The sequence below is a fragment of the Pseudomonas sp. Choline-02u-1 genome (assembly GCF_002836515.1).
Classification (GTDB): Bacteria; Pseudomonadota; Gammaproteobacteria; order Pseudomonadales; family Pseudomonadaceae; genus Aquipseudomonas.
On the sequence record NZ_PJBC01000062.1, the window covers coordinates 115,344 to 173,014 of the forward strand.

Sequence of the window (57,671 nt, forward strand, 5' to 3'; positions counted from 1 at the left end):
GTTGCTGCGCAGGTATTCCAGACGCTCCTGCAGTTCAACCTTGATGCCTTCGATGGCGTCGAGCAGGGTCTCCCGAGGCGTCACGTAGTGACTCTTCGGATAGAAAGTGAAGCGTGGCATCTTGCGGATGACTTCGCCGGTCAGCGGATCGAAAGCGGAAATGCTCTCGACCTCGTCATCGAACAACTCAATGCGGATCGCTTCCAGATCCGATTCCGCCGGAAAGATGTCGATCACGTCGCCCCGTACGCGAAACGTCGCCCGGGCGAAATCCATGTCGTTGCGGGTGTATTGCAAGTCCGCCAGGCGCCGCAGCAGCGCGCGCTGATCAAGCTTGTCGCCGCGATCAACGTGCAAGACCATTTTCAGATAGGTTTCCGGACTGCCCAGGCCATAGATGCACGACACCGTGGTGACGATAATGGCGTCCTTGCGCTCCAGCAACGCCTTGGTCGCGGACAGGCGCATCTGCTCGATGTGGTCGTTGATCGACGCGTCCTTTTCGATAAAGGTGTCGGACGACGGCACATACGCTTCGGGCTGGTAGTAGTCGTAGTAGGAAACGAAGTATTCCACCGCGTTGTTCGGGAAGAACGCTTTGAACTCCCCGTAAAGCTGCGCGGCCAGGGTCTTGTTCGGCGCCAGGACCAGCGTTGGCCGCTGTACCTGGGAGATGACATTGGCGATGCTGAAGGTCTTGCCCGAGCCGGTCACACCGAGCAGCGTCTGGTGCGCCAGCCCGGCTTCAATGCCTTCAACCAACTGGCGAATGGCTGTCGGCTGATCGCCGGCGGGCTCGAAGCGGGTGACTAGCTGGAATTCCGACATACACACCTCTGGAATCGCGGCGTTCCGAGACAGACGGAGCACCACGAGGACGACCGCAAACGACCGATGTCGCGCAAGAAAAAATCTGGATTGTGCTTAATGTGGTGGCGATTGCCTGGGCTTTCAAGGCAAACGTCCTACATCCGGTAAAGACTCTGACAAACTCAATCGACTAACGGTCAAGAAATAATCGGAAAAACTTACCGCAAAAGCCGATTCGCCTGTCGCCATTGCGCGGTGATGGCCTCTATACTAGCTCCCCGTTTGTGCACCGCTCTAGTGCATTCGGCTGGAGCGCTACACGTCCCTCCACTCTCCATTCAGAGCCGCCGTAATAATGAGCCTGTTCTCCGCTGTCGAAATGGCACCCCGCGATCCAATCCTGGGCCTCAACGAAGCATTCAACGCCGATACCCGGACCACCAAGGTCAACCTGGGCGTGGGCGTGTATTGCAACGAAGAGGGGCGAATTCCACTGCTGCGCGCGGTGATCGAAGCCGAGACGATTCGGGTCGCTCAACACGCTTCGCGCGGTTACCTGCCGATCGACGGCATCGCTGCCTACGACCAGGCCGTGCAAAAACTGCTGTTCGGCCACGACTCGCCGCTGATCAGCGCCGGTCGCGTCATCACCACTCAAGCCGTCGGCGGGACCGGCGCACTGAAAATCGGTGCCGACTTCCTCAAGCAACTACTGCCGAACGCCGTCGTGGCGATCAGCGACCCGAGCTGGGAAAACCACCGCGCGCTGTTCGAAACCGCCGGTTTCCCGGTGCAGAACTACCGTTACTACGACGCCGCCACGCACGACGTGAACCGTGCCGGCATGCTCGACGACCTCAACGCCCTGCCGAACGGCTCGATCGTTGTCCTGCACGCTTGCTGCCACAACCCGACCGGCGTCGACCTGACCCCGGCGGACTGGAACAAGGTGCTGGAAGTGGTCAAGGCCAAAGGGCACGTGCCGTTCCTCGACATGGCTTACCAGGGTTTCGGCGACGGCATCGATGAAGACGCCGCTGCCGTGCGTCTGTTCGCCGAGTCCGGCCTGACCTTCTTCGTTTCCAGCTCGTTCTCCAAGTCGTTCTCGCTGTACGGCGAGCGCGTTGGCGCATTGTCGATCATCAGCGAATCGAAAGAAGAAAGCGCGCGTGTGCTGTCGCAGGTCAAACGCGTCATTCGCACCAACTACTCCAACCCACCGACCCACGGCGCCAGCATCGTTGCTGCGGTGCTGAACAGCCCGGAACTGCGTGCGCAGTGGGAAGCCGAGTTGGCGGAGATGCGTCTGCGTATTCGCGGCATGCGCGAGCAGATGGTTGCCCTCCTGGCAGAAAAAGCCCCGGGCCGCGATTTCAGCTTCGTCGGTCGTCAGCGCGGCATGTTCTCCTACTCTGGCCTGACCACCGAACAGGTGCATCGCTTGCGTAACGAGTTCGGCATCTACGCTTTGGACACCGGCCGCATCTGCGTGGCTGCGCTGAACCAGAGCAACATCAAGGCGGTGACGGACGCGATCGTTCAGGTCATCTGATTTCGCCGCCTGATGAAAAAACGGGAAGCCTTTGGGCTTTCCGTTTTTATTTGTCCCGGAAAACGCCTTGCAACCTCTAGACTGCACACAATCCAAAGTGTAGGAGCTGACGAGTGCAACGAGGCTGCGATCTTTTGATCTTGTTTCTAAGATCAAGATCAAAAGATCGCAGCGTTCCGCAGCTCCTACCGGTTTTGTGTACACCCGAAATTTTTGAAGAGAACCCACATGAAAAACGACAACCTGCGCGCCGACCGTGACGACCTGGATGATTTCATCCCGCGCGCTCCGGCCAAGCGTGAAAAGAGCCTGGTGTTGCAAGTCGCCACCGGGGTATTCCTCGGTGGTCTGGCCCTGTGGCTGGTGCAACTGGCAGCGACGGCAGCCTATGCCAAGCTGATGCTCGGCACGATCACCTTCGGCAGTTAAGCCAGTTCGGCCGAGCGCTGAGTGGCGGCATCGTCGTAAATCACATACAGCGATTCGGCGACCTGGCTCTTGATCGCTTTGCTGCTTTCCAGACCGAGGACGAATCCTTCAGCCTTGCCGCCCGCCCGGTTCAACGCTTCGGCGGTACTAGCTCCCGCGATTGCATCGAAGAGTTTTTCGGCGTGCGGGCCGATCCCTTTGGGCAGGCTGATTTGTGTGGTGCTCATGCGAGCACCTGGGTGTTGCGAGTGATTTGAGTCATGGCGCGTACCTTTGCGGCGAATGGCCGGCAGCGCGTGTGACCACTTCCGGGCTGCCATGGTAGACCTCTGGGGTCATTCTGGTAACCGCCAATCGCTGACAAAATGCCGCCCGTCCCGACGATTCGCAAAAGTTGCCAACTGGCGCTTGACTTCTCTTTTTGAATCAGTAACATACGCACCAATTCCGCAATAGCTCAGTTGGTAGAGCAAGTGACTGTTAATCACTGGGTCCCTGGTTCGAGTCCAGGTTGTGGAGCCAAATAGCAAAGCCCCTGAATCGAAAGGTTCAGGGGCTTTTTTGTGGGCGCTCGAAAAATACAGAAAAGGCCGATCTGCACGGGCAGGTCGGCCTTTTCTGATTCAGACGCAGCGGTCAGACATGTTCGCTGCTCTTCACCTGCACCTTCGGCGCGCCCTGCCCGAGGTCGTGGTCATCCGGTTCGATCACCGGTACCTCCTTGCCATCGCAGTCATGCAGCTTGCCGTCGCTGAAGTAATCGCCCTCACGCAGCGCGGCCAGATCGCGATAACGCAGAGTGCGCTCTTCCGCTGCGGCGAACACGGACTGCTGATCCGAGTTGCCGGCCGTGAAGTGGTTGAAAGCCAGGTTGAGCAGGATCGCCATGATTGCCGATGAACTGATACCCGAATGGAAAATCGTTGCGAACCAGCTCGGGAATTGATCGTAGAAGTTCGGCGCGGCGATCGGGATCATGCCGAAACCGATCGAGGTGGCAACGATGATCAGGTTGACGTTGTTGCGGTAATCCACCTTCGACAACGTGCGAATGCCGCTCGCCGCCACCGTGCCGAACAGCACAATACCGGCGCCGCCCAGAACCGAAGTCGGCACAGCGGCGATCACACGCCCCATGAACGGCAGCAGCCCCAAAACCACCAGGAACAGGCCGCCGGTGGCAACCACGAAACGGCTCTTGATGCCGGTCACCGCCACCAGTCCGACGTTCTGCGCGAAAGCACTTTGCGTAAACGAACCGAAGATCGGCGCAAACATGCTCGACAGCATGTCGGCACGCAGGCCATTGCCCAGGCGCTTGGAGTCGACCTTGGTGTCGATGATCTCGCCAACCGCCAGAATATCCGCCGAGGTTTCCACCAGCGTCACCATGACCACGATGCACATCGACAGGATTGCAGCGAAGTGGAAGGTTGGCATGCCGAAGTGAAACGGTGTGGGGAAGCCGAACATCGGACCGGTGGTGACGCTGGAGAAATCAGCCATGCCGAGGAATACCGCCAGCACGGTGCCGATCACCATGGCCAACAGGATCGACAGGCGCGAAATGGTCGCACTGCCAACCTTGCTCAGCAGCAACACCAGCACCAGCGTGACCGCCGCCAGACCGATGTTTTGCATGCTGCCGAAATCCGGCGCGTGGCTGTTGCCGCCCATTGCCCAGCGTGCGGCAACAGGCATCAGCGTCAGGCCGATGGTGGTGATCACAATACCGGTGACCAGCGGCGGGAAGAACTTGGTGATGCGTGAGAACACCGGCGTGATCAGCAAACCGATCAACGAGGCGGCAATCACCGCACCCAGCACCGATTGGAAACCGCCCTCCCCGCCGCTGCTGACGATCGCGACCATGGTCGCCACGCCGGAGAACGATACGCCCTGGACCAGCGGCAACTGACAGCCGAAAAACGGCAGACCCAGGGTTTGCAGCAGTGTCGCCAGCCCCCCCGCAAACAATGAAGCAGCAATCAACAGACCAATGTCCGCCGGCGACAAACCGGCCGCCTGGCCAATGATCAGTGGCACCGCAACGATACCGCCGTACATGGTCAGAACATGTTGCAGGCCGTAAGCCATATTCGCGCCGACCCCGAGGTTTTCGTCCTCGGGCCGTTGGTGTGAAACATGGGGCGTTTTCATGGTGGGGGGTTCCCTGGTTTTTGTTATGCGCACACTGTATTCAATACTCAGGACAAATGTCCATAGAGTTGTATACAACTTGTCAGTCACATAATGGTTAGGTAGCCATCCAACCTTCTAGCCGGCACTTCTTGCCCCAACAGATCCGGCAACACATCCCCGTTGCGTGCGCGCCAGTGCCCACCAGGCTGAAGCGTTTACGGCGACCGACGGTGCAGTCGCGTTCTTTTTGCCAGCAGCAGATCCGTCGCGTGCTGGAGCCTGACGTAAAGCCTTAGACCGATAATGGCGCTATTACCGGGGCCAGCGCTTGTCGTACACGCGGTAAATCAGGCACCTCAAGGTCAAACTCACGCCGCAGCAATTCAACCAGCTCGTCGACGTCCGCCACCTCGCGCCGCTCACTCTCCGCCCCTATGCGGTGAATGGCAAAACTGCCGTTGTTCAGGGTCTTGCGCCAACCATTGCCGGTGCGTGCAATCATCAAACGATGCGCAAAAGGTGACTCGGGATGGGTCGAGACGTACCAGTTGCCGACGGTGTAATCGATGTCTTCCTGGCGCTGCAAATCGAACAGGTACATCGGCCGCCACTCGCCCGCGACTTTCGCGCGCAGCAGGTAGCCATCCATTTGTTTGTCGATGCGGTAGGGTTCGTGCGGGGTTGGTTGCTCATCTTCACTGTCGAGCAACAGCGGCGCGGTGGGCACCATGCCGCCGAAGCCGACGTCGGTGATGTAACGCGCTTGGTCGATGGTCACCAGACTCAAACGATGGGTTCGCGCCGTCCAGCTGCCTTCGGGTTGATTCATCACCACGCGCCCGCTGATTGCCCGCGCGTCGAACCCCAATTCCAGCAACAGCGCGAAGAACAAGTAATTGAGTTCGTAGCAATAGCCGCCGCGACCACTGCGCAGGAGTTTTTCTTCGATGGACGCAAGGTCGATCAACACCGGCTCACCACTGACCGTCGCGAGATTCTCGAACACAAACTCGGCGGTATGGCGCAGTTGCAACTGACGCAAGGTTTCCAGCGTAGGTGGCGGCGGCGCATCGAAACCCAGCCGTTGCAGGTACAGATTGGGATTGGTCAGCTGTGGCGCGCTCATTGCTCGATCCTTATGCATAGGGCCGCAGAACACTGCGAGGATGTTGCCCTGTATACGGGATCGGGCACGGCGTTCGACAATTGATTTCGCCAATCGCCCGCTCAGCGTTTTTTCCGCGAGCCGATACGAATCCACGTTGGCGCATGGTCACTGGCGTGCGGTTCGTTGCGCACCCAGGCGTCGACCCCGGCGTCGTGCAGGTACGGACTCAGTGCCGGGTTGAGCAGCAGATGGTCGATGCGCAGGCCGGAGTTGGTTTGCCAATGATTGCGGAAGTAATCCCAGAAGGTATAGATGCGCTCTTCGGGATACACGTGGCGCAGGGAATCAGTCCAGCCCTGATCCAGCAAACGCTGGTAGCACTCGCGGCTTTCGGGTTGCAACAAGGCATCCTTGAGCCAGGAACGGGTGTTGTAGATGTCCATGTCGGTAGGCACGACATTGAAGTCACCGGCCAGCACCACCGGGTGATCGCTGCTCTGCAGATCTTTGGCATAGCTGATCAGGCGTTCGAACCAGGCCAGTTTGTAATCGAATTTGGGGCCCGGTTGCGGGTTACCGTTGGGCAGATACAGGCAACCGACCAGCACGCCGTGCACCGCCGCTTCGATATAGCGGCTGTGCGTGTCATCGGCATCACCCGGCAAACCGCGTCGACTCTCCAGCGGCTGCGCATCGCGCGCCAGAATCGCCACGCCATTCCATGATGCCTGGCCCTGCCAGATCGCGCCGTAACCGGCGGCTTCCAGTTCAGCGGCGGGAAATGCGCTGTCCACTGATTTGAGCTCTTGCAGGCACGCGATGTCCGGTTGTTCGCGCTTGAGCCATTCCAGCAGATTCGGCAATCGCGCGCGCATGCCGTTGACGTTGAAGGTGGCGATTCGCAGGTTTTTCATCGTCCGCAACTCCTGCCCGGTGGGATTAGAAATTGTGACCCTGAGAGCGCCGCGCAGGTTGCATCGAATGCCGACGGCGTGGCTCAGACGCGATGACGCAGCCACTGCAGGAAGCCTTTTTTCGGCGCAACGACTGGCGCGTCCTCAGTCAGCGACTGCGCCTTGTGCAAGCGGAAATCGAGCAACGCCTGCATCGCATCGTGAATGTCATGACGCGCATCCAGGCAGGGTTTCAGGTACGACTTCTCGATGCGATACAGGGCGCAGAACGTCTTCGCCGAAAAATCCGCCGGCAGCGCAGTATCGGAAAGTATTCCGGCCTCGCCGATCACCTCTCCCGGCCCCATTCGCCCGGACTCCAGTGGTGTACCGTGGCGTTTGAGCGTCACCGAGACCACACCGGATTCAATGATGAACAAATGATCGCTGACTTCACCGCCCGCCAGAATCGTGTCCCCGGCACGGAAGGTTTGCAGGGTCATGTTCTGGCTGAAGGTGTCTTTTTCTTCCTCGCGTAGCGTCGAGAAAATCGGTGAGCTTTCCAGCAGTGCCCGTGGCCGCGATAACTGCGGCGCGGCGATGGTTTCGTTGCTCGACAGCAGATTGACCCCGCAGGCCTGCAAATGTCGGTAGGCCAGATCAAACAACTGATTGCGCACCACGCGCTTCTCGCCCATCGAAGCGACAAACCCGCTGATCTCGTATTCCGCGCCGCCGCTGGCAGAACTCTTCAACGACACGCTCGGCGCGGGCGTGTCGAGCAATTGCCGACACCCTTGCATCGCCCGCTCCAGTGCTTCGATCACCGAGCTGGGCCGGGCATGGGGGCTGACGGGCACGCTGATCGACACGCCGAACATGTTGCTTGGCCGACTGAAGTTGATGATTTTGGCCTTGGCCGCCAGCGAGTTGGGAATCACCGCCATGCTGCCCTGACTGGTCTGCAGACGCGTGGCGCGCCAGTCGATGTCGGTGACGCGGCCCTCGGTGCCGTCGATCGAAATCCAGTCATCGAGCTGATAGGGCTTGGTGGTGTTGAGGACGATGCCGGAAAACACATCGCTTAAAGTGCTCTGCAGGGCCAGGCCGACAATGATCGCCAACGCGCCGGAAGTCGCCAGCACGCCTTTGACCGGCAAATCCAGAACGTAGGCCAGCGCCGCAATGATCGCGATGAGGAAAATCACCGCGCCGAGCAAGTCCTGCAACAGGCGACCGGTGTGGCCGACCCGTTGCATCATCACCGCGCCGATCAACACCGTCAGCGTGCGCGCGCCGAACAGCCACCAACCGATCTGCAACCCGGTCGCCGCCAGATGCAGCGGCACATTGTCGGCCCAGGGCGCCGGCTCCAGCGGGTTGAGGCCTTCGTTGAACAGAACGATGCTGAACAGGGCGAAGATCAGCACCCGCACCAGCAACTTCCATTCACTGCCGCGGGAGCTGATCAGCCGCCACAGGCCCAGATCGAGCAGAATCAGGATCAATGCGCAAAACAACGGGTGTTCGGTCAGCAGAGACAGCATCAAACAACTCCGACAAAGGCCAATCGCGAGAAGATCGCACAGATTGGCACAGTGTAGGAGCAATTGATTTGAGCGGATGAACCGCTGCTTGAAAACACTGCGAAACCCTGTAGGGGCTGCCGAAGGCTGCGATCTTGAGGCTATGGGACGCGGAGCGTCCCCGGCTGCATTCCCACGCAGAGCGTGGGAACGATCAGATCAAAAGATCGCAGCCTTCGGCAGCTCCTACAGGGTGTTTTGCGTTAAGGGTGCATCCGGCCAAAGCGGCCGGACTGGAAGTCGGCGAAGGCCTGGTGGATTTCCTCCTCGGTGTTCATCACAAACGGGCCATGGCCGACGATCGGTTCGTCGATCGGCTCGCCGCTGAGCAGTAACACCACCGCGTCTTCGCTCGCTTGCAGTGTGAGGCGATCACCGTCGCGTTCGAACAGCGCCAACTGCCCTACTCCCACCGACTCCGCGCCGTTGACCTGTACCGAACCTTTCAACACGACTAGTGCGGTGTTGCGTCCTTCGTGCAGATCAAGCGTCAGCAGCTTGTCGGCGTTGAGGCGCAGATCCCAGACGTCGATGGGCGTGAACGTCCGCGACGGTCCGGTGTGCCCATCGAATTCACCGGCGATCAGACGCAGGCTGCCGGCGCCATCCTTGAGCGCGACGATCGGAATGTCACGGTCGAGAATCGTCTGGTACCCCGGCGCGGCCATTTTGTCCTTGGCCGGCAAGTTGACCCACAGCTGGACCATTTCCAGCTTGCCGCCGGTTTTTGCGAAGTTTTCCGAGTGAAATTCCTCATGAAGGATGCCGGACGCTGCCGTCATCCATTGCACGTCGCCCGGGCCGATGGTGCCGCCGCTGCCGGTGGAGTCGCGGTGTTGCACTTCGCCGTCGTAGACGATGGTGACGGTTTCGAAACCACGGTGCGGGTGCTGGCCGACGCCACGCTGTTCAGTGGTCGGGGTGAATTCGGCGGGACCTGCGTGATCGAGCAGCAGGAACGGGCTGATGTGCTTGCCCAGGTTGTCGTAGGAAAACAGGGTGCGCACCGGGAAACCATCGCCGACCCAATGGCCGCGCGGGCTGGTGTAGATGCCGATGATGTTTTTCATGGGGTCTCCAATGGGTGATTGCATTGGATTAAGCCTAAAGGCATATCGAATATTCGACTAGATGGTCAAAATCGGCTTGAGTGTTCCATTTACAGAACAGTGCTGGCAATGCGTGCTTCACGAGCAGGTGACGGCATTTGTTCAGAGACTTCGGGCGAGGCCGTGCATGACTTTGCGCAACTCGTCGATGGCACCGTCGACCACCGCGTTTTCACTGTCCCGGCACGCCGTTTCCAGAGCTGCACACGCGGCCACAATTCGCGCCGCGCCGACCATTTGCGCACCGCCCCTGATGCGATGGGTCAACTCGCGCAAGCCTTCGCGGTCGCCCGCCTGCAAATGATCCAGAGTGTGCAGATCGTCGCGCAGGCTGTTGCCGACTTGCTTGCGCAAGCGTTCGATCAACGAGTGATCGGCCCCGACCATCTGTTCCAGAGCACTCAGATCAAGCTCAACGCCCGGCGATTCATCTTCGTAAGGCTCGCAGCCGCGAGCGCCATTCAAGGCTTCAGCCAGATCATGCAAGCGAATCGGTTTGAACAGACAGCCGTCCATGCCGGCATCCAGACAGCGCAAGCGCTCCTCGACCTGCGCATTGGCAGTAAAACCCAGGATCAGACAGGGTCTGCGGCCGCTGGCGGCTTCTTCGTTGCGAATCGCCTGCGCCAATTCATAGCCGTTGCGTCGCGGCATGTTGCAGTCGGTGATCACCACATCGAAGGCCTGCGTGCGCCAGCGTTCCAGCCCCTGCTCACCATCGCCAGCGTCTACCGTGCGATGTCCCAGCTCGCTCAGTTGCCAGCCCATCAGCAAGCGGTTGACCGGATAATCGTCCACCACCAACACGTCCAATACACGGGCAACGGGCGTCACGTCGGGCGATACCGGTGTGGCCGTCATCGCGCTCAGCAGGGGCAACCGCAGGTTGATTTCCACTCGCGTGCCTTGTCCCAGGTCACTGTCGAGGCGCAGCATGCCACCCATCATTGCGCAGAGGTTGCGGCTGATCACCAGGCCAAGGCCGGAACCACTGCGCGCCGCTTGTGGACTATTGCTCACTTGAACGAACGGACTGAACAGACGCTGTTGATCCTCTGCGCTGATGCCGATGCCGCTGTCTTCGATCAACACCTGCACATTCGCTTGCTCGTGCGATATCGCAACCATCTGCAGCCGTAAGCTCACCTCTCCCGCTTCCGTGAATTTGATCGCATTGCTCAACAGGTTTGACAGCACCTGCTTGAAACGCGTCGGATCGATGAGCACATCCGCATTGGCGCGCGGATCAAGTGCGATGCGCCACAACAAACGCTTCTGCTGCGCCAGCCCTTCAAATACTCGGCATACCGATGACACCGTGTCGCGTAGATTGGCTCGTTCGGGTGCGAGGGACAAATGCCCGGACTCGATGCGCGCGATATCCAGGATGTCGCCAATCAACGCCAACAATTGCTGGCCGGCATTCGATGCCAATTGAATTGCCAGTCGGTCGGTGACGCCTTCTTCTGCGCGCTCGAGGGCCAGCTCGAGCGCGCCGATCAAAGCGTTCATCGGCGTGCGGATCTCATGGCTCATGGTTGCCAGAAAAGTGCTCTTGGCCCGATTGGCTTCGTCCGCCGCGTCCTTGGCCTGCTGCAGTTGCAACAGCCATTGCTGACGCTGATGAATCTGCCGGCGCTGCCAGCCGATCCAGAGCATTGCCAGCACGAGCAAGGCAACTGCGCCGGCGAAACCAAGCATTATCTCCTGACGGTGGCGCAGCCAGTAGCTGTCTTCGACCACCAGATCGTGGCTCCAGCGCTCGGCAAGTTCATCCGTTTGCTGCGGCGCAATGCTCAGCAACGCCTTGTTCAGGATCGAGTGCAGCAATGCCGATTGCGGCGCCGTGGCCAAAGCGATGCGCGCCGGCTGATCGCCAACGGTGCCGGTGATTCGCAGACGGTCGCGATACTGCCGGGCTATGAGAAAACGCGCCACCAGCAACGAGCTCACCGTCACGTCGACCTGTCCTTTGGCAATCAGCGCCATGCCTTCGGCAGGGCTTTTGACCTCGACCAGATGCAGCCCGGGCACGCGATGCAGCAGGTAATCACGCAATGGGTGGCCGCGGTAGATGGCCAGGCGTTTGCCCGCCAGTTCGTCGAGCGACAGCGGAGCTTGCCCGTTCGCCGCGCTGACCAGCACGAACGGATTGCTCAGATAGGCGCGGGTGAATCGCAGCTGCGCTTCACGCTCGGTACTCGGCGTCACCGATGGCAGAACATCGAGCTCACCGGCCTGCAGTTGCTCGAATTGATCGTTCAGCGAGGTGCCGCGCACGATCTCGAAATTGAGGCCGCTGCGCTGCGCAATCAGGCTCAGCAATTGCGCTGACAGCCCATTGAAGCGTCCGTCGGCATCGAAAAAAGCCAACGGTGCGAAATCTTCAACGGCGCCCACCCGCACCACTGGATGCTGGTCCAGCCATCGCTGCTCCGCGGCGCTGAGTTGCACTCGAGACTGTTCGGCCATCTCGGCGCGGCCGACATTCCAGCGCTGTTCGATCAGATGACGACGCTCCATGGGCAGGGCCGACAATGCCTTGTCGACGATGCGTTTGAGCATCACGTCGCTGCGCAACAACGCAAAAGCGAAGGCGTTGGCGTCAAGCCCCGACGGCCCGGCCAGTTGCAGGTCGTTGCGATAGTTGGTGTTGATCAGATAACAGGCGCTGATGAAGTCGCCCAGGTACACATCGTCGGCACCGAAGGCGACCGCGCCGAGTGCATCCATTGCCGACGCATAAACTTGAACGTGGGCGGCGGGGTAAAACGCCTGAATATGGGCGAGCGACAGGTAATCTGCGACCACAGCGATGCGTTTGGCCGCCAGGTTGGCGGGCAGTTTCTCATGGTGGCGCGTGACGAGCATCGGCTGATCTTCAGCGTATGGCCGCGACAGAATGAACGCCGGATCCGCCGCTTCGAAACTGTTCGATGTACCCAGCAAATCGACATCGGCGCGCTTGAGCGCCGCCATCAATGCGGGCCGATCGGCGAAACGCCGCACTTCAATCCGGATGCCGAGCAGTTGCGCGAGCAGATCGGCGTAATCGGCCGTCAGCCCTTCCAGCTCATGCTGATTGCGGGTGATCTCGAAGGGTGGGTAATCAGGGCCGGAGATGCCCATGCGCAAGACGGGGTGCTCTCGCAGCCACTGGCGTTCCCGATCATCGAGGCGGACCTGAATACTCCCCGGTTCGAGGCGCGCCAGCACCTCAAGCGTCTGCGGCTGATCATTCGCCCAGACCGAGGCAACAAGCCCCAGCCACAGCGATAAAATCCGCAGCCCGTGCGTCATGTCTTGGGCACTCAAATCAAGTGATTGCGCTTGGCGAATTCACGCAGAAGCACCAGTGAACCCAGGCAAAGTTTCGCCATCATGCGGGTCTTGTAGGTGCTGACGGTCTTGTGACTCAGGTGCATCTCCTGGGCGATGGCCTTGTTCGGCTTGCCCAGCGCCAACTGCACGAAAATGCATAATTCACGATCGGAAAGCTGAGCAATCAGCTCCTTTTCAGTGCGTTGCATGGCGTTGTACAGACCGCTGTTATTGGGCAACGCGGAGAAATAAGTGTGGCCGGACATCAGCGCCTTGATGGCTTCGTGCAGCAGCGTCAGTTGATTGCTCTTGGTTACGTAGCCCCTCGCGCCGGCACGCAGGCAACGCTCCTGGTAATGCGTAGGCTCATGCATGCTGAACACCAGAACCCGGCAGCGCGCCGTCGGCGCCTTGATCTGGATTCGTGTCAGTACTTCCAACCCGTCCATGGACCCCAGCCCCAGATCGAGCACGACCAGGTGCGGATCATGCGCGCAGATCAACGGCACGACTTCGTTGCCATTGGACGCTTCATGAATCTGGCTGAAGCCTTGAGCCTGCAGGACGATTCGAATAGCCGCGCGCACTACTGGATGATCATCGACGATCAGCGCTGACTTCATTTTCGCTCCTGCACAATCGTGAAAGACACCGCAACAGCCGGTGCCAAAATCGGTGGCTGCGCTGGCGCTGCCACCTGGATGAGCAAGAGAATCACTTGTCAGCTCTGACAGTTGGGCGCACCGGTCTTTTATGCATTGGCATGGCGCAACGACCAATGCGAGTCAGGCATTGCCTGGCAGTCGCCAGAGGCCTCGACCCTGGCCATCACTTGCCCGATGAGTTGTGAATTGGGCAATGGCACCGGGCTGATCTGCACGTTTTCCTGGGCAAACCCCGCACTTGCCTGCCACGGCGCGGACGGTTCGTTGTAGATCAGAGCGTGGCGAACCTGTGGGTTATCAAGCAGAAAACCCAGCAGATCCAGGGAGCCCGCCGCCAGTTCGGCATTGATCACCAGCATATCGAACGGCTCGCAGCCGTAGTCGACCAGTGTCAACAATTCGTCGAGATTCTGCACCGGGGCCACGCGGTAATAGGCGAGCGCGTTGAACAGGCGCTCGATTTTCATGCGATGAAAATGCTGCGGGTCGGCGATCAGGATGCGCAACGCTTTGTTGCTCATGGTCATTCTCCCGGTAAGGTTTTGGGGGAGGCAAGACTACGCAAGCGCCGTGGATAGCTCTGTAGGACTTTTCCTAAATATCAGGTGATTTATCCGGGCATCCCCACATCCCACCGCGCTGACGCACCCCTGTCCCCTGCGGGAGCGAGCAGACTCGCTACCACAGGTGAATACGCTCCAGGGCCGTTATTGCCAGCCAAACCGGCGGATGTAGAAACCTTTCACCGCCTGGGTCAGGGCCATGTACGCCAACAGAATCAGCGGCAAAAACACAAAATACAGCGACGGCAGCGCCTGCAGTTTGAAGGAATGCGCCAGCGGCCCCATCGGCAGGAAGATGCCGACCGCCATGATGATCGCGGTCATCACCATCAGCGGCATGGCTGCGCGGCTTTGCAGGAACGGAATCTTCGGCGTGCGGATCATGTGCACGATCAGGGTCTGGGTCAGCAACCCGACGACAAACCAGCCGGACTGGAACAGCGTCTGGTGATCCGGGGTGTTGGCGTCGAACACGTACCACATCAAGGCGAACGTCGTGATGTCGAAAATCGAACTGATCGGGCCAAAGAACAACATGAAGCGCCCGACGTCACCCGGCTGCCAGCGCTGCGGTTGTTTCAACATCTCCTCGTCGACGTTATCGAACGGAATGGCAATCTGCGAAATGTCGTAGAGCAGGTTCTGCATCAGCAGGTGCATCGGCAACATCGGCAGGAACGGGATGAACGCACTGGCCACCAGCACCGAGAACACGTTGCCGAAATTGGAGCTGGCGGTCATCTTGATGTACTTGAGCATGTTGGCGAACGTGCGCCGCCCCTCGAGCACGCCCTCCTCCAGCACCATCAGGCTTTTTTCGAGGAGGATGATGTCGGCCGCTTCCTTGGCGATGTCCACCGCGCTGTCGACGGAAATCCCGATATCGGCGGTGCGCAGCGCGGGCGCGTCGTTGATGCCATCGCCCATGAACCCGACCACATGGCCGTTGCCCTTGAGAATGCGCACGATGCGTTCCTTGTGCGAGGGGGTCAGTCTGGCGAAGACGTTGGTCATCTCGACCGCAACGGCCAGTTCGGCATCGCTCATGCGCTCAATGTCATTGCCCATCAGCAAGCCTTGCTGGGCGAGGCCGACTTCGCGGCAGATCTTCGCCGTGACCCGCTCGTTGTCACCGGTCAGTACCTTCACTGCCACGCCATGCTCGGCCAAGGCCTTGAGCGCTGGCGCGGTGCTTTCCTTCGGTGGATCGAGGAAAGCCACGTAACCGATCAGCGTCAGCTCCTGCTCATCCGCCAGGCTATAAACATCGCGTCCTTCGGGCATTGCGCGCGCGGCGACCGCCACCACACGCAGACCTTCGGCATTGAAAGCACCGGTTACCCGGCGAATCCGCGCCAGCAGTTCGTCGCTCAGCGCTTCATCGACATCGCCATGGCGCACACGGCTGCACACCGCCAGCACCTCTTCCACCGCGCCTTTGCAGATCAGCCGATGTGGCTGACCGCGGCCCTCCACCACCACCGACATGCGCCGGCGATTGAAGTCGAACGGGATCTCATCGACCTTGCGAAACGCACTGCCAACCTTCAGTTCGCGATGGATTTCAACGTGCTCGAGCACGGCAACATCCAGCAGGTTTTTCAGGCCGGTCTGGTAATAGCTGTTGAGGTAGGCGAGTTCCAGCACATCATCACAATCCTCACCCCAGACATCGACATTACGCGCCAGAAAGATTTTGTCCTGAGTCAGGGTGCCGGTCTTGTCGGTGCACAACACGTCCATGGCGCCGAAGTTCTGAATCGCGTCGAGGCGTTTGACGATGACCTTTTTACGCGACAGAAACACTGCGCCTTTGGCCAGGGTCGAGGTGACGATCATCGGCAGCATTTCCGGGGTCAGGCCCACGGCAATCGAGAGTGCGAACAGCAGCGCTTCGGTCCAGTCGCCCTTGGTGAAACCGTTGATGAACAGCACCAGCGGCGCCATGACGAACATGAACCGGATCAGCAGCCAGCTGACCTTGTTGACGCCCTGCTGGAACGAGGTCACCGCACGGTCAGTCGCACCGACCCGTTTCGCCAGCGCACCGAAATAGGTGCTGTTGCCGGTGGTGAGAATCACCGCCACCGCTGTACCGGACACTACGTTGGTACCCATGAACAGAATGTTGTCCATTTCCAGCGGGTTACGTGTGCCGCGATCAGCCTGATGGATGAATTTCTCCACGGGCATCGATTCACCGGTCATTGCTGCCTGACTGACGAACAGATCCTTGGCGCTGAGCACGCGGCAATCGGCGGGAATCATGTCGCCAGCCGAAAGCACGATCAGATCGCCCGGTACCAGCTGTTTGATCGGCAGTTCCCGGCGCGGCGCATTCCGGCGCAGCACGGTGGCGGTGTTGCTGACCATGGCCTTGAGCGCATCGGCGGCCTGAGTGGATTTGCTTTCCTGCCAGAAGCGCAGCAGCGTCGACAGCACCACCATGGAGAAAATCACCACGGCAGCCTTGAGGTCCTCGGTCAGCCAGGAGATCACCGCAAGCAAGGTCAGCAGCAGGTTGAACGGGTTTTTGTAGCAGTGCCACAGATGGTTCCACCACGGCAACGGCTGCTCGTGTTCCACTTCGTTGAGGCCGTGTTGCGCGCGCAGTGCATCAGCCTCAACCTCGGTCAGCCCCTCGCCGTGGGTGCCCAGTGACAACAGCAACGCAGCGCTGTCTTCATGGGCGGCAGCGACCAGCGTACTGGCCAGCGTCGGCGGCACTTCACGGCTGACTGTGGTGTCGTTGATCGAGTCCAGCAGCGCCAGACGACGCAAGTGCCGGCCGATATGGCGGCTGCGCAGAAAGCCTGCGAAAAATTCCTTGAGCGTGAGTTTCATGGCTGTGTCCCCTGTGGTCAGCCAGGAAACCGTCGAGCAGGTACCGCCGCGCCTTGGCACCGGAAAAACCGGCGCGGCAAGGCGTGGCGCGCCGGTCGGGCACGACAGGCGTGTCGATAAGCTCTGATGACGACTGAGGTCGCCAGCACGCTTGGTTCAGTGTCGTTGAGAAGGACGTCGAGGCACGACCCGGAACTGGCCATGCACGGGATGCCGCTGCTCGCTGTTACGGCGAGACAACGGCAGAGAGAAAGGCTGCGCGTTATCTTGCCGAGAATCTGCCGGACATCGAGACCGGCCGACAACTGTCACTCGAACAAGTACCCACTGTGGGTCTCCGCAATTGATGAAAACGCGCGCAGCTTACGCCCGCAGCGAAATGGCTGGAAGCGCTGCTTGAGGGGATGTGAGGGATGTTCAGGCAGGGTTCAGGATTCCCTCTGCGATCGTTCCCGCGCTCTGCGTGGGAATGCAGCCCGGGACGCTCCGCGTCCCTTCCAAAAGCCGAACGCGGAGCGTCCGTTGAGGCATTCCCACGCAGAGCGTGGGAATGATCTAAAACATTTTGCTCTGCCTTCACAGAACCATCGTGGGAGCGGGCTTGCCCGCGAAGGCGGTGTGTCAGGCGCCGCGGAACTCAGCTGGCAGTGGCCAACAACAAATCCGCCACCGAGCGGCTATGCCCGCGCTGCTTGCCATGCTCATACAGCGAGCCGGCAATTTCGTCGGCACGAATCGGCAGCACCGACAGCAGCGTGTCGCTCAGGCCATGACTGGCCTGGCAGAAGCCCTGCATATAAATGCCGGCCTTGCAGCGTTCATCAGTGATCAGTTTGTAATTGCGATCGACTTCGAACTCACCGAGGTATTCCTCCAGCGGCGCGAGCAGTTTGCGGTGCATCTGCCGCTCGTAACCGGTAGCGAGCACCACGGCGTCATAGATTCGCACCGTGACTTCACAGGTGGCGTTGTTGCGCACTGCCAGCTCGATACCGTTTGCCGTGGCCGTGGCACTTTCGACGGTGGTCAGGGTGCGGAAGGCATGACGGGCAATTCCGGAAACCTTCTGCCGATAGAAGATGCCGTAGATGCGTTCGATCAAGTCGATGTCGACCACCGAATAGTTGGTGTTGTGGTACTCGTTGACCAACCGCTCGCGCTCGACGCTGTTCTGCTGGAACACCAGGTCGGTGAACTCCGGCGAGAACACTTCGTTGACGAACGGGCTGTCGTCCGCAGGCTTCAACGCCGAGCCGCGCAGGATCATGTCGACCTGCACCGACGGGAATGAATCGTTGAGATCGATAAAAGCTTCCGCCGCGCTCTGCCCGCCACCGATGATCGCAATGCTCATCGGCTGATTGTTCACGCACGGCTGCCTGGCCATTTGCGACAGGTATTGCGAATGGTGGAATACCCGGTGATCGCCCTTCAGTGCTTTGAACGCCTCCGGAATGCGCGGTGTGCCGCCAGCGCTGACCACCACCGAACGCGTGGTACGCACGAATTGCTGGCCGTCGCTGCCCCGGGAAATAACCCGCAAGGCTTCGACCTGCTGGTTGTGCAATACCGGTTCGATGAACTGCACTTCTTCGCCATAACGGCTCTGTGCGGTGAACTGCCCGGCCACCCAGCGCAGGTAGTCGTTGTACTCCATGCGGCATGGATAAAAGGTGCCGAGGTTGATGAAATCGACCAGACGCCCGTGGTGCTTGAGGTAGTTGACGAACGAGTAAGGGCTGGTCGGATTGCGCAGGGTCACCAGGTCCTTGAGGAAGGAAATCTGCAACTCGCTCTGCGTCGACAACGTGTTGCCGTGCCAGCTGTAAGTGGCCTGCTTGTCGAGAAACAGCACATCCAGTTCGCCCTGGGTCGCGCCGCGTTCTTGCAAAGCGATGGCCAGTGCCAGGTTCGAAGGGCCGAAACCGACGCCGATCAGGTCGTGAACGATGGGCGATGCAATTGCCTGTGTCATTTCCAGTGTCCTCTGGATGAACCCCTCAACGCGGGGAAATAAAGCCTGGGTGGCCTGACCGGCCTGAATCAGGTCAGCAGGTCGTCTGTTGAGTAGGAACGAGGACGATGAAAGGAAATTTAACCGGCGCGGATCACTGGCCATCCCATTGCTGGATGCGCAAGCGGCAATGTTTCATGGCGTTGACGATGTGTTTTTCCACCAGCGCCCGGGAGATGCCGAGGGTCTGGGCGATTTCCGGATGGGACATTCCTTCGATCTTGCGCAGCAGAAAACTGTCGCGGCACAGCGGCGGCAGCTCGGCCAGTGCGCGCTGGAGCATTTCCAGGCGCTGGCCGTGATCAAGGGTGCCGTGGGGTGACGGGGTGAAATAGCGCTCCTCGTTATCGAGCACGTCCAGCGATTCGACCTGACGCAGCGCATTGCGGCGGTGGTCGTCAATGACCAGGTTCAACGCGGTGCGATAGAGGAAGGCGCGGGGTTGTTCGATCGGGACTTCGCTGGAGCGCTCCAGCACGCGTACGTAGGCGTCATGCACCACATCCTCGGCGACCTGACGGTTGCCCAGTCTGGCGTTGAGGAAACACACCAGCTCACGATAGTAGTTCTCCAACATGACTCCCGACCGCATCGATGCCGTTTCTGTCCTTGAGCGCACTGATCAGACCTGCGAATGACGCAGTAGCAAGATAGTGGCAACTTGAGGTGCGTAATTTATAGTAATTCTCATATAGATTTAAAGAGCTGATTCCATATACCGGACAAATAGTGGTGGCCCGGCGTGCAACAGCTCGATGTGTGTGCGGCTAAATTCCGTGGCGCATGCCTCGTTTACAGGACAGCCCCTGTGTCTGTCGTGCCTTGCGACGGGCCGCAACCACTGGCCGGAACCCTGCATGAATCGTCCCCGCCCCGCCCGTCGCGCGCTGTTCGCCGCCCTTTGTCTGATTCCCGTGATCGCTGTTGCTGCCTGGCAAGTGTTGCCACCGGGTCGCGACGCCGTTGCCACTGTGCAGGTCAGCCGCGGCGATATCGAAAACAGCGTGACAGCACTCGGCACCTTGCAGCCGCGCCGCTATGTGGATGTCGGCGCACAGGCTTCGGGGCAGATTCAGAAGATTCACGTCGAGGCCGGCGATACGGTCAAGGAAGGCCAGTTGCTGGTGGAAATCGACCCGTCGACACAGAAAGCCAAGCTCGATGCCGGGCGCTTTTCCATCGAAAACCTCAAGGCGCAGTTGCAGGAGCAACGTGCCCAGCACGATCTGGCGCAGCAGAAATACCAGCGCCAGCAGAAACTCGCCGCCGGTGGCGCCACCCGCGAAGAAGACGTGCAGACCGCCCGCGCCGAGGTTCGCGCAACCCAAGCGCGCATCGACATGTTCCAGGCGCAGATCCGTCAGGCCCAGGCCAGCCTGCGCAGCGACGAAGCGGAGCTCGGTTACACGCGCATCTATGCGTCAATGAGCGGGACCGTGGTCGCCGTCGGTGCGCGCGAAGGCCAGACCCTCAACGCGCAACAACAGACCCCGCTGATCCTGCGCATTGCCCGGCTGTCGCCGATGACGGTGTGGGCCGAGGTTTCAGAGGCCGACATCGGCCACGTCAAACCCGGCATGACTGCCTACTTCACCACCCTCAGCGGCGGCACCCGGCGCTGGAGCAGCACCGTGCGGCAGATTTTGCCGGTGCCGCCGCGCCCGCTCGAGCAAAATCAGGGCGGCAGTCCCACCGGTGGTCGCAGCGGCAGCGAACGGGTGGTGTTGTACACCGTGCTGCTTGATGTCGATAACGCCGATCACAGCCTGATGACCGACATGACCGCCCAGGTGTTCTTCGTCGCCGAACAGGCGCAAGACACCCTGACCGTGCCGACTGCTGCCCTGCAACCGGGCTCGCGTCCGCAGTGGCAGCGGGCGCAGATCGTCGCCGCCAACGGTGATATTCAGGCGCGGGACGTACGCACCGGTATCAGCGACCGCCTGCGCACCCAGGTGCTGGAAGGTCTGGCCGAGGGCGAGCATATTCTCAGCGCGCCGGCCAGCGGTCACGGAGGCTGAATGCACACGCCCCTGATCGACCTGCGGCAGATCCGCAAAGCCTACGGCGGTGATGACAGCCCGCTGGTGGAAGTGCTGCGCGGGATCGATCTGTCGATCCACGCCGGCGAGTTCGTCGCCATCGTCGGCGCCTCCGGTTCGGGCAAATCGACGCTGATGAACATTCTTGGTTGCCTCGACCGCCCCACCAGCGGCGAGTATCTGTTCGCCGGGGAAAATGTCGCGCAGCTGGACAGCGATGAATTGGCCTGGCTGCGCCGCGAAGCGTTCGGTTTTGTCTTTCAGGGCTACCACCTGATCCCCTCCGGCTCAGCCCAGGAAAATGTCGAGATGCCGGCCATCTACGCCGGCACCCCGGCCGCCGAGCGGCATGCCCGCGCCTTGGCGCTGCTGCAACGTCTTGGGCTCGGCACTCGCACCGGCAACCGTCCGCATCAACTTTCCGGCGGTCAGCAACAGCGGGTGTCGATTGCCCGCGCGCTGATGAACGGCGGCCACATCATCCTCGCCGACGAACCCACCGGCGCCCTCGACAGCCACAGCGGCGCCGAGGTCATGACCCTGCTTGACGAACTCGCCGATCAGGGCCACGTGGTGATCCTCATCACCCACGACCGGGAAGTGGCGCAGCGAGCCAAACGCATCATCGAAATCCGCGACGGTCTGATCATCAGTGACAGCGCCGAGCAGGCCTGCGCGCCGCCTGTGGTCAATCCCGGCGCGTTGCAAGCGGTTGATCTGCGCCAGCGCCTGAACAACGGCAGCAGCCAGACCGGCGCCTGGAAAGGTGAATTGATCGACGCCGTGCAAGCGGCGTGGCGAGTGATGTGGATCAACCGCTTCCGCACGGCGCTGACGCTGCTGGGCATCATCATTGGCGTGGCGTCAGTGGTGGTCATGCTCGCCGTCGGCGAAGGCAGCAAGCGTCAGGTCATGGCGCAAATGGGCGCGTTCGGTTCCAACATCATCTACCTCAGCGGCTCGGCGCCGAACCCGCGTACGCCGGAGGGCATCATCACCCTCGACGACGTTGCCGAACTGTCCGCCCTGCCCCAGGTGGAACGGATCATGCCGGTCAACGGCTCGACCGCCGGTGTGCGGTTTGGCAACGCCGACCACAGCAGTTACGTCGGCGGCAACGACACCAACTTCCCCGTGATCTTCAATTGGCCGGTGACCCAGGGCAGCTACTTCACCCAGGCCGACGAGGACAGCGCCGCCGCTGTCGCGGTAATCGGCACCAAGGTTCGCGACAAATTGCTCAAGGATGTCGCCGACCCGATCGGTCAATACATCCTCATCGAAAACGTGCCGTTCCAGATCCTTGGCGTGCTCGCCGAAAAAGGCGCCAGCTCCGGCGACTCCGACAGCGACAACCGCATCGCCGTGCCCTATTCGGCGGCGAGCATGCGCCTGTTCGGCAGTCGCAACCCGCAATACGTGGTGATCGCGGCCAAGGATGCGCGCAAGGTCAAGGACGCCGAACAGGCCATCGAACAGGCAATGCTGCGTCGGCACCACGGCAAGAAGGATTTCGAGCTGACCAACAATGCCGCGATGATCCAGGCCGAAGCGCGCACGCAAGGCACGCTGTCGCTGATGCTGGGGGCGATTGCGGCGATTTCCCTGCTGGTCGGCGGTATCGGCGTGATGAACATCATGCTCATGACCGTGCGTGAGCGCACCCGCGAGATCGGTATTCGCATGGCCACCGGCGCACGGCAGCGCGACATCCTGCGCCAGTTTCTCACTGAAGCGCTGATGCTGTCGGTGGTCGGCGGTATCGCCGGAATCGGCCTGGCGCTGCTGGTTGGCGGCGTGTTGTTGCTCAGCGGCGTGGCGATCGCCTTTCAAGCGCTGGCAGTGGTCGGCGCGTTTGCCTGTGCGCTGGTCACCGGTGTCATTTTCGGCTTCATGCCGGCCCGCAAAGCTGCCCGGCTCGACCCGGTCACGGCCCTTACCAGTGAATGATCGATCTATGAAAGTGCGACTGACATTTCTCGCCGCCAGCCTGTTGCTGGCGGCCTGCAGCAGCCCGACGCCGCGCCTCGACAGCGGCGTGCAGGCGCCGCGCGCGTGGCAGTCAGCCGACAGCCACGGCGCGCTGCACAGCAATCGGCAATGGTGGACGCAATTCGGCAGCCCCGAGCTGGAGCGGCTGGTGGAACAGGCGCGGCTGGGCAGCTACGACCTCGCCGCCGCCGTGGCGCGGGTCAGACAGGCCGAGGCCAGCGCAACCATCGCCGGCGCCCCGCTGCTGCCCGAACTCAAGGCCGGGCTGAATGCCAACCGGCAGAAACTGATCCACGGCAAGGGCTACAGCCAATTGGATGTCAGCCCGGAGAATCGCTCGCTGGACTATTACGATGCCGAGCTCAGCGCCAGCTACGAAGTCGATTTCTGGGGCGGTAAGCGTGCCGCCCGCGACAGTGCCGTGTTCGGCGTGCAGGCCAGCGAGTTCGACCGCGCCACCGTCGAGCTGACCTTGCTCAGCGGCGTCGCCAACAGTTACACCCAAGCCCTGGCCTTGAGAGAACAGGCGCGCATTGCCGAACTCAATCTGGCCAATGCGCAGAATGTGCTGCACCTGGTGCAGACCCGTTTCGACGCCGGCAGCGCCACCGCGCTGGAACTGGCCCAGCAGAAAAGCTTGGTAGCCGAACAACAGCGTCGCCTGCCACTGGTGCAACAACAGGCGCGTGAAGCACTGATCAGCCTCGCCGCGCTGCTCGGCCAACCGGTGCAAGCGTTACCACTGCCCGAGCAATCCTTCGCCCAATTGCACTGGCCGGACATCGCCAGTGGCGTGCCGAGCGACTTGCTCAGCCGTCGTCCGGACATCGCCAGTGCCGAGGCCAAACTGGCGGCGGCCCAGGCTGATGTCACCGTCGCCCGCGCGGCGATGCTGCCGAAGATCACCCTGACCGCCAGCCTCGGCAGCGGCGCCGACCTCGCCGCCGACCTGCTGCGCACGACGTTCTACAACCTGTCGTCGGGGCTGACCGCGCCGATTTTCAACAATGGTCGCCTCAGCGCCGAACGCGACAAGGCCAAGGCTCGTCAGGACGAACTGCTGGAGACCTATCGCGGCGCGATTATCAACGGCTTCGCCGACGTCGAAAAAGCCCTCAGCAGCATTCGCGGCCTCGACGAACAACGGCAATGGCAAAGCGAAGAACTGCACCAGGCACAAACCGCCTTCGACATCGCCCAGAGCCGCTACCAGGCCGGCGCCGAAGACCTGCTCACCGTGCTGCAAACCCAGCGCACCCTGTATGCGGCGCAAGACCTGAACGTGCAACTGCGCCTGTCGCGGTTGCAGGCGAGCATTGCCTTGTACAAAGCCTTGGGCGGTGGCTGGGAGGCGATCTGACGGAGATGCGTCGACTGGACTGGCGTCTTCGCGAGCAAGCCCGCTCCCACGATGGAACTGCGCACAGATCACAATTTACGGCACAACATAGCCCCCCCCTGTAGGAGCTGCCGAAGGCTGCGATCTTTTGATCTTGCTTTTCTGTAGGAGTGAGCCTGCAAGGGATTGCGACCAAGTCAGAGTGTGTGTTGAAGCAATCTAAAGCTGCCGGCCCTTGACCTTCAGATGCCGCGCATACCACGGGCGCTGTGGCACCTTGCGGAACAGCTCGGTCATGTTGTCTTCGTCGCCGAAGGTGATGCGTAGGGCCAGTTTCATGTTTTCCGGGTCCATCTCCACTGAGCGGCCGACTTGCAGGCCGGGCACGGTGCTGCAGCCGTGGGTGTCGGGGCCGAGCCAGGGGTCGGCGACTTCCACCCAGCGTCCCGGTGCAAACCATGGCACGCCGTTGACTTCCAGACGGCTCACTTCGCCCGGATGAAAACGTTCATGGGCGCGGAACCAGTCTTCCAGGCGATCATCGATCCAGCCGTGAAAGCGCCAGAACACCGGGTTCACATGGGAGGAAAACGGATCACCGAGAAAGTCGTTTTCCGGCGCATACCAGCGCGCGGCGAAGTCTGCCTGATCGCGCGCCATCGGCACCGGAATGTCGTTGGACGGGTCACGCGCCACCGAAGCCCAGCGCATGTGCAGCCAGTCGTGCAGGCCCAGTTCGACTTCCGAACCGAACTGGCCAAGGGTCAATTTCGATAAGTAGCGCGGGTCACGGTACTGCGATTCCCATACCAGGAAATTGCTCTGGAAGGTCTCCGCCGCTTTGATGTCGCTGACCCACTTGGTGTACTCGTCATCGCCCTCGGCCAGCCAGGTCGGCGGCAGGGAATTGCCGTCGTGATTGTCGAAATAGCGGGCGAAGCCCTGTCGGTCCCGCTCCAGCTCAGGCTGCGGCTGCGGGAACGCCGGCCAGGAAGGCAAATCCTGCATCGAGCGGGCGATGCCGAGCATGTGCCGGTGCATAAAGAAAAAATCCACGCCCGAGCCATTGCGATCCTTGCTTGGCCCACGGGCATCGCGCTCCTTGTCACGTGGCCCGGGCTGCCAGCCGATGCCGCGCAAGGCTTCGCGTTTTTTCTCCGAGAGCTTGTGCCACTTGTCGCGGGTGGCGTGCCAGAGCTGGTGGAACAACCGATGCTCGGGCGCCACCAGCCAGGCCAACAGTTGCGGATTAAGCCCGGTGCGTTCACGGGCCTCGGGAAAACGCCGCTTGATAGCGATGAACTGATTGTCCTGCTCGGGCAACGCCAACGGCCGGTCCAGACGCAGCACTTGCCCGGTGAACGTGGCGCTGCCGGCATTGCCGAACGCCGCCCAGACTTCATCCAGTTTGACTTTGAATTCATACACCGGCGGCGCAAGTGGCGCATCGGTGCGCAGCAGGCGCCAATACATCTCGGCGCCGTTGCCCGGTGCCAGATCGCCAATGACTTGATAACGCACAGGCCCTTCGGCACGCAGATTCGCGCCGGTGTCGAGATAACCACGCAAGCCGCGCCCACGATGGGCAATGTCTAGAAACAGCTCCAGGCCTTGCGCCGGCAGACCATCAAGCCCTGCCGCCGCACCGGTAAAGCGAATGTCCCAGACCCCACGCAAATTGTCCGCCAGCTGTTGCCCGGCGGTGTCCGCCAGATCGACCGTGGCCTCGCCCGGGGTGATCGGAAACTCCTCGCGAGTCAGTTCACGATGTGCATAAAAAGCGGCAGGCAGCGCGGCGCCCGTGAGTGCCATGCCCGCCATGAACCAGCGTCGAGAGATCGTCATTGCCCTACCTGTGTCAGCCATGAAGCAGGCTTTATCCAAGCTAGAACGTTTGCTCGCCGCGGAAATTTACGCCGCCGGCAATCATCACCCGCGCCGCTGCCGGGCATTTGTAATGCGCGCCTAAATTAGCCCTGCGGCCACTCGTTCTTCCCAGATAGCAAAGGCCCCTGCGCCTGTACCTTGACGGCGAACCTGAATGAGATGGCAATGACAAAACCGCGTTGGAAAAAGGCTCTATTCATCGGCCTGCCACTGGCCCTGGCGATCAGTGCCGGCGCAGGATTTCTGGCCTGGGATTACCTGAACAACCCCGGCTACCCGGTGAAGGTGATGAAACAGGCGAGCGAGTTGCAGGATCGCCTGCTGTCGTTCGACAGCCACATCACCGTGCCGCTGAGTTTCGGCAGCCACGATCACGAAGCCGACAAGGATGGCTCGGGCCAGTTCGACCTGGTCAAGGCCAATCGCGGACGCTTGTCCGGCGCAGCATTGACGGTGTTCGGCTGGCCGGAAATGTGGAACGGCCCGAACGCCCCTCACCGTCCGACCGAGGGTTTTGTCGAAGAGGCGCGCAACCAGCAGGAAGTGCGCTACAAGATCATTTCCGGGATTGTCCGCGACTTTCCCAATCAGGCCGGCATCGCCTACACACCGGATGATTTCCGCCGTCTGCACGGCGAAGGCAAGTTTGCGATTTTCATCAGCATGCTCAACGCCTACCCGCTGGGCAATGATCTGAGCAAGCTCGACCTGTGGGCCGGGCGCGGCATGCGCATGTTCGGTTTCAGTTACATCGGCAACAACAGCTGGGCCGACTCGTCGCGGCCGCTGCCGTTTTTCAATGATTCGCCCGACGCCCTTGATGGTCTCTCGGATATCGGCAAACAAGCGGTGCAGCGCTTGAACGATCTGGGCGTGATCATCGACGTGTCGCAGATGTCGACCAAAGCCCTCGAGCAAGTCGCCGAACTGAGCCGCACACCGCTGGTGGCCTCGCATTCGGCGCCCCGGGCGGCGGTGGATATCCCGCGCAACCTCAGCGACAAAGAACTGCAACTGATCAAGAACAGTGGCGGCGTGGTGCAAGTGGTCGCTTTCTCGCAGTACCTCAAACCCCTGACTCAGGGCACGCAGGACAAACTCAATGCGCTGCGTGCGCGCTTCGATCTGCCGCCACTGCCCAACCTCGCCATGGCGCTGATGCCCGGTGATCCGATCATCACCGCCTGGTCGGAACAGAAGCTCGGCCAGTACGCCAGCGGCCTCTACGCGATCCTTGAAGAAGAACCGAAAGCCACCCTCAAGGACTTTGGCGACGCCATCGATTACACGGTACGCAAGATCGGTATCGACCACGTCGGCATCGCCTCGGACTTCAACGACGGCGGCGGCATCAAAGGCTGGGAAAACGTCGGCGAGATCCGCAACGTCACCGCCGAACTGCTGCAGCGCGGCTACTCCGAAGCGGACATCGCCAAGCTCTGGGGCGGCAACTTCATGCGCGTCTGGGATCAGGTACAAAAAGCCGCGAAACCGGCGCTGGCGTCGCGTCAGGAGGTGGCGCGACCATGACCGATCGTCGCACTTTTCTGAAACAGGCCGGCCTGCTCGCCGCCGCCCTGCCCCTGGGCGCCAGCCTGACAGCACCGGCGGCCATCGCTGCCGCGCCGACTGCGTCGCGGAACAAATGGGCGCAGTTACGTCAGTTGTTCGATCAGGATCCCCAAGCCATCCACTTCGCCAATTTCCTCGTCACCTCGCACCCCAAACCGGTGCGCGAAGCCATCGAGCGCCATCGCGCGGCGCTGGATCTGAATCCGGGTCTGGCGATGGATTGGGATCTGGGCGTCACCGAGAAGCGTGAAGAAAACGTGCGCCATTGGGCCGGCCAGTATCTGCAAGCCAAACCGGCGCAAATCGCCCTGACCGGCAGTACCACCGAAGGCCTGGCGATGATCTACGGCAGCGTGCAGGTGCGCGCGGATCAGGAAATCCTCACCACGGTTCACGAGCATTACTCGACGCGCAATATTCTCGATTTCCGCAGCCGTCGCGATGGCACGCGCGTGCGCAAACTCACCCTTTTCGAAACTCCACAGAGCATTTCGCTGGATCAGGTGCTCGACACGATCAATCGCAATATCCGCCCCGAGACCCGCGTGCTGGGCATGACCTGGGTGCATTCCGGCAGCGGCGTGAAGCTGCCGATCAGCGAAATATCGCAACTGGTCGATGAGCACAACCGCCAGCGCGACGACCAGGATCGGCTGATCTACGTGGTCGATGGCGTGCACGGTTTCGGTGTCGACGACCTGAATTTCCCGCAGATGAACTGCGATTTTTTCATCGCCGGCACGCACAAGTGGATGTTCGGCCCGCGCGGCACCGGCATCGTTTGCAGCCGCACCGAAGAATTGAAATACGTCAGCCCCAGCGTGCCGACCTTCTCCGAGGCCACGGCGTTCTCGACCATCATGACCCCGGGCGGCTACCACGCCTTCGAGCATCGCTGGGCGCTGGACGAAGCCTTCAAGTTGCACCTGCGACTGGGCAAGGCCGAGGTGCAGACGCGTATTCATCAGCTCAACAGCTACCTCAAGCAACGCTTGCAGGAGCACCGCAACATCGAGTTGGTGACCCCGCTCGACTCGCAGTTCTCCGCCGGTTTCACCTTCTTCCGGATCAAGGGCCAGGACAGCGACGAGGTTGCCGCTTATCTCATGCAAAACCGGGTGATCTGCGACGCGGTCAGCCGCGATGTCGGGCCGGTGATCCGCACCGCGCCGGGCTTGCTCAACAGCGAAGCCGAAGTGGATCGCTTCATGGACATCCTCGGCAAAAAGCTGCGTGCCTGACCCTCGACTGCCGTTTTCCTTTCAAAGAGACGACCCATGAAAAAGCCTCACGCGTCACTCCTCTCCAAAGCCCTGCCCGCACTGGCGCTAAGCGCCCTCTGCGCTGCGCTGTTGCCCGGCAGCGCGCAGGCGTCGACCGCGCCCGCTGCGGGCAAAGTGTTCAAGGACTGCAAGGACTGCCCGGAAATGGTCGTGCTGCCAACCGGCAGCTACACCATGGGCACGCCGGATGATGAAGTCGGCCGCCAACCCGACGAAGGCCCGCTGCACACCGTGACGTTCAGCAAACCGTTCGCTATCAGCCGCTCGCAGGTGCTGGTGGGCGAATGGGACGCCTACGTGCGCGAGACCGGCAACAAACCCTACGACTTCGATGATCGCCCGGGCCGTCGTTGCACCGCCGGCAAACCGGAATTCAAACAGACGCCACGCGATCCGGCGGTGTGCATGAACGTCGCCGAAGCCCAGGGCTACATCGACTGGCTGTCGAAAAAGACCGGGCACGCCTATCGCCTGCAAAGCGAATCGATCCGCGAATACGCCGCCCGGGGCGGCAGCACCGGGCCTTTCCCGTTCCCGTTCGATGAGGGCAAGGATTACCAGATTTCCAGGCACGCCAACACTTACGGCGCGGCCGATGGCTACAACTTCACCTCGCCGGCCGGCACCTTCCCGGCCAATGCGTTTGGCGTGTTCGACGCCCACGGCAACGTCTACGAATGGACCGCCGATTGCTACCACCCGGACTACTCCGGCGTGCCCGCCGACGGTCGCCCATGGACCCAGGAAAACTGCGAACGCCAGGTCATGCGCGGCAACGACTGGGGCGAAGCGCCGATCTTCTCGCGCTCGGGCAACCGCAACAGCAGCTGGCCGACCAGCAAGGGCGACTGGCTGGGCTTTCGCGTAGTACGCGACCTCTGACACTGCCCTCGACGAGCGCAGCCACGCCTGCGCTCGGTTAAAGAAACTCCGCGACCATTCGTTTTCCTTAAGTACCGGCACTCCCTCCGCATCGAAGCAGGAATCCTCCATGACCAAGCCTACGCGTGGGGCGATCAACGAATTGTTCGCCCTGCTCAAGCCCTTCCGCCTGATCGTCTCGGCGTCCATCGTGCTCGGCATGCTCGGCGGCCTGAGCGTCACCGTGCTGCTGGCGACCATCAACAACGCCCTGCATTCCGATGACGGCCTGACCCGCACGGTGGTGATGATCTTCGCCGGCCTCTGTGCCCTGGCCCTGCTGACCACGATCCTGTCGGACATCGGCACCAACTACGTCGGCCAGCACATCATCGCCAAACTGCGCAAAGAGCTGGGGGAGAAAGTCCTGTCGGCGCCGATCGACCAGATCGAACGCTATCGCAGCCATCGCCTGATTCCGGTGCTGACCCACGATGTCGACACCATCAGCGACTTCGCCTTCGCCTTCGCGCCGCTGGCAATTTCCATGACCGTGACCCTCGGCTGCCTCGGCTATCTGGCAATGCTGTCGTGGCCGATGTTCCTGATGATGCTGGTGGCCATCGCCATCGGCACCACTATCCAGGCGATTGCACGGGCCAAGGGCATGCGCGGCTTTTACGCCGCCCGCGACTCTGAAGACGAATTGCAAAAGCACTACAACGCGATCGCCGAAGGTGCCAAGGAACTGCGTATCCACCGCCCGCGCCGTCAGCGCATGTTCGTCGCCGGCATTCAGAAAACCGCCGAGAAAATCTGCGACACACAGATAAAATCGATCAACACCTTTGTCATCGCCAAGTCGTTTGGTTCGATGCTGTTTTTCGTGGTCATTGGCATGGCCCTGGCCCTGCAATCGCTGTGGCCGAGTGCCGACAAAGCGGTGATGAGCGGTTTCGTTCTGGTGCTGCTGTACATGAAGGGGCCGCTGGAACACCTGATCAGCACCTTGCCAATCATCAGCCGTGCGCAGATTGCCTTCCGCCGCATCGCCGAACTCAGCGAACAGTTCTCCTCGCCGGAACCGCACCTGCTGCTGCAGGACCAGGGCAGCAAGCCGGCCGCCGTCAACAGGCTGGAACTGCGCAACGTGCGCTACGCCTTCCCGGCCGTGGAAGGCAGCGAACCCTTCCGTCTCGGGCCGGTGAACCTGCGCATCGAACAGGGCGACATCGTGTTCATCGTCGGTGAAAACGGCTGCGGCAAAACCACGCTGATCAAATTGCTCCTGGGCCTGTACGCGCCGACCGAGGGCGAAATCTGCGTCAACGACAAGCCGATCACTGCGGTCAACCGCGACGATTACCGCCAGAACTTCACCACGATCTTCGCCGACTACTACCTGTTCGATGACCTGATTCAGGGCGACCGTGAGGTGCCGCAGGACGCTACGCGCTACCTCGAACGTCTGGAGATCGCGCACAAGGTCAGCGTGCGCGACGGCGCGTTCAGCACCACCGACCTGTCCACCGGCCAGCGCAAACGCCTGGCACTGGTCAATGCCTGGCTCGAAGAGCGGCCGGTGCTGGTGTTCGATGAATGGGCGGCGGATCAGGACCCGACCTTCCGGCGGATCTTCTATACCGAGCTGCTGCCCGACCTCAAGCGTCTGGGCAAAACCATCATCGTGATTTCACACGACGACCGTTACTTCGACGTCGCCGATCAGCTCGTGCGCATGGAGGCCGGCAAGGTCAGAAGCGAACTGCAACCCGCTTGATCGAGGCAGCCGTGGCCAGGCCGGAGAAAAAACTTTTCCGGTTTGCCGCGGCTTCCTCGTCTTAATGAGATGAATAAGAACCATTAACAACTATACCTGCCAAGGTCTTAACCTCATGTCCGCATCCCGTTTCATGCTTCGCCCTCTGACTCGAGCCCTGCTGATGCACGGCGCGACCCGCACACGCCTGGCCGGTAGCGGCCTGGGTCTGGCACTGACCCTCGCGGCAGCGCCGTATGTCCAGGCCCAGGAATGGACGTTGAACATACCGGCCCAACCGCTGGCCCAGGCCCTGCAGACCCTTGGTCAGCAGACCAGCCTGCAAATCGTCTACAGCCCGGAGAGCCTGCAAGGCCTGCGCTCCAGCGCCCTCAACGGCCGCTATCAGGATGACGAGTCGCTCAAGGCCATGCTCAGCGGCACCGGCATCCGCTATCAGCGTGACGGCAACACCGTCACCGTGCTCGGCCCGGCCACCAGCGGCAGTGCGATGGAGCTGGCGCCGACCAACGTCAACGCCAACCGCCTCGGCGCCACCACCGAAGGCAGCAACTCCTACACCACCGGCGGCGTGACCATCGGCAAGGGCGTGCACTCGCTCAAAGACACACCGCAGTCGGTCACGGTGATGACCCGCAAGATGCTCGATGACCAGAACCTCAACACCATCGAACAGGTAATGGAGAAGACCCCGGGCATCACCGTCTACGACTCGCCCATGGGCGGCAAGTATTTTTACTCGCGCGGTTTCCGCATGACCGGCCAGTACCAGTACGACGGCGTGCCGCTGGATATCGGCAGCAGCTACGTGCAGGCGGACAGCTTCAACAGCGACATGGCCATCTACGACCGCGTGGAAATCCTTCGCGGCGCGGCGGGCATGATGAAGGGCGCGGGCGGCACCGCCGGCGGCGTCAACTTCGTGCGCAAGCGCGGCCAGGACACCCCGCACACGCAGCTGTCGCTGTCGGCCGGGACCTGGGACAACTACCGCGGCCAGGTCGACACCGGCGGCCCGCTGAACGACGCCGGCACTGTCCGTGGCCGCGCCGTGGTGACCCAGCAGACCCGTCAGTATTTCTACGACGTGGCTGAACGCCGCGACCAGATCTACTACGGCGCCCTGGACTTCGACCTCAGCCCCGACACCACCCTAGGTCTGGGCATGGCCTATGAAGACGTCGACGCCACCCCGTGCTGGGGCGGCCTGCCGCGCTACGCCGACGGCTCCGACCTGCACCTGAAACGCTCCACCTGCCTGAACACCTCGTGGAACAACCAGCGCAGCAAACGCGCCACCTACTTCGCCGACGTCAAACACCAGTTCAACGATGACTGGTCGCTGAAAGTTGCCGGTGTCTACTCGCGCAACACTCAGGACATGGAATATTCCTTCCCGAGCGGCACAGTGCCGTTGGGCGCGACCGCCACCAACACGCTGATGCTTGGCAGTACCTATGACTACGACCAGCGCGACTACGGTTTCGATGCTTACGTCGACGGCAAATTCGACGCCTTCGGCCAGCAGCACGAACTGATCGTCGGCGCCAACGCCAGCCGTTCGCACAAGGACGACTTCTATGCGGTGGCGGCATTGCCACAGCGCCAGAACGTGTTCAACCCGAACCACAACATCCCGCAGCCGGATGAAAGCTACTACCTGGCCAACGCCTCCCGTGGCGGCCCGGTGGACATGCACATCAAGCAATACGGCGCTTACTCGATCGCCCGCCTGAAACTCGCCGACCCGATGACCCTGGTACTCGGCAGCCGGGTCAGCTGGTACAAATCCGACACCGACTCGGTGCAGTACTTCCGTGGCGAAGGCACCGAGGTCAACACCCAGTCCACCGAAACCGGCCAGGTCACGCCGTTCGCCGGCCTGCTCTACGACCTCAACGACAACCTGACCGCCTATGCCAGCTACACCGACATCTTCACCCCGCAAGGCTCGTACAAAACCATCGACGGCAGCACGCTCAAGCCGCTGATTGGCCAGAGCTACGAATTGGGGATCAAGGGTGAATGGTACGACGGTCGCTTGAACACCACGTTCAACCTGTTCCGCACCATCCAGAAAGACGCGGCCCAGGATGACCTGCGGTGCGCAGACAGTTCCTGCCAGATCAACTCGGGCAAGGTCCGCGCCCAGGGCTTTGAAGCTGAAGTCAGCGGTGAAGTGATCGACCGCCTGCAATTGCTGGCCGGTTATACCTACACCCAGACCAAAGTGCTGGAAGACGCCGATGCTACTCAGGATGGCGCGGTCTACAACTCTTACGTGCCGCGTCACCTGTTGCGCGTCTGGGGTGATTACGCCCTGAGCGGGCCGCTGGACCGTGTGACCATTGGTGCGGGTGTCAATGCGCAGACAGGCACCTACCGGGTTTCGCCTTTTGGCGGAGACAATGTCGACGGCGCGGGTTATGCGGTGTGGAACGGTCGCATTGGTTATCGGATTGACGACACCTGGTCGGTGGCGTTGAACGGCAATAACCTGTTCGACAAGCGTTATTACGCGACCATTGGTACCGAGGGGTTCGGTAACTTCTACGGGGATCCGCGCAATTTTGTGATGTCGGTGAAGGCTGATTTCTGATTTTTTGATTTGAGCTGTGAGAGAGCCCCGCATTGTGAAATGCGGGGCTTTTTGGTTTTGTTTTTTGGAATTGGGGGCAGATCCGTTGTTGCGGGTGCCGCCGCTGGCGGTTTCGCTCTTACAGCGAGTCACCTTTTTCAAACGCCGGAGTGCCGGCCCAGCAAAAAGGTAACCCAAAAGGCTTTGCCCCGGCGTACGGCCCGCTCGCTAAAGCTCGGGGTACCTTCGTTACGGGACCGATCCTGTAACGAAGCCTGCCGAAGGGGAAATAGATCAAGGGCCGGGTCAAAAGCCAAAGCAAAAACAAAAGCAAAAGCCAGATCAAAAGATCGCAGCCTTCGGCAGCTCCTACAGTTGGATCGCGTGAATTCGATAGGAATTGGTTGCCTCGCAGATCGCCTTCGCGAGCAGGCTCGCTCCCACAAAAGCAAAAGCAAAAGCAAGGCAGCGCAGCTGCCCGCGGCGAAGCCGCACCACTCAACAATGAGCGCAAGCTCGAGTGCTCTTGATCTTGATCCACCGGCGACGTCGGAAGGCTGAGTGGAGGGATTGATCCGGGCGTGGGAGCGCAGCGACCGTCTGGCGCAGCCAGACACAGCGGAAGGAGGTGCAGCGAAGCAAACCGGAGCCGCTGCGCCAGGATCAGTCCCGGAGCGAAGGAACCCCGAGCCTGCGAGGGCCGAACGCAGGAGCTAGCGTTTTTTGCTTACTTTTTTTGGCGCTTGTAAAAAAGTAAGTCGCCGTCAGGCGAAACCGCCAGCAGCCGCTACCAAAGCAACGGATATTCACCCAACCTCAAAAGCCCGCGCAAGCGCCCCACCAACCCGCAAATAAACCTCCAGAACCCCAGGCACCACCGCCCCCAACCGCAACAAATCATGAGTCAACCCGGCACAAACCTCGACCTCGACCGCCACCCCCTGCCCGCGCAGCCTGTCAACATAAGCCTGCCCCTCATCCAGCAACGGATCAAACCCGGCCAATACCACAATAGCCGGCGCCACCCCACGCAAATCCTCCGCCAGCAACGGCGAAAAACGCCAATCCAGATAATCCTCCGGCCCTCGCGCATAGTGCTGATAAAACCACTCCAGCGTGTCGTTCTCGAGCAAATAACCCTCGCCAAACAACAGCCGCGAATCATGCACCCGCGAAGCATCCGTCACTGGATAACACAACAACTGCGCCTTCGGCGCGATAGCCACCGTGTGCGGCTGCCGCACAGCCTGAATCGCCAGCACCGTCGCCAACGTGGCACCCGCGCTGTCACCACCAAACGCAACGCGCGAACCATCCAGGCCGAGGCTCGCAGCCTGTTCGGCCAGCCACGACAAAGCGTCTTCGCCATCCTCCAGCGCCGTCGGGAAGCGATGTTCCGGCGCCAGCCGATAACCGACCGAGAGCACCGCACACGGCGTGCGCTGGCAAAACTCGCGGCAGACGTCGTCGTGGGAATCCAGACTGCCAACCACAAACCCGCCACCGTGGAAATACACCAGCACCGGCAGCGGCGACTCAATACCGTTGGGCCGATACAAACGTAACGCCAGCGCCGCACCGTCACGGGCCTGTGTTTCGATCTTGGTGACTTCAAGATCCTGCGGCGCCGGCCAGCGCAGTTGCGCGGTGGTCTGTTCGAAGGTGGCGCGGGCCTCGCTCGGGGTCAGTTGGTGCATGGCCGGCAGGCCGGCGTCCTGGCTGTCTTGAGCGAGGTCGAGGAAAGCTTCCAGATCAGGGTGTAACGACATCGATAAAAATCCTTGTATCCGCAATAAGACGGGCGCGCCTGGGCAGCGCCCGCGCAAAAGGCCGGGTGATCAACCCACCCGCGCCATGCAATGTTCGATCAACGCTTCAAGTTCACGCTGGTAATCGCTCATCAGCGCATCCATGGTGCCGGCGCGGTAACGCTGGCTGCTGTAGATGCAGCGCAACGCCAGTTGCCCGTCATAGACTTGGCCGACGATTTCCAGCCAGTTGCCCAGATTCGCCTTGAGGCTGTAGTTGTCGCCGGTCTCTTCCAGTGCCGGCACCAGCAACGCCTGTTCATCGAAGCTCTGGTCGAACTGCCCGAGGTAGTTGAACGTCACCCGTGCCTGCGGCAATGCGGCCAGTTGCGCGGAGATTTCCGGCCCGGCCAGATGACGCAGCACGCCGTAACCGATGCCCTTCTGCGGTACGCCCGCCAGTTGCGCCTGCACATCGATGATCGACTGGCCGATGTCGTCGCCGTCCGGGCGCAAACGCACCGGGAACATGCTGGTGAACCAGCCGAGGCTGCGGCTCAGGTCGATCGATTCGAAGAGGTCTTCGCGCCCGTGCCCTTCAAGCAGGATCAGCGCCGACGGTTGCTGGCTCCAGCGGCACAGGGCGCGGCTGAGCGCCGACAGCAGCAGGTCGTTGATCTGCGTGCCGTACACCGCCGGGGCCTGTTTGAGCAGTTGTTCGGTGTGCTCGCGGGACAGCTTGAGCCGTGCCTGCGCCTGTTGCCGCACAAGGTTCTTGCCGCGCGGGTTGTCGCACGGCAGATCAACGCCGGGCTGATCCAGTTGCTCCAGCCAATAGCTCAATTCCTGCTCGGCAATCACCGGGGCCTGCGCCTGCAATGCCTCGGCAAACGAACGGTAACTGGTGGTGCGAATCGGCAGCTGCGGCGCCAGCCCCTGCACGCACGCCTCATAAGCGACTTTCAGGTCGTCGAGCAGAATCCGCCACGACACGGTGTCGACCACCAGGTGATGAATCACCACCAGCAACCGCGCCTGACCATCCGGCAAGGCCACATGCATGACCCGCCAGACCGGCCCGTCATCGAGCTTGAGGCTGCGCTGCGCGAGGTTGGCCAAGGCTTCGACCTCTTCGCTGCTTTGCGCTTCACGGCGCCACAGCACAGCCTCGTCGGAGGCGCTGGTGCTATAGCGCTGCAACCAGCGCCCGCCGTCGTTGGAAAAACGCAGGCGCAGCGAATCGTGATGTTGTTCGATCAAGCCCAGCGCTTGTTCCAGTGCATCGAGATCCAGCGACTGACGTGCGCTGAGCAGCAACGACTGGTTGTAGTGATGCGCCTCGACCATGCCTTCGGCGAAGAACCATTGCTGAATCGGCAGCAGATTGAACGCGCCCTCTGCGGCAACCTGAGTCAGGTCCGGCAGCGCTTGCCCGGCGCCCTCCTTCGCCACTTGCTGCTCGAGAATGCCGGCGATGGTTTGATAGCGCATCAGATCGCGCAGCTTCAGCTCCATCTGCAGGGTCGGATGGTTTCGCACCCGCGAGATCACTTGCAGGCTGAGGATCGAATCGCCGCCCAGTTCGAAGAAGTTATCGCTGATACCGACCTGCTCGACCTGCAACACCTGCGCCCAGATTTCCGCCAGCAAACTTTCCTGTTCGGTACGCGGGGCAACATATTCGTCGCTTTTGAATTGCGGTTCCGGCAGGGCCTTGCGATCGAGTTTGCCGTTGGGCGTGACCGGGAACGCGCTGAGGCAGACGATCTGCGCCGGCACCATGTATTCAGGGAGCGAAGCGCGCAGCCCGGCCTTGAGTTCATCACCAATTTCTTCACCGCTGGCGGTGACCACGTAACCGATCAGTTGCTTGCCCGAAGCGTTGTCGCGGGCAATCACCAGCGCATCGCTGACCGCCGGCAACTGACGCAGGCTGGCCTCGACTTCGCCCAGCTCGATGCGGAAGCCACGCACCTTGACCTGATGGTCGATGCGCCCGACGTAATCCACTACGCCGTCCGCGCGACGACGCACCAGGTCGCCGCTGCGGTACAGGCGCTCGCCAGGGGCAAACGGGTTGGGCACGAAGCGCTCGCCGGTCAGATCGGGGCGCCCGTAGTAACCGCGAGCGACACCGTAACCGCCGATGTACAACTCACCGGCAAAACCCGGCGGCAGCGGATTCAGATCGTCGTCCAGCACGTACAGCGAACGCGCACCGACCGCGCGGCCGATCGGCGCGTACGCCGCTTCGCACTGCTGGCTGACGGCGACTTTCCAGAGCATCGGCGTGACCACGGTTTCGGTCGGACCGTAGCCGTTGGTGAAGCATTGCGGACGCAACGCGGCTTTGACCTGCTCGAAGGTTTGCTCCGGCACCGCATCGCCACCGAAGCAGTAGATGCGCACCGGCGGCGGCGCAATGCCGCTGGCTGCCGCGTACTCGGCCAGTTGCTTGAGATAGGCCGGCGGGAAGCAGGCGATGGTCACACCGTAATCATGCAGGGCCTGATAAGTCTGCTCCGGCGTCCACAGGCATCCGTCGCGAATCACCAGCCGACCGCCGCTGTACAAGGTACTCAGCCAGCGTTCGTGGGCACCATCGAAGGCGAACGACATAAAGTGCAACTCACAACTGCTCGCGTCCATTTCGTACAGCTCGGCGATGGCCTGGCAGTGCATGCTCAGCGGGCCTTGGGTGACGGCCACGCCCTTCGGCCGCCCGGTGGAACCAGAGGTGTAAACCAGATAGGCCAGGCTCTGCTCGTGAACATCGCAGATCGGGGCGGCATCGCTGTAACGGCTGCGATCGAGCTGATCGATTTCCAGGCGCAGCACGCCATGCGGCGCCGGTAACGTCGCGCGCAGGCTGGTTTGCGTCAGCAGCAGGGCCATGCGCGAATCTTCGATCATGTACGCCAAGCGCTCGGGCGGGTAATCGATGTCCAGCGGTACGTACGCCGCACCGCTCTTGAGCACGGCGAGGAAACTCACCAGCATTTCCAGCGAGCGCGGCAACGCCACGCCGATCACTACTTCCGGCCCGGCACCGTGGGCGATCAGGCACTGCGCGAGTCGATTGGCCTGCCGCTCCAGCTCTGCGTAGCTCAGGCTCTCGCCCGCGCATTGCACTGCGATCGCGTCGGGTTGCTGTTGCGCATGACGGCTGATCAGCTGCGGCAACAGCGGCGGCGCGTGGCGGTGCGCCGGCTCGGCGCTCCAGGCCTGCGCCGCGTGCCATTGTTCGGCGGATAGACGCTGCAGATTGCCCAGCCGCTCATACGGCGCGGCCATCATCGCCGCGAGGGTGTTTTCCAGAGTCAGGCGAATGCCTTCTACCGCTTCGGCGCTGAAGTGGCTGCGCAGGTACAGGTACTCGATCGACAACTCATCGCCGAGCATCACCGCAAGGTCCATCGGCACGTTGGTCACGCCGTGGCCGATGGATTTGCCGAAGGTCAGCCCGGTGTCGGTTTCTTCCTGCAGGCGCTCGTCGATCGGGAAGTTTTCGAACACCACGATGCTGTCGAACAGCGCCTGACCACCGAGGTTCGACCAGCGCTGTACATCGGCCAGCGGTGCCTGGGAGTAATCGCGGATGTCGAGGTTGTAGGCCTGCACCTCACCCAGCCAGTCGGCCAGACGCTGATCGGCCTGCGGGGTCTGAATGATCGGCAGGGTGTTGATGAACAGGCCGAGCATGTTGCCGACATTCGGCAGGCTTTCCGGACGCCCCGACACGGTGGCGCCGAAGGTCACCGTCTGCTGGCCGGTGTAGCGCTGCAATAGCAGCAACCATGCGCCCTGGATCAGCGTGTTGGGGGTGATGCGCAAGTCGCGGCAGAACTCCAGCAGGCGCGCGGTTTGCGCCTTGTCCCAGTTCGAATAGAGCGCATCGTGACCCGTAACCTCGGCGCTGTGGCGCGGGTGCATCGCCTGGCTCAGCGCAGTCGGTTCGTTGACCACCGCCAGACGCGCCTTCCAGAACAGCTCTTGCGCATCCTGATCCTGCGCCTGCAACCAGGCGATGAAATCGCGATAGCGGCCGTTTTCGCCAGTCACCTGGCCTGTGGAGTAGTACTGCAAGACCTCGCCGAACAGCCGCGAGCTGCTCCAGCCGTCCATCAGAATGTGATGGCTGGTCCAGATCATCTGGTACTGCTCGTCGCCCAGCTGCAGCAGGGTCACCCGCTGCAATCGCGCTTCGGCCAGGTCGAAGCCCAGCGCGCGGTCGGCGCTGGCGAATTCGGCAATCGCCGCCTCGCTGCAGTCCTGGCCACGCCAATCGAGCACCTGCATCTGCAACGGCGCATGGCGATGCACCACCTGCAGCGGTTTGGCCAGCCCATCCTGCCAATGGAAACTGGTGCGCAGGATCGCCTGACGCACAATGATGAATTCCCAGGCCCGGCGGAAACGCTCAACGTCGAGGCCCTTGATCGGCAGGCTGACCTGTTGCACATAAAGGCTGCTGCCGTTATCCGACAGCGTATGGAAAAGCATGCCTTCCTGCATCGGCGACAGCGGGTAGACGTCTTCAATCAGCTGCGCGGGTACCGGCAAGGCGTCGAGCTGCGCCTGATCCAGCTGCGCCAACGGGTAGTCGGCAGCGCTGGCAGATTGCGCGTCTTCAAGCGAAACCACTGCGGCCAGTTTCTGCACCGTCTGCTGCTGGAACAGGTCTTTGGGCGTGAAGCAAATGCCTTGCTGACGCGCGCGGCTGACCAACTGGATCGAGATGATCGAATCACCGCCAAGGGCGAAGAAATTGTCGGTCACGCCGACCTGCTCGATCTTCAGAATGTCCTGCCAGACCTCGGCCAGCTGCTGCTCCAGCGGCGTCGACGGCGCGACGTAATCGCGTTGTGCCTGGCTGGCATCCGGTGCCGGCAAAGCCTTGCGATCAAGTTTGCCGTTGGGTGTCAGGGGCAATTGTTCGAGGAACAGCCACTGCGCCGGCACCATGTAGTCCGGCAGATGCGCCTTGAGCGCGGCTTGCAACTCAGCACTCAGCACGTCCAGTTGCGCGGGGCTTTGATAGGCCTCGGCCGGTACCACATAAGCCAGCAGTTGCTGGCCGCCAACGCCGTCGACCGCCAACACCACGCCTTCGCGCACGCTGGCCTGGGCCAGCAGACGCGCTTCGATTTCGCCCAGTTCGATACGCAAGCCGCGCACCTTGACCTGATGGTCGATGCGGCCGACGTATTCGATACGGCCGTCATCGGTGAAACGCGTCAGGTCGCCAGTGCGGTACATGCGCTCGCCGTTGCTCGCCAACGGGTTGGGCACGAAACGCTCGGCCGTCAGGCCCGGGCGCAACAGATAGCCACGCGTGATGCCCTCACCGGCCAGATACAGCTCAGCCGCAACGTTAAGCGGCGCAGCCTGCAACTGCTCATCGAGCAGGTACGCGGTGGTGTTGCGCAACGGCCGGCCGATATTGGCCCGGCCACCGAGTTCGCGGCGGGTCCAGGTCGAATACGTGGTGTCTTCGGAGGGCCCGTACAGGTCGTAAACGTGGGCAACCGAAGTCTCTCGGTACAAGGTGTCGACCAGCGCCTGCTTGAGCGGCTCGCCGGCCAGATTGATGATGCGTACGCCCGGCGGGATCTGGCCGATGCGTTGCAACGCAGCAATTGCCGACGGCACGGTGTTGATCAGGCGCACCTGAGCACGCTCGGGCAGGTCCGGCAGCTCAAGGGCATTGCGCGCCATGACGATGGATCCGCCACGCGCCAGGGTGACGAAGATCTCCCACACCGACAGGTCGAAGCACACCGACGTCGAGGCCAGCACGCCTTCTAGATCGTCCTCGCGGTAGACCTCGGCGGACCAGTGAATCAGCGCCTGCACGTTGCGGTGGGCAATGGCCACGCCTTTCGGTTTGCCGGTGGAACCGGAGGTGTAGATCACGTAGGCCAGATTGGCCGAGTCGGCCCGCGCCGGCAGGTTGTCCGGTGCCTGCGCGGCAAACGCCTCGCCACCGGCCTCGACCAGCACCACTTGGGCTTCAGTGGACGGCAGTTGCGCCAGCAACGCTTGCTGGGTCAGCAGGACTTTCGCCTGGCTGTCATCGAGCATGTAGGCCACGCGGTCGGCCGGGTAGTCCGGGTCCAGCGGCACGTAGGTGCCACCGGCCTTGAGCACTGCCATCAGGGCGATCACCAGTTCCGCCGAACGCGGCATCGCGACGCCGACGCGCACTTCGGCGGTGACACCCAGCGTCAACAAATGCCGCGCCAGCTGATTCGCCCGCCGGTTCAGTTCGCCATAACTCATAGCCACGCCGGCATGACTCAGCGCCAGTGCATGCGGATGCGCCGCGACCCGTGCTTCAAAGCTCTGCGAGATCAACCGCTCGGCCGGATAAGCCGCGTGATTGTCGTTCCACTGCGCCAGCGTCTGACGCTCGGCCAGCGGCAGCAGGCCGATCTCGCCGAGGGCCCGCTGCGGCGCCTCGATAAATTGCTCCAGCACTTCGCGCAAATGCGTCGCCAGGCCGAGCACGCTGCGTTCGGCAAAGTGCTCGGTGAGGTAGTTGAAATCGAGCTTGAGCACCTCGCTGGCGCCAGCGATCAGGGTCAGACCGTAGTTGGTCTGCTCGCGATGCTCCAGACCGGAAAAGCGCAGCCCGCCCGGATTGGCCTCCAACGCATCGGACACCGGGTAGTTCTCGAACACCAGCAAGGTGTCGAACAACGCTTCGCCACTCAACGCCGCCAGGCGCTGAATGTCCTGCAACGGCGTCTGTTCGTAGTCGCGCAACAGCAGGTTCTTGTCCTGCACGCTGCGCACCCAATCGCCGACGCTGAGGGTGGCCTGCGGGCTGGCGATCACCGGCAGAGTGTTGATGAACAGCCCTAACTGTTCTTCGATGCCCGGCAAATCCACCGGCCGCCCGGAAACCGTGGCGCCAAACGCAACGGTGGCCTGCCCGGTGTAGCGCTGCAACACCAGCAGCCACGCCGCCTGCACCAGGCTGTTGAGGGTCACCTGTTGCTGACGGGAGAAGCTGTTCAGACGCTGGGTCAATGCTTCGTCGAAATGCAGACGATGCATCTGTTTGCCCGGCCCCGGCACAGTGCGTCCGTGGCAGGCCGAGGCCAGTCGGGTCGGCTCGTCGAGTTCGGCCAGTTGCCCGCGCCAGAAGTCCTGCGCGGCCGCCTTGTCCTGGCCCTGCAGCCAGAGCAGAAAATCCCGATAGCGGCCCTGCGCGCTCGGCACCGGCTGGCCGGCGTAATCCTGCAGCACTTCGCCGAACATCCGCGAGTTGCTCCAGCCATCCATGAGGATGTGGTGGCAGGTGAAAATCAACCGATGGCGGTCGTCGGCAGTGCGCAGCAGGCACAGGCGCAACAGCGGCGGATTGTGCAGATCGAAGCCACGTTCGCGGTCGGCCTGCGCGCGTGCTTCGAGCACTGCCGGCAGATCAGCGACATCGCGCACATCGATTTCCGGCATTTCCAGAGTCAGTTGGCGGTTGATCACTTGCAACGGTGCATCGAGGCCATCACGCCCCCAAATGAAACCGGCGCGCAGCACTTCATGGCGATCGACCACGCGCTGCCAGGCTTGCTGGAACCGCGCAACGTCAAGGCCGTCGATGTCCAGCAGCATCTGATAGACGTAGGCGCTGGCGTCCGCGTCGTACAGGCTGTGGAACAGAATGCCTTGCTGCATCGGCGCCAGCGGATAAATATCCTCGATGCGCTGGGCGGCGATCGGCAGGCTGTCCAGATGCACCTGGGACAAACCGGCCAGCGGCACGTCGGACGGCGTCAAGCCGCCCGCATGGCTGAGGCAGTGGTCGATCAATTCACTCAGTGCCACTTCGTAGGCACGGGCCAGCGCGGCGATGGTCGCCTCGTCGAAGACATCGCTGCTGTAAGTCCAGGTCAGGCTCAACTGGCCCTGATAAACCCGGCCATCGATGGTCAGCCAGTTAGCCATCGGCGCGTTTGCGTCCTGACCGGCGCCCTTGTCCTCGGTGGCCGGCCGCCACAGGGCGTCTTCATCGAAGTTGTTATCGAACTGGCCGAGGTAGTTGAACGTCACTTGCGGTTGCGCCAGTTCACGCAGCGCTGCTTGTGCTTCGGCGGTACCGAGATAACGCAGCAAGCCGAAGCCGATGCCCTTGTTGGGGATCGCGCGCAGTTGCTCCTTGATGCCTTTGATCGAGCTTTCCAGGCTGGCGTTTGGCGTCAGGCGTACCGGGAACATGCTGGTGAACCAGCCCACGGTGCGGCTCAAATCGATGTCATCGAAGAGGTCTTCGCGGCCATGACCTTCCAGTTGCACCAGCGCACTGTCGCTGGCGGTCCACTCACACAACACCCGCGCCAGTGCGGTCAGCAGCAGGTCGTTGACCTGCGTGCGATAGATCGCCGGGGCCTGTTGCAGTAATTGGCGGGTACGCTCGGCATCCAGCCGCGTGTCGACGCTGCGTTCGAAGCGGTTGTTCAACTGGCCTTGCGGATTATCCAGCGGCAAACCTGGCGGCGCGTCGCGCAACTGCTCGCGCCAATAGACCAACTCGCTTTCCAGCGCGGCACTGCGCGCATGTTCTTGCAGGCGCGAGCCCCAGTCCTTGAACGCACTGGTTTTGGCCGGCAGATGCACGCTCTGCCCGCTGCTGATCTGCTGATAGGCGCTTTGCAGATCTTCCAGCAGGATGCGCCACGACACGCCGTCGACCACCAGGTGATGAATCACCAGCAACAGCCGCTGACTGGCGTCCGGCAATTCGACCAGCGCCGCGCGGATCAGCGGGCCGTTTTGCAGGTCGAGGCTGCGTTGCAGGTCCAGGCACAGCGCTGGCAATGCGGCGCTGTCGTCCAGCGTGAAAGTGCGCAATAACGCTGGTGGCTGATCCGCCGCACCGTGGCTTTGCTGCCAGCCCTGCTCGGTTTGTCGATAACGCAGACGCAAGGCGTCATGCTGTTTTTGCACCTGCGCCAGGGCCTGTTGCAGCGCGGCTGCTTGCAGGGTTTTCGCCGGGGTTAGCAGAATCGACTGGTTCCAGTGATGCCGCGCGGGGATGTCGCTGTGGAAAAAATACTGCTGGATCGGCGTCAGCGGCGCGTCGCCAAGCACCTCGCCCTGCTGCGTTTGCACGGCGTCGCTCTGCTGCGCGACAGTGGCCAGACGCTGCACGGTCTGGTGCTGAAAAATGTCCTTGGGCGTAAAGCGAATGCCGGCCTGCCGCGCCCGGCTGACCACTTGAATCGAGATGATCGAGTCGCCGCCCAGCTCGAAAAAGTTGTCGTGCAGGCCGACACGTTCGACCTTGAGCACGTCTTGCCAGATCTCGGCCAGACGCTGTTCCAGTTCACTGCGCGGTGCTGCGTAAGCCTCTTGCACCTGGGCAACATCCGGCGGCGGCAGTTGCTTGCGATCGAGTTTGCCGTTGGCGGTCAGCGGCAGTCGTTCGAGGAACGCCCAACTGACCGGAACCATGTAATCGGGCAGGGTTTCGCGCAGGTGCGCCTTGACCGAATCGCGCAGCGCGCCCTGCTCGTCCGCGTTCAATGTCTCGACCGGCACGACCCAGCTCGCCAGTTGCTGTCCACTGAGGCCGTCCACCGCCAGCACCACCGCTTCGCGCACCTGTGGATGCTTGAGCAGTTGCGCTTCGATTTCACCGAGCTCGATGCGGAAACCACGGATCTTCACTTGGTGGTCGATACGGCCGATGTACTCGATCACCCCGTCGCCGCGCAGCCGTGCGAGGTCGCCGGTACGGTACAGACGCTGGCCGGCCTTGCGGTTGAACGGGTCGGGCACGAAGCGGGTGGCGCTCATGCCGGGCTGATTCAGATAACCACGGGCCAGACCGGCACCGGCGATGTACAACTCACCGATGCAGCCTTGCGGCACCAGATTCAGCGAACTGTCGAGCAAGTACCACGACAGGTCGACAATCGGCGCGCCGATCGGGCTGCTGTGGTGGCTGTGCAGATCGGCCAGCGACAACGGTCGGTAAGTCACGTGCACGGTGGTTTCGGTGATGCCGTACATGTTGATCAGCGTCGGCGCGCGGTCGCCAAACCGCTCAAACCACGGCCGCAGATTCTGTACTTCCAAAGCCTCGCCGCCGAACACCACGTAACGCAGGGCGTTGCTGCGGCTCGATTCGCAGGCGACCTGCATCAGCGGCTTGAATGCCGACGGCGTCTGGTTCAACACCGTGACATTTTCATCACACAGCAGTGTGTAGAAATCCTCCGGCGAACGGCTGACATCGTGTGGCACCACCACCAGTTTGCCGCCATACAACAGCGCGCCGAAAATCTCCCACACCGAAAAGTCGAACGCGTAGGAATGGAACAGCGTCCAGCTGTCCTGCGGGCCGAAATCGAACCAGTGCTCGGTGGCGCTGAACAGGCGCATCACGTTGCCGTGCGCCAGCAACGCGCCCTTGGGTTTGCCGGTAGAGCCGGAGGTGTAGATGACGTAGGCCAGATTGTCCGGTGTGGTCAGGCAAGGCGGGTTGCCGGCGATGCCGTGTTCCGGCGCGTGATCCAGTTCGAGGCACAGCAGCCCCGGCGGCAGCGGCAATTGCCCGAGCAAATGGCCTTGGGTCAGCAGCAACTGGATGCCGCTGTCGTCGATCATGAAGCTCAGGCGGTCATCCGGGTAGCTTGGGTCCAGCGGCACATAGGCACCGCCGGCCTTCAGCACCGCGACAATGGCGACGATCATGTCCAGCGAACGCTCGACCGCAACGCCGACGCGCACGTCCGGGCCGACGCCCTGCTCGATCAGCGTATGTGCCCACTGGTTGGCGCGGTGATTGAGTTCGGCGTAAGTCAGGCATTGCCCGGCAAAGCTCACCGCCACCGTATCGGCATGCCGCTCGGCCTGGGCCTCGATGGCTTGCTGGATACACGGCATCAGCGGTTGTTCGATCAGCGGCGGATTCCATTGCGCCAACAGCTGTTGCTGCTGGCCGGCGTCGAGCATCGGCAACTGGCCGATGCGCTGGCTCGGCTCGGCAACGATCGCTTGCAACAGCGCAATCCAGTGTTGCGCCAGGCGCTCGATGGTCGCTGCGTCGAACAGGTCAGTAGCGTACTTGAGCACGGCTTCGATACCGTGGGCCTGTTCGGTGGTGTTGAGGGTCAGGTCGAACTGCGCGGTCTGGCTCTGCCATTCCAGCGGTTCGATGTTCAGGCCGTTCAGGCGTGTCGCGACGCTCGCGCGGCGCTCGGCCTGGTGGTTGAACATGACCTGGAACAGCGGGCTGTGGCTGAGGCTGCGGCCCGGTTCCAGCGCTTCGACCAGTTGCTCAAACGGCAAGTCCTGATGCGCTTGCGCCTCCTGCGCCGTCTGTTTGACCTGACGCAGCAGCTCGACAAACGGCAGCTCTGCGTCGATGTCCGCCTTGAGCACCTGGGTGTTGACGAAGAAACCGATCAGGCGCTCGATTTCTACCCGGCCACGGTTGGCCACCGGCACGCCGACACGGATATCGCTCTGCCCGCTGTAGCGATGCAGCAAAGCCTGAAACGAGGCCAGCAGCAACACGAACAGGGTGACGTTTTCCTGCCGGGCAAAATCCTTGAGGGCACTGCTCAGCGCCGGGTCGAGAATCAGGTTATGGCTGGCGCCGGCAAAGCTTTGATCGACCGCGCGTGGGCGATCCAGCGGCAGTTCCAGCACCGGTTGTTCGCCGCCGAGTTTTGCCTGCCAGTAGGCCAGTTGCCGCTCCTGCTCACCGGCCTCCATCCAGTGGCGCTGCCACAAGGCGTAATCGGCGTATTGAATCGGCAGCGCCGGCAGACCGGCGTCGTGACCGAGGTTGAAACCGGCATAGAGCTGCACCAGTTCCTCGATCATCACTTGCAGCGACCAGCCATCGGAAACGATGTGGTGCAGGGTCAGCACCAGCACATGCTCAGCGGGGTTGACCTGCAGCAGCGCGGCACGCAGCAACGGGCCGTGCTGCAGATCGAAAGTCTTCTGGCTCTGGATCTGAACAAAAGCCTCGATCGAGTGCTCCGGGTCATTCGCCAGATCAGCGCTCAGGTTGTGAATATCGAGGGTAAAAGGTCCTGCGGGCAGGACCACTTGCAAGGGTTGCGCGCTGTCTTGAGAGAACACCGTGCGCAAGGTTTCGTGGCGCTCGATCAGCGCCGCAATGCTGCGTTCCAGTGCCGGCACATCCAGCGGCCCCTGCAAGCGCAGGGCCGTCGGAATGTTGTAGGCCGCGCTGTGCGGTGCCCACTGCCACAGGAACCACTGGCGCTGCTGAGCGTAGGACAGCAGCAACGGCTCTTCAGCCGTGCGCTTGAAAACCGGGGCAATGTCAAAGAGGTTGACGCCTTTCTGCTTGAGCAGAACCGCCAGAGCCTTTCTTTGCTTAGCCGAAAGTTGTCCTACCGACTCGATTAACTCTTGCACGCGTTTTTCCCTCTCAAGAAATCAGTTTTTCCAGATCATCGAGGGATAGACGTTTGAGGGCCTCCAGTGATTTAGCCAATTCATCCTGAACGGGCGACATTTCGACACGCAGCGCTTCAATCCGCGCGCAGAAATCCTTGAGCGTGTCGGTTTCGAACAACGCCTTGAGCGGCACCTTGTCGCCCAGACGTTCCTGCACCCGGCTCACCACCAGCGTCGCCAGCAACGAATGGCCGCCGAGCTGGAAGAAATTGTCCGCCAGCCCTACCCGCTCGACTTCCAGCACCTCCTGCCAGATCGTCGCGACCTCCCGCTGCAGGTCGCTTTGCGGCGCCTGGTATTGCTCCTGCGCCGGGCTCTCGCCCAAGGCCATCAGCGCCTTGCGATCGAGCTTGCCGTTGGGCGTCAGCGCGATCGCGTCGATCAGGTGCAGGTGCCCCGGCACCATGTGCGCCGGCAAGCGACTGGCCAGCGCGTTGCGCACCCGCTCAGTCAGCGTCGACCGCTCGCTGTCCGGTGCGGCAACGAGGTAGGCATGCAGGTGTTTGCCAGCGGCGCCGTCCTGCGCCAGTACCACCGCCTCGCCGATTTCATCGAGTTCCAGCAGGCGCGCTTCGATCTCGCTGAGTTCGATGCGGAAACCGCGAATCTTCACCTGATGGTCGGCGCGACCGATGTATTCGATGTTGCCGTCATCGCCTTGGCGGACCAGATCGCCGGTGCGGTACAGGCGCTCGCCATTGCTCGCGTAAGGATTGGGCACAAAGCGTTCGGCGGTCAGCGCGGCGCGACGCAGATAGCCGCGCGTCACCCCGGCGCCGGCCAGATACAGCTCGGCCGCCACGCCCTCGGGCAACACCTGCAACTGACTGTCGAGCAGGTACGCCACGGTGTTATCCAGCGGCCGGCCAATGTTCGCCCGGCCCTGCGGCGTGCGCAGGGTGAAGGTCGAATAAGTGGTGTCCTCCGAAGGCCCGTAGAGGTCGTAGACCTGCTGCACCTGAGTGCTGGCATAGAGGCTGTCGACCAGACTCTGCTTGAGCGGCTCGCCGGCCAGATTGATGGTGCCGACCGAAGCCGGAATCTGCCCGGCGCGTTGCAACGCGGCAATCGCCGACGGCACGGTATTGATGAGCGTAACCTGATCACGCGCCGGCAAATCGGTCAGCGCCAGAGCGTTGTCGGCCAATACCAGACAGCCACCGCAGGCCAGCGTGACGAAGATTTCCCACACCGACAGGTCGAAGCAGATCGACGTCGAAGCGAGCACGCCGCGCAATTGCTCTTCGCGATAGACCCCCGCTGACCACTGAATCAGCGCTGACAGATTGCCGTGGCTGATCGCTACGCCTTTCGGTTTGCCGGTGGAGCCAGAGGTGTAGATCACGTACGCCAGATTTTCAGCCGCGAGGTTAACCAGTGGCGCAGTGGCCGGGTATTCGCTGGCGACGTTCTCGTCCACCAGCAGCACCTGCGCACTCAAGGTGTCGGGCAGCATCGCCAAGGCCGCTGGCTCAGTGAGCAGCACCGCCGCGCGGCTGTCGTCGAGCATGTGCAGCAAGCGTTCCTGTGGGTAATCCGGGTCGAGCGGTACGTAGGCGCCACCGGCCTTGAGGATCGCCAGCAAGCCGACCAGCATCTGCGGCGTGCGGCGCATGCACACGCCGACGCGCACTTCCGGCCCGACGCCCATGCCTTGCAGCTTGTGCGCCAGACGATTGGCCCGGGTATCGAGGTCTTGGTAAGCGATGGACTGCTCAGCGAACAGCACCGCGTTCGCCTGTGGCTGTCGCTGCACTTGCGCGGCGATGTGCGCCAGCACTGTGCGTTGATCCGGCGTGGTAACCGGCGCCTTGCCCCACTCGATCGCTTGTTGCCGTTGTGGCTCGGCGAGCAGTTGCAGCGCGCCCAGCGGCTGCGTGGCGTCGGCGAGGAACTGCTCGAGCAGGCCTTGCAGTTGCCCACTCAGCGCGCTGATCGCTTGAGCGTCGAAACTGGCCTGATCGTAACTCACGCCAAGACTCAGCTCGCGGCCAGTGACCGCCACCAGCGTCAGCGGATAGTTGGTCTGCTCCTGACGGCGGATCGCCGAGAACGTCAGACCCGTCTGCGGGCCCTGCGCGAGCGCTTCGGCCATCGGATAGTTCTCGAACACCAGAATGCTGTCGAACAACGCCCCGGCACCCGCCCCGGCCCAGCGCTGAATGTCATACAGCGGCGTGTGTTCGTGCTCGCGCAAGGCCAGGTTGAGAGCCTGCACCTGCTGCAGCCATTGGCTGACAATGAGTTCGGCCGACGGCGCTGCCACGACCGGCAAGGTGTTGATGAACAGGCCGATCTGCTGCTCGACGCCCGGCAAGTCGGTCGGCCGCCCGGCGACCGTCGCGCCGAATGCCACCTGATCCTGTCCGGTGTAGCGCTGCAACAGCAGCAGCCACGCCGCTTGCACCAGCGTGTTGAGCGTGACTTTCTGCTCGCGGGCGAAGCGATTGAGATTGGCCGTCAGCTGTTCGCTGAACACCTGCTCGTGATCGGCATAGCCGCTGCCCGCGTGTCTGACCGGCATGGCGCTGGCCAGTCGCGTCGGCTGTTCAAGGTCCGCCAGCGCCGTGCGCCAGAACTGTCGACTGGCCTGCTGATCACGCTGCCCGAGCCATTCGATGTAATCGCGATAACGCCCCTGCCCTGCGCTCGGCACGATGCCGGCGTAACGCTGGAGCACTTCGCCGAACAACTGCGAGGTGCTCCAGCCGTCCATGAGGATGTGATGGCAGGTGTAGATCAGGTGATGAGTGGACTCATCGGTGCGCACCAGCGTCACGCGCAACAGCGGCGCCTCGAGCAGATCGAAACCGTTGTGCAGATCCTCCGCCGCCAGTTGCCCGAGTGCGGCGTCGAGCCCATCGCGACCGCGCCAGTCCTGCACCTGCCAAGGCATCTGCACACGGCTGCGCACCACCTGCACCGGCGCGACGGCATCCTGCGGCCAGACGAACGCGGTACGCAAAATATCGTGAGCGTCGAGGGTCTGCTGCCAAGCCTGGCGGAAGCGCTCGGCGTCGAGCTGCTCGACATCGACGCGCAGCTGATTGGTGTAGGCCGGGCTGTCCGGCTCGTTACGGCTGTGGAACAGAATGCCTTGCTGCATGGGCGACAGCGGGTACAGATCGACGATGTCACGCGGCGCCATCGGCAGCGCCGACAGCTGCGCCTGAGTCAGGTTGGCGAGGTTGAAATCCGAAGGCGTCACGCCACCGACGCCGTTCTCGCAGCAATGTTCGATCAAGCGTTCCAGCTCGCGGCGATAAGCCTCGGCCAGCGCCTCGATGGTCTCGGCGCGGTACATGCCGATGCCGAAGGTCCAGGTCAGTTCCAGCTCACCGCCGAGAACCTGTCCGTCAACGCTCAGCCAATTGCCCAGCGGCGCTTGCCCGTCCTGATTGGCACCGGTGCTGTCGGTGCTTGGCAGGAACAACGCGCCTTGCTCGGCGCTGAACGCGCCGTCGAACTGGCCGAGATAATTGAAGGTCACCCGTGGTTGCGCCAGCGTCTGCAACTCGGTGCAACCCGTGAGGTAACGCAGCACGCCATAACCGATGCCTTTGCCCGGCACCGCCCGCAGTTGCTCCTTGATCGCGCACAGCGATGCAGCGGGATTGGTCTGCGGGGTCAGGCGCACCGGGAACAGGCTGCTGAACCAGCCGACCGTGCGGCTCAGGTCGACGTCGTCGAACAGGTCTTCACGACCGTGACCTTCAAGCTGGATCAACACCGAAGGCTGCTCACTCCAGTCACACAACACCCGCGCCAGCGCGGTCAGCAACAGGTCGTTGATCTGCGTGCGATACGCCGCCGGGGCGACTTTCAACAGTTTGTCGGTGAGTGCCGGGCTCAGGCGCGTACTGGCGCGAGCAGCCTGGGCGCGGGTCTGGCTGTCCTCGGTAAAATCCCGTGGCAGTGCCGCGTCAGCCGCCGCCAGGGTCTGGCGCCAATAATCGCGTTCGCCGGCCAGCGCTTCACTCTGCGCATAACGATGCAACTGCTCGGCCCAGTTGTGCAGCGAACTGCTCTGGCCTGGCAACACCGGCGCCGTCCCCGCCGCCCATGCGTGGTAAGCCTGCTGCAAGTCTTCCAGCAGAATGCGCCACGACACGCCGTCGACCACCAGGTGATGGATGACCAGCAACAAACGCTGCTCGGCATTTGGCAGATTGACCAGCACTGCGCGCAGCAGATGCCCGCGTTGCAGATCCAGGCTGCGCTGCGCCGCGTCGGCCAGCGCGGGCAAGGCATCGAGACTGTCCAGCTCGCGCACCCAGAGCAGTTCGGCATCACGCTGGGCCTGCGGCAGTGCCTGCCAGCTATCCCCCGACTGCACGAAGCTCAGCGCCAATGCCTCGTGCTGTTCGACCAGTGCCGCCAGCGCCGTGCGCAGATGCGCGGCGTCCAGCGCCAGGGTCGGTTGCAGCATCACCGACTGGTTCCAGTGCTGGCGCTGGGCAATCGGCGTCTCGAAGAACCGCACCTGAATCGGCAGCAACGGCAACGGCCCGCGTGCCGCCGGTGCGGCGATGGCAGCCGGTTTGGAGTCGATCAGTTTGGCCACAGCAGCCAGTTGGCCGATGGTCTGTTTTTCGAACAGCTGCTTGGGGCTCAGCTTGATCCCCTGGCGCTTGGCCCGGGCGATGATCTGCAAGCTGAGGATCGAGTCGCCGCCCAATTCAAAGAAGTTATCGCTGCTGCCGACCCGCTCAAGCTTGAGCACTTCGGCCCAGATCGCCGCCAGTTTTTCCTCGATCTCACCGACCGGCGCGACGAACTGCTGGCTGACCACGCCGGGCACTGGCAACGCACGCTTGTCGAGCTTGCCGTTGGCGGTCAGCGGAAGCTTTTCCAGCAACAGCAACTGCGCCGGCACCATGTAATCCGGCAGACGCGCCTGCAACTGTTCGCGCAAATCCTGCGCCTGCGCCTTCGTGCCCACTGCCGGCACGCACCACGCCAGCAGTTGCAGGCGCGCCGGATCGTCATCCACTGGCAGCGCGAGCACGGCGGCTTCGCTGACGCCGTCGAGGCCGAGCAACACCCGCGCAACTTCCGCAGGCTCGACGCGGTAGCCGCGCACTTTGACCTGATCGTCGGCACGACCGATGAATTCCAGCGCCTGCTCGCGATTGCGCCGAACCCGGTCGCCGCTGCGGTAGACCCGCGCGCCCGCTGCGCCGAACGGGTCGGGCAGGAAGCGCTCGGCGGTGAGCCCCGGCTGGTTCAGATAGCCAAGGGCAACGCTGTCGCCACCGATGTACAGCTCACCGGCAACCTGATCGGCTACCGGGTTGAGCACATCGTCGAGCACATAGACGTGAGCACCGGCCAGTGCCGTGCCGACCGGAACGCTGCGTGCTTGCGCGGCAAGCGCTTCGACCTCATGGGTCAGCACGCCCACGGTGGTTTCGCTCGGCCCGTAGTGGTTGATCAGGCGGCAGCCCGGCTTCAGTTGCTGCACGCGCTCGACCAGCGCCGGCGAACAGGCTTCGCCGCCGACGATCAGTGCGTGTCCCGGTAGCACGTCGGCAGGCTTGGCCGCCTGCAGCAGCGCGGCAAGATGCCCGGGGACGATTTTCAGCACGCCGACGCGATGGCGGTCCATGTATTGGGCAAAGCGGTCCGGGTCAAAACCGAGTTCTTCCGGCAGCACATGCAGCAGTCGGCCCGAGCACAACGCGCCGAACAGCACGGTGAAGCCAAGGTCGGCGGCGATGGTCGAGACCAGCGCCATGCTCGCCTCGGGCGCCGGCGCCAGACGTTCGAGTACGCCGCGCACGTAACTGCCCAGCGCGCCGTGGCTGACCAGCACGCCCTTGGGCTGCCCGGTGGAACCGGAGGTGTGAATCAGGTAGGCCGGTGAGTGCGCAAACAGCGTCAGCTCAGGTGCGGACGCCGGCAGCGATTGCCATTGCGCCGGCGCAAACTCCAGCCCCTGACAGCCCTCGACCGCCCGTTCGCTGAGCCGCGCATCGCCTGCAGCACCGATCAGCACGCGGGCCTGCGCAGCGCCGAGCATCTGCTCCAGTCGCGCGCTCGGCGCCTTGACGTCGAGCGGCATGTACACCGCGCCAGCCTTGAGAATCGCCAGCAGGCAAGTCAGCCAGTCCAGCGAACGTTCCAGCAGCACCGCCACCGGGTCGCCGACATTGACCCCCTGCGCTCGCAAATAATGGGCGAGACGATTGGCATCCTGATCCAGCGCCTGGAAAGTGATTGTCTGCTGTAGATCACGAGCGGCCAGCGTTTCTGGTTGTCGGGCCACTTCCCGCGCCCAGTGTTGCAACACCGTCAACGCCGGCTCGCGCTGGATTGAAAGCGCAGCGGGCCGTGGCGTGGCGACCGTGTGCAGTGGCGCCTGCGGGGCCTTCAGCAAATACGCAAACAGGTCGAGCAACATCGGCACGAAACCGGCGACGGTGTCTGCCTGATAGAGATCGCTGGCGTAGGTCATCTGGCCGTGGATCAGCGCGCCGTCGTCAGTGATGTCCAGGGCCAGATCGAAGTGCGTGCCGTCCTTGGCCAGCGGGTATTCGCTGACGGTCAGGCCGGGCAAGGCCATGGAGCGCTGTTTCTGCATGCCGACGTTCTGGTTGAACTTGGCCTGAAACAACGGGTTGTGGCCTAGCGTGCGTTCGGCGACCAACTCATCGACCAACTGCTCGAACGGTAACTCCTGATGTGCCTGTGCGCCGAACGCTGCTTCACGCACCTGCGCCAGCAAATCGGCGAAACTGCCGCGCTCATCGACCTGGCAACGCAGCACTTGGGTGTTGACGAAGAAACCGATCAGCCCCTCGACTTCGGCGCGGCCACGGTTGGCATTCGGCACGCCGACACGAATGTCGCGCTCGCCGGCCAGACGCGAGAGGAACAGCGAGAACCCGGCCAGCACCAGCATGAACAGACTGATGCCCTGGCTACGGGCGAAGGCGTTGAGCTGATGCGACAGGTCGGTGCCGAAATCGAAGCTCAGGGTCTGCCCGGCGAAGCTCTGGGTCAGTGGTCGGGCAAAGTCCGGCGCCACTTCCAGAAGCGGATGCTCATCGCCCAACTGCTGACGCCAGTAGTCGAGCTGACGCTCACCCTCGCCGGCCTCCAGCCAGCGTCGCTGCCATATCGCATAGTCGGCGTACTGCAATGGCAGCGCCGGCAATTGCGGTTCGCGCTGCAGGCTGAACGCCTGATAGCACTGCACGAACTCCCTGACCATGACGTCCATCGACCAGCCGTCGGAGACGATGTGGTGCATGCTCACCACCAGCACGAACTCATCGTCAGCCAAAGCAAACAGGCTGGCGCGCAGCAACGGGCCGTGGCGCAGATCGAACGGTTGCGCGGTGACGTTTTGCACGTGTTGCGCGAGCACTTGCTCACGCTCTTGCGCGGCGGTGCCGGTCAGGTCGAAGCGTTCCAGCGCAATACTTTGTTGCTCGAGAATCAGCTGATGCGCTTGATCGCCGTCAGTGTGAAACACCGTGCGCAATACCTCATGGCGCGCCAGCAGATGATCGAACGAGCGGCTCAGCGCCGACTCGTCCAGCCGGCCTTTCAAACGCAAGCCAGCGGCCATGTTGTACGCGGCGCTGTGCGGTTCGAGCTGCCAGAGAAACAGCAGGCGCTGTTGGGCGAACGACAAAGGGATGTGCGCGCAGTCGTGGCGGCTGACCGGCAGCGGCAACAGGCTGAAATCCTTGCCCTCCTCGCGCAATTTGGCGAGAAACAGCCGACGCTGTTCCAGCGGCAGGCCGACGAACCTTTTTGCAATACGTTCCGCCATCGTGCCGCTCATACTTGTTCTCCTTGCAAAGCATTCATGAACTCATCCAGGTCGGACCAGTCGTCGTTGCCGCTCGCCTCGGCCAGTTGCGCGAGTACCTCGGCGAGATCCGCCAGCAGCGGTTTCTCGAACAGACTGCGCAGCGGCAGCACCACGCCCATCTGCTCCTTGACCCGCGCGATCACCTGCGCGGCCAACAACGAATGGCCGCCCAGTTCGAAAAAGTGATCGTCCAGGCCCACACGCGGCACCTGCAGCACCTCGGCCCAGACCTGCGCCAGACACTGCTCGGCCGGCGATTGCGGGGCGCGGTAATCGCCCTGCAACTGCGCCGGATCCGGCGCTGGCAAGGCTTTGCGGTCGAGCTTGCCACTCGCCGTCAGCGGCAGGTTCGCCAGCAACAGCAGATGCCCCGGCACCATGTAGTCCGGCAGGCTGGCTTGCAGCGCAGCGCGGGTCTGCTGACGGAACGCCGTTTGCGTCGCCGCGCTGGCAAGCACCGCAGGCTCCGTCACCACGTAGGCGACCAGTTGCGCACCGCCGGCGAACGGCACCGCCAGCAGCACCGCTTCGCGAACGCCCGAACATTGCTGCAGGCGCGCTTCGATCTCGCCCAGTTCAATGCGGAAGCCGCGAATCTTCACTTGGTGATCGACCCGGCCGACATACTCCAGCGCGCCATCGCCGCGCAGCCGCGCACGGTCGCCGGTGCGGTACAGGCGCTGGCCGTCGGCGAACGGGTCGGCAATGAACCGCTCGGCGCTGAGGCTCGGCTGACGCTGATAACCGCGCGCCAGCCCCGGCCCACCGATGTACAACTCGCCCACCGCGCCTTGCGGCAGCAGGTTCAGATCATCGTCGAGCACGTACAAGCGCCGCGCCGCCAGCCCCTTGCCGATCGGCATGCCGCGCCACGACACGTCCTGCGCGGTCAGCGCGGTGCAGTCATGAATTGTCGAGACCACCGTCGCCTCGGTCGGGCCGTAGGTGTTGAGCAGGCGCACATGACCGAGCCCGGCCTGTTGCCACAAGCGCAAGCCGTCCACGGCCATGGCTTCACCGCCAACGTGAATCTGCCGCAGCGCGCCGAAACTGGCCGGCGGTTTCGCCGCGTATTCCTGCACCAGCCAATACCAGTAGGCCGCCGGCAGGTCGGCCAAAGTGATGCCCTGATCGACGATGACCTGCTGTAGTGTCGCGCTGTCCCACAACGGCGCATCGCGCATGACCACGCTGGCGCCATGGCACAGCGGCGGGAAAAACTGCTCGACGAAACCGTCGAAACTGCTGGTGGCGAATTGCAGAACCCGATCGCCTTCGCGC

Annotated in this window: 29 protein-coding genes and 1 tRNA gene (2 of these 30 cut by a window edge); 12 read left to right on the top strand and 18 right to left on the bottom strand. The window is 62.2% G+C overall.

Going from position 1 to position 57,671, the window contains the following annotated elements:
• Window positions 1-828, bottom strand: the 5' end (the start) of a protein-coding gene (gene uvrB, locus CXF97_RS19665; RefSeq protein WP_101160040.1) for an excinuclease ABC subunit UvrB. It extends 1,188 nt beyond the left edge of the window; only the first 828 of its 2,016 coding nucleotides appear in the window; its start codon is at window positions 826-828; its stop codon lies beyond the left edge, outside the window.
• A 337-nt stretch (window positions 829-1,165) separates the two neighbouring features.
• Between uvrB and CXF97_RS19670 the strand changes: the two genes are divergently transcribed.
• Both CXF97_RS19670 and CXF97_RS19675 read left to right on the top strand, forming a co-directional pair.
• Complete coding sequence (locus tag CXF97_RS19670; protein ID WP_101160043.1) at window positions 1,166-2,362, top strand: amino acid aminotransferase; 1,197 nt, start codon at window positions 1,166-1,168, stop codon at window positions 2,360-2,362.
• Between the two features lie 228 nt (window positions 2,363-2,590).
• Window positions 2,591-2,791, top strand: a complete 201-nt coding sequence (locus tag CXF97_RS19675) for a hypothetical protein (RefSeq protein ID WP_016773917.1) — start codon at window positions 2,591-2,593, stop codon at window positions 2,789-2,791.
• Here CXF97_RS19675 and CXF97_RS19680 read toward each other — a convergent pair.
• On the bottom strand, window positions 2,788-3,018 hold the full coding sequence (locus CXF97_RS19680; RefSeq protein ID WP_101160047.1) for a hypothetical protein: 231 nt from the start codon (window positions 3,016-3,018) through the stop codon (window positions 2,788-2,790). The two genes, CXF97_RS19675 and CXF97_RS19680, sit on opposite strands and share 4 nt — an antisense overlap.
• Before the next feature lie 219 nt (window positions 3,019-3,237).
• Here CXF97_RS19680 and CXF97_RS19685 point away from each other — a divergent pair.
• A tRNA-Asn gene (locus CXF97_RS19685) sits at window positions 3,238-3,313 on the top strand.
• Between the two features lie 114 nt (window positions 3,314-3,427).
• On the opposite strand, the gene CXF97_RS19690 is transcribed toward CXF97_RS19685, so the two are convergent.
• From CXF97_RS19690 to mgtA, 9 genes are all read right to left on the bottom strand, one after another.
• Window positions 3,428-4,951, bottom strand: a complete 1,524-nt coding sequence (locus tag CXF97_RS19690) for a nucleobase:cation symporter-2 family protein (protein WP_101160050.1) — start codon at window positions 4,949-4,951, stop codon at window positions 3,428-3,430.
• A 274-nt stretch (window positions 4,952-5,225) separates the two neighbouring features.
• The gene (locus CXF97_RS19695) at window positions 5,226-6,059 is read right to left on the bottom strand and encodes an arylamine N-acetyltransferase (RefSeq protein WP_101160052.1); all 834 of its coding nucleotides are present in this window, start codon (window positions 6,057-6,059) and stop codon (window positions 5,226-5,228) included.
• 101 nt (window positions 6,060-6,160) lie between these two features.
• Window positions 6,161-6,955, bottom strand: coding sequence for an exodeoxyribonuclease III (gene xth / locus CXF97_RS19700; RefSeq protein WP_101160055.1), 795 nt, complete (start codon window positions 6,953-6,955; stop codon window positions 6,161-6,163).
• Between the two features lie 83 nt (window positions 6,956-7,038).
• Window positions 7,039-8,481, bottom strand: a complete 1,443-nt coding sequence (locus CXF97_RS19705) for a mechanosensitive ion channel family protein (protein ID WP_101160058.1) — start codon at window positions 8,479-8,481, stop codon at window positions 7,039-7,041.
• Between the two features lie 242 nt (window positions 8,482-8,723).
• Window positions 8,724-9,590 carry a pirin family protein gene (locus CXF97_RS19710; RefSeq protein WP_101160061.1) on the bottom strand — a complete coding sequence of 289 codons (867 nt, stop codon included), beginning with the start codon at window positions 9,588-9,590 and terminating at the stop codon, window positions 8,724-8,726.
• 141 nt (window positions 9,591-9,731) lie between these two features.
• Complete coding sequence (locus CXF97_RS19715; protein WP_101160064.1) at window positions 9,732-12,929, bottom strand: transporter substrate-binding domain-containing protein; 3,198 nt, start codon at window positions 12,927-12,929, stop codon at window positions 9,732-9,734.
• Window positions 12,930-12,940: 11 nt separating this feature from the next.
• Window positions 12,941-13,573 carry a response regulator transcription factor gene (locus CXF97_RS19720; protein WP_101160067.1) on the bottom strand — a complete coding sequence of 211 codons (633 nt, stop codon included), beginning with the start codon at window positions 13,571-13,573 and terminating at the stop codon, window positions 12,941-12,943.
• 128 nt (window positions 13,574-13,701) lie between these two features.
• The gene (locus CXF97_RS19725) at window positions 13,702-14,136 is read right to left on the bottom strand and encodes a chemotaxis protein CheY (protein ID WP_101160070.1); all 435 of its coding nucleotides are present in this window, start codon (window positions 14,134-14,136) and stop codon (window positions 13,702-13,704) included.
• 186 nt (window positions 14,137-14,322) lie between these two features.
• Window positions 14,323-17,022, bottom strand: coding sequence for a magnesium-translocating P-type ATPase (gene mgtA, locus CXF97_RS19730; protein WP_101160073.1), 2,700 nt, complete (start codon window positions 17,020-17,022; stop codon window positions 14,323-14,325).
• Between mgtA and CXF97_RS28515 the strand changes: the two genes are divergently transcribed.
• Complete coding sequence (locus CXF97_RS28515; protein WP_256589877.1) at window positions 17,021-17,149, top strand: hypothetical protein; 129 nt, start codon at window positions 17,021-17,023, stop codon at window positions 17,147-17,149. The two genes, mgtA and CXF97_RS28515, sit on opposite strands and share 2 nt — an antisense overlap.
• A 510-nt stretch (window positions 17,150-17,659) precedes the next feature.
• Here CXF97_RS28515 and CXF97_RS19740 read toward each other — a convergent pair.
• Together CXF97_RS19740 and CXF97_RS19745 are read right to left on the bottom strand one after the other, a co-directional pair.
• Window positions 17,660-18,997 (bottom strand): lysine N(6)-hydroxylase/L-ornithine N(5)-oxygenase family protein, encoded by a 1,338-nt coding sequence (locus CXF97_RS19740; RefSeq protein ID WP_101160078.1) that lies wholly within the window; start codon window positions 18,995-18,997, stop codon window positions 17,660-17,662.
• Window positions 18,998-19,130: 133 nt separating this feature from the next.
• On the bottom strand, window positions 19,131-19,613 hold the full coding sequence (locus CXF97_RS19745) for a sigma-70 family RNA polymerase sigma factor (RefSeq protein ID WP_016773904.1): 483 nt from the start codon (window positions 19,611-19,613) through the stop codon (window positions 19,131-19,133).
• Window positions 19,614-19,893: 280 nt separating this feature from the next.
• On the opposite strand from CXF97_RS19745, the gene CXF97_RS19750 reads away from it, so the two are divergent.
• Genes CXF97_RS19750 through CXF97_RS19760 form a run of 3 tightly spaced genes read left to right on the top strand, consistent with a single transcriptional unit; the run spans window position 19,894 to window position 24,430 of the window.
• On the top strand, window positions 19,894-21,057 hold the full coding sequence (locus CXF97_RS19750; protein ID WP_101160081.1) for an efflux RND transporter periplasmic adaptor subunit: 1,164 nt from the start codon (window positions 19,894-19,896) through the stop codon (window positions 21,055-21,057).
• Window positions 21,058-23,028 carry a MacB family efflux pump subunit gene (locus tag CXF97_RS19755; protein ID WP_101160084.1) on the top strand — a complete coding sequence of 657 codons (1,971 nt, stop codon included), beginning with the start codon at window positions 21,058-21,060 and terminating at the stop codon, window positions 23,026-23,028.
• A 7-nt stretch (window positions 23,029-23,035) separates the two neighbouring features.
• Complete coding sequence (locus tag CXF97_RS19760) at window positions 23,036-24,430, top strand: efflux transporter outer membrane subunit (protein ID WP_101160087.1); 1,395 nt, start codon at window positions 23,036-23,038, stop codon at window positions 24,428-24,430.
• A 198-nt stretch (window positions 24,431-24,628) separates the two neighbouring features.
• On the opposite strand, the gene CXF97_RS19765 is transcribed toward CXF97_RS19760, so the two are convergent.
• Window positions 24,629-26,254 carry a PvdJ/PvdD/PvdP-like protein gene (locus tag CXF97_RS19765; RefSeq protein ID WP_101160090.1) on the bottom strand — a complete coding sequence of 542 codons (1,626 nt, stop codon included), beginning with the start codon at window positions 26,252-26,254 and terminating at the stop codon, window positions 24,629-24,631.
• Window positions 26,255-26,461: 207 nt separating this feature from the next.
• On the opposite strand from CXF97_RS19765, the gene pvdM reads away from it, so the two are divergent.
• The 5 genes from pvdM (at window position 26,462) to CXF97_RS19790 (ending at window position 34,391) form a co-directional block, all read left to right on the top strand.
• Window positions 26,462-27,826, top strand: coding sequence for a pyoverdine-tailoring dipeptidase-like protein PvdM (gene pvdM, locus CXF97_RS19770; RefSeq protein ID WP_101160093.1), 1,365 nt, complete (start codon window positions 26,462-26,464; stop codon window positions 27,824-27,826).
• Window positions 27,823-29,109 carry an aminotransferase class V-fold PLP-dependent enzyme gene (locus CXF97_RS19775; protein ID WP_101160096.1) on the top strand — a complete coding sequence of 429 codons (1,287 nt, stop codon included), beginning with the start codon at window positions 27,823-27,825 and terminating at the stop codon, window positions 29,107-29,109. The genes pvdM and CXF97_RS19775 overlap by 4 nt, the downstream gene beginning before the upstream one ends.
• Window positions 29,110-29,145: 36 nt before the next feature.
• Window positions 29,146-30,033 carry a formylglycine-generating enzyme family protein gene (locus CXF97_RS19780; protein WP_101160098.1) on the top strand — a complete coding sequence of 296 codons (888 nt, stop codon included), beginning with the start codon at window positions 29,146-29,148 and terminating at the stop codon, window positions 30,031-30,033.
• 109 nt (window positions 30,034-30,142) lie between these two features.
• Window positions 30,143-31,792 (top strand): cyclic peptide export ABC transporter, encoded by a 1,650-nt coding sequence (locus CXF97_RS19785; RefSeq protein WP_101160101.1) that lies wholly within the window; start codon window positions 30,143-30,145, stop codon window positions 31,790-31,792.
• Window positions 31,793-31,907: 115 nt separating this feature from the next.
• A complete protein-coding gene (locus CXF97_RS19790; protein WP_178081217.1) occupies window positions 31,908-34,391 on the top strand; it encodes a TonB-dependent receptor in 2,484 nt (827 codons plus the stop codon).
• 785 nt (window positions 34,392-35,176) lie between these two features.
• On the opposite strand, the gene CXF97_RS19795 is transcribed toward CXF97_RS19790, so the two are convergent.
• From CXF97_RS19795 to CXF97_RS19810, 4 genes are all read right to left on the bottom strand, one after another.
• Window positions 35,177-36,139, bottom strand: a complete 963-nt coding sequence (locus tag CXF97_RS19795) for an alpha/beta hydrolase (protein ID WP_101160107.1) — start codon at window positions 36,137-36,139, stop codon at window positions 35,177-35,179.
• 69 nt (window positions 36,140-36,208) lie between these two features.
• On the bottom strand, window positions 36,209-48,523 hold the full coding sequence (locus tag CXF97_RS19800; protein ID WP_101160109.1) for a non-ribosomal peptide synthetase: 12,315 nt from the start codon (window positions 48,521-48,523) through the stop codon (window positions 36,209-36,211).
• Between the two features lie 13 nt (window positions 48,524-48,536).
• Window positions 48,537-56,360, bottom strand: a complete 7,824-nt coding sequence (locus tag CXF97_RS19805) for a non-ribosomal peptide synthetase (RefSeq protein ID WP_101160112.1) — start codon at window positions 56,358-56,360, stop codon at window positions 48,537-48,539.
• Window positions 56,357-57,671, bottom strand: the final stretch of a protein-coding gene (locus tag CXF97_RS19810; protein WP_101160115.1) for a non-ribosomal peptide synthetase. The gene runs 2,087 nt beyond the window's last position; the window shows 1,315 of its 3,402 coding nt (coding positions 2,088-3,402); the start codon falls outside the window, past its right edge; it ends in the stop codon at window positions 56,357-56,359. The genes CXF97_RS19805 and CXF97_RS19810 overlap by 4 nt, the downstream gene beginning before the upstream one ends.

Bases quoted from the DNA above. Each gene is read 5' to 3' on its own strand.
- CXF97_RS19670 (WP_101160043.1), top strand. From the start codon at position 1,166: ATGAGCCTGTTCTCCGCTGTCGAAATGGCACCCCGCGATCCAATCCTG.
- CXF97_RS19675 (WP_016773917.1), top strand. From the start codon at position 2,591: ATGAAAAACGACAACCTGCGCGCCGACCGTGACGACCTGGATGATTTC.
- CXF97_RS19680 (WP_101160047.1), bottom strand. From the start codon at position 3,018: ATGAGCACCACACAAATCAGCCTGCCCAAAGGGATCGGCCCGCACGCC.
- CXF97_RS19690 (WP_101160050.1), bottom strand. From the start codon at position 4,951: ATGAAAACGCCCCATGTTTCACACCAACGGCCCGAGGACGAAAACCTC.
- CXF97_RS19695 (WP_101160052.1), bottom strand. From the start codon at position 6,059: ATGAGCGCGCCACAGCTGACCAATCCCAATCTGTACCTGCAACGGCTG.
- xth (WP_101160055.1), bottom strand. From the start codon at position 6,955: ATGAAAAACCTGCGAATCGCCACCTTCAACGTCAACGGCATGCGCGCG.
- CXF97_RS19705 (WP_101160058.1), bottom strand. From the start codon at position 8,481: ATGCTGTCTCTGCTGACCGAACACCCGTTGTTTTGCGCATTGATCCTG.
- CXF97_RS19710 (WP_101160061.1), bottom strand. From the start codon at position 9,590: ATGAAAAACATCATCGGCATCTACACCAGCCCGCGCGGCCATTGGGTC.
- CXF97_RS19715 (WP_101160064.1), bottom strand. From the start codon at position 12,929: ATGACGCACGGGCTGCGGATTTTATCGCTGTGGCTGGGGCTTGTTGCC.
- CXF97_RS19720 (WP_101160067.1), bottom strand. From the start codon at position 13,573: ATGAAGTCAGCGCTGATCGTCGATGATCATCCAGTAGTGCGCGCGGCT.
- CXF97_RS19725 (WP_101160070.1), bottom strand. From the start codon at position 14,136: ATGAGCAACAAAGCGTTGCGCATCCTGATCGCCGACCCGCAGCATTTT.
- CXF97_RS28515 (WP_256589877.1), top strand. From the start codon at position 17,021: ATGGCTGTGTCCCCTGTGGTCAGCCAGGAAACCGTCGAGCAGGTACCG.
- mgtA (WP_101160073.1), bottom strand. From the start codon at position 17,022: ATGAAACTCACGCTCAAGGAATTTTTCGCAGGCTTTCTGCGCAGCCGC.
- CXF97_RS19740 (WP_101160078.1), bottom strand. From the start codon at position 18,997: ATGACACAGGCAATTGCATCGCCCATCGTTCACGACCTGATCGGCGTC.
- CXF97_RS19745 (WP_016773904.1), bottom strand. From the start codon at position 19,613: ATGTTGGAGAACTACTATCGTGAGCTGGTGTGTTTCCTCAACGCCAGA.
- CXF97_RS19750 (WP_101160081.1), top strand. From the start codon at position 19,894: ATGAATCGTCCCCGCCCCGCCCGTCGCGCGCTGTTCGCCGCCCTTTGT.
- CXF97_RS19755 (WP_101160084.1), top strand. From the start codon at position 21,058: ATGCACACGCCCCTGATCGACCTGCGGCAGATCCGCAAAGCCTACGGC.
- CXF97_RS19760 (WP_101160087.1), top strand. From the start codon at position 23,036: ATGAAAGTGCGACTGACATTTCTCGCCGCCAGCCTGTTGCTGGCGGCC.
- CXF97_RS19765 (WP_101160090.1), bottom strand. From the start codon at position 26,254: ATGACGATCTCTCGACGCTGGTTCATGGCGGGCATGGCACTCACGGGC.
- pvdM (WP_101160093.1), top strand. From the start codon at position 26,462: ATGACAAAACCGCGTTGGAAAAAGGCTCTATTCATCGGCCTGCCACTG.
- CXF97_RS19775 (WP_101160096.1), top strand. From the start codon at position 27,823: ATGACCGATCGTCGCACTTTTCTGAAACAGGCCGGCCTGCTCGCCGCC.
- CXF97_RS19780 (WP_101160098.1), top strand. From the start codon at position 29,146: ATGAAAAAGCCTCACGCGTCACTCCTCTCCAAAGCCCTGCCCGCACTG.
- CXF97_RS19785 (WP_101160101.1), top strand. From the start codon at position 30,143: ATGACCAAGCCTACGCGTGGGGCGATCAACGAATTGTTCGCCCTGCTC.
- CXF97_RS19790 (WP_178081217.1), top strand. From the start codon at position 31,908: ATGTCCGCATCCCGTTTCATGCTTCGCCCTCTGACTCGAGCCCTGCTG.
- CXF97_RS19795 (WP_101160107.1), bottom strand. From the start codon at position 36,139: ATGTCGTTACACCCTGATCTGGAAGCTTTCCTCGACCTCGCTCAAGAC.
- CXF97_RS19805 (WP_101160112.1), bottom strand. From the start codon at position 56,360: ATGAGCGGCACGATGGCGGAACGTATTGCAAAAAGGTTCGTCGGCCTG.